We start from the raw sequence: 54,418 nt of genomic DNA, 5'->3' as shown, positions 1-54,418 counted from the left end.
TTTAAAGGTGCAAGCACCAATAAAATTTCCGCTCGACTTGCATGTATTAGGCACGCCGCCAGCGTTCGTCCTGAGCCAGGATCAAACTCTCCATAAAAGTAGTTTGAAAGCTCATTTGCTTTGCTAGCGATCCAACTTCGTTAGAAGTTAAAATCTATTGTTTGCTTCATTTAAGAAGCTTGTTTCATTAACGTTGCTTGTTCAGTTTTCAAGGTTCATTTGTTGTCGTTGTGACAACTTTTATATCTTACCATTTTCACAGATCATTTGTCAACAACTTTTTTAAAAAGTTTTAAACTCATAATCATTGTAAATTTGGTAACTCTTACACTTTAGCACTCTAAAGTCGAAAAGTAAAGAACTTTGTAATTTAGTGCGCCGCGTTTTAGCGACAAGAAATAATATACCACCCATACAATTATATTGCAATAGTTATTTTGAAAAATATTATACTTTTTTATAATGTTTATTATTTCTTCTTTATCCACTCCTATATATATAGAAAGGAATAACCATTCTTCCCACAACACATCTGTATAACCCCTAGTAATAATTTATCCGCCGAGACTCCCATCGTTCCTCTCTGCCAAGCAGCCACTCTCTTCTTCCTATAATAAAGAAAAGAGCCTTGCGAATAACGCAAGGCTCTAATTAAATTAAACTTATTTTGTTGTATGGCGCATTGTCGGGAATAACAATACATCACGAATTGATGGTGAGTTCGTTAATAACATTACTAAACGGTCGATACCGATACCTAAACCACCTGTTGGGGGCATACCGTATTCTAATGCTTCGATGAAGTCATTATCCATTTCATGTGCTTCGTCATTTCCTGCCTCTTTTTCGGCCATTTGGGCTTCAAAGCGCTCGCGTTGATCGATTGGATCATTTAATTCTGTGAATGCATTTGCGTGCTCACGGCGAACAATGAATAGTTCAAAACGATCTGTGAAGCGTGGGTCTTCAGGATTTTTCTTCGCTAACGGAGAAATTTCCACAGGGTGACCTGTTACGAAAGTAGGTTGTACTAATGTTTCTTCTACTTTTTGCTCAAAGAATTCATTGATGATGTGACCTACTTCATGTGCATCTTTAATTTCCACGCCGTGTTCAGCAGCATGTTTACGCGCTTCTTCTACAGTCATCGGAGCCCAGAAATCTACACCCGTTGCTTCTTTAACTGCATCTACCATATGCACACGTTTCCAGCCAACACCTAATTCAATTGTATCTTCACCATATTGTACAGATGTCGTACCAAGAACATCTTGTGCTACATGTGCAATAAGGTTTTCTGTTAAGTCCATAATATCGTTGTAGTCTGCATACGCTTCATATAATTCAATCATTGTGAATTCCGGGTTGTGACGTGTTGAAATTCCTTCATTACGGAATACACGGCCGATTTCATATACTTTTTCCAAACCACCAACGATTAAACGTTTTAAATGCAGCTCTATTGCGATACGCATATATAATTCCATATCCAATGCATTGTGGTGTGTAATGAACGGGCGAGCCGCAGCACCACCTGCAATTGTATGCAGCATCGGTGTTTCCACTTCCAAATAACCATTGTTATCTAAATAGTTGCGGATTGCTCGGATGATTTTTGAACGTTGGATGAAAGTTGTTTTTGATTCGTCATTTGTCATTAAGTCTACATAGCGTTGACGGTAGCGTTGTTCTACGTCTGTCAGGCCGTGGAATTTATCAGGCAACGGGCGTAACGCTTTTGTTAGGAAAGTGAACTCTGTCGCTTTAACAGACAACTCTCCAACTTGCGTACGGAATACATTTCCTTTTACCCCTACGATATCGCCAAGATCGGCTTTGTTGAACAATTCATATGCTTCTTCACCAATTGCATCTTTACGTACATAAATTTGGATTTGGCCTGCTAAGTCCTGGATATGCGCAAAACCTGCTTTACCTTTACCGCGCTTCGTCATAATACGTCCGGCGATTACTACTTCACGTGGATTTTCTTCTAACTGTTCTTTATTAAATTGCTCATTTTCTGCAATAACTTCGTTCGATAAATGTGTGCGTTCAAAACGGCTGCCGAATGGGTCCATACCGTTTTCACGAATATCTGTCATCTTCTGGCGTCTCACCAAAAGTTGGTCGTTTAATTCTTCGATATTTGACACGTATTTCACTCCTTAATATTTTTGCGCTCCAAAACGGCACAATAGTCCATAATGTTTCTATTGTACAGTATTTCTTTTGTTGATTCACCTGTTTCGAATTAATTTTAAATATCAGATAATTACGACAAGTGATTTCTCTTTACATAAGAAAAAGGCACCATCATCTGATGCCTTCAATGATTTTTATACAATTACCGCTTCTTCTTCGTATTCATCTGCAACACTGTTTAGAAGAGTACGTAATTCTTGCTCGGTCTCCGTTAAATTGATGGCATTACGGATTTTCCCGTTTCCACGAATACCTTTTAAGTACCATGATGCATGTTTACGCATTTCTCTAACCGCCACTTTTTCACCTTTAAGTGCTTTTAGACGTTCAAAATGCAATAAACAAACATCCATTTTTTCACGAACTGAAGGCTCTGGAATTTGAACACCTGATTCCAAGTATTTTACCGTTTGATAGATCATCCACGGATTTCCTAAAGCAGCACGACCAATCATGACCCCATCTGCCTTCGTATGTTCCAGAATGCGCTTTGCATCTTCCGGTGTTTCCACATCCCCATTTGCGATAAACGGGATGCTAATATTTTTCTTCACTTCGGCTAAAACGTCCCAGTTTGCTTTACCTTCATACATTTGCACACGAGTTCGGCCATGCATCGCGATAGCGGCTGCACCTGCACGTTCTGCTGCCTGGGCATTTTCCACAGCGAATACACGCTCTTCATCCCAACCGATACGCATTTTTACCGAAACGGGTTTATCAACTGCATCGACAACTGCTGAAACCATTTCGTAAATTTTATTCGGATCAAGAAGCCATTTTGCGCCAGCTTCACATTTAATAATTTTATTTACAGGACAACCCATATTGATATCGATAATGTCGGCAGTTGTATGTTTGTCTACAAATTTCGCCGCCTCTACTAAATTTTCTTTGTCTCCTCCAAAAATTTGCAGCGTCATCGGGTTTTCCCGCTCATCAATATAAAGCATGTCCAATGTTTTTTTGTTGCGGGTGTTCAACGCTTTATCGCTGATCATTTCCGCATAGACTAACCCCGCTCCAAACTCTTTTACCGTTAACCGGAAAGCAGAGTTGCAAATTCCTGCCATCGGAGCAAGAACGACCCGGTTATCCATAATAATATCGCCTATTTGGAATGGCTTTTGGTCGATGTTTGACACCTTTTCTGTTCCCTCCACTCGGTTACTCACCTTTTAATTCTTTTATATCTATTTGTAATACATCTGCAATTGTTTGAAGTTGTTCTTCAGAGGGTTTCTTCTCGCCTCGTTCAATTCGCCCTAAAATTGTTACAGATATACCAATATGTTTTGCAAATTCGGTTTGCTGAATTCGTTTTAGTTTTCGAAAGGCACGAATTCTGCGACCGTATTGATTTTCTTCCACAGATTGACGCCTTCTTTCTCTATATCAAGTGCATGTAACGCTTTTTGCACGCCTACAAGCATATCATAATTTTGCGTCATAATCTCCTCTAACGGTACAAGCACAAATGCACGTTCGTACATACGAGGATGTGGAATTATCAATTTTTCGGTTTCATACTGTTGTTGACCATACAACAAAATATCCAAATCGATTATTCGTGGTCCCCACCGAAATTCACGGACACGGCCAAGATCATTTTCGATTTTTTGGCACTCCGCAAGAAGCTCATAGGCATCGAGTTCCATTTCAAGAGCAACGGCGATATTCAAAAAATCTGCCTGATCTGTATAGCCTACTGCTGCTGTTTCATAAATTGAAGAAATTGCTGTTACAGATATTGTCTTATGTGCGATGAGCAACTTTACCGCATCTTGCAAGTTTTGCTCACGCTCACCAATATTTGTACCGATCGATAAATACGCTGTCGTCATCATACGAATTGTCCTCTTGTAATTTCAACCGCGACTTCTTTGTAATGTCCCGGAATTGGAGGGTCGGGCTTAATAATTTCGACGCGGCACCCAAAAATCTGACCTTCATATTGCGTTAAAATCCTTGAAGCAACTTTTTCCGCTACTGCCTCAATCAATTTAAACGGCTTACCTTCAATTACTTCTTTACAAATATCATAAACGCCTACATAGCTAACCGTATGATCCAGCTCATCCGTCTCACCTGCACGTTTTATATCAACAGCAAGCGAAACATTAGCCCGAAAGCGTTGTCCTAATACGTTTTCTTCCGGTAATACACCATGATAACCAAAAAACTGCATCTCTTTTAAATGAATATAATCCATTGCAAACTCCTTAATGTCTCGGTGCCAATTCACCTTGTACTTCAAATTTCCCTACAAGCGCATCCATCATCTTCACTGTACGCGCCACTTCCTTTACATCATGAACACGCATCATATGGCAGCCCTTTTGGACACCAAATGCACAAGTAGCGGCTGTCCCTTCCACTCGGTCATCAACAGGTAGTTCCAAAATCGATCCGATCATACGCTTGCGTGATGTCGCAAGCAATACTGGATAGCCTAATGCAACAAGCTCATCGAGGCGCTGCATCGTTTCAATACTTTCACTTAAACTTTTCACAAAACCGATACCAGGATCAAGGAAAATATGCTCGTCACGTACACCTGCTGCTTTTGCAATCGCAATACTTTCCTGCATATCGGCCATATAATCGGTGAAGTAGTTATCGTACTGATCTGACAGGCGGTTATGCATTAAAATAATCGGCACATCGAGTTCTGCCGCGACACTTGCCATTTCCGGATCCGCCTTTGCGCCCCATATATCATTAATAATATGTGCCCCTGCTTCAATTGCAGCACGCGCAACATTCGATTTATACGTATCAATTGAAATAATCGCAGGTACTTCTTTTAAAAGCGCCCGAATTACCGGTACAACACGTGCAATTTCTTCCTCATCTGAAATCCGTGTATAGCCAGGGCGTGTTGATTCCCCGCCAATATCGATAATTTTTGCGCCATCTGCCACCATTTTTTTCGCCTGTGCGACTGCTTTTTCAACTGAATTGAACTTGCCGCCATCCGAAAATGAGTCGGGTGTTACATTTAAAATGCCCATCACGAATGTTTCTTTACGAAAATCCAGTTCGATCCCATTTAATGTGAGTACTTTATAGTTTTCTAACATGACGGTCTCCTAAACACATAACAATTTTTTGTAAATATTTTTGATGCAACTTTTTATAAAGTCTGCCTTCACTGCCCGCAAAGCGTACCTCCCCAATACGGGAAATCGGTACAAGCTCCTGTACAGCTGTTGTAATAAAGCATTCATCCGCCTGTTCCAATTCCCATGCCATAAAGCGGCCTTCTCGTACCGGAATTTGGAGTTCTTCAGCTAGTTGAATGACTTTTTTACGTGTAATACCCGGTAAAATACCTAAATTAGTAGAAGGCGTATACAGTATACCATCTTTTATCCAAAAGACATTTGACGTAATGCCTTCTGCGATAACACCGTTCTGATCGGTAAAGAAACCTTCTTGTGTCGCTAAACTCGGTAACTCTAACCGCGCTCGTACATTATTGCCGTAGTGATGGCTTTTATAGCGGGTTTGCTGCTCCGGAGAGTTACGCGCTGTTTTCAGCCACACCGCTTCTTTTTCTGTCCCGCGTACCATTTCTGGCAGTTCTTTACGAAACAGAATAACGGTCGGTTCGGTATACTCGGAGGGTGCAAGTCCAATTGGATGCACACCGGCTGATACATTTAAACGAAAATACCCTTCTTTGCCGTCCTGTGCATTGAGCTTTTCAATGACCTCTTCTATGTTCTGTAACCTATACGGAAAATGAATACGGTATTCTTTTAATGCTTCAAGCAGACGGCTGAAATGTTCATGCAGATAGACAGCCTTTCCCTCATATGTACGAAATGTTTCAAAAAAACCGAGTCCATATAAAAAACCATGATCAAACGGAGAAATTTTCAAATCTTGTTCATCGATATAATGTCCATTCATCCAACAAAGCATTGCCTTTCCCCCTAACAATACGACTCAATAAATGTGCGTAACAGCTGCTTGCCGTCTTCGGTCATAATTGATTCCGGGTGATATTGAACCCCTTCAATCGGATATTCTTTATGACGCAGCCCCATAATTTCGCCTTCCGCTGTCCAAGCCGTCACTTCCAGACAGTCCGGTAAAGTTGTCGGTTCTACAATCAGTGAATGGTAGCGTGTTGCCAAAAATGGGTTTGCATTTTTTCTATGCAGACCAATCCCCTTATGAAGAACAGGGGAAGTTTTCCCGTGCATCAATCGCTCAGCACGCACAACATCGCCGCCAAACACTTGTGCAATCGCCTGATGACCTAAGCACACACCTAAAATCGGAAGCTTGCCTGTGAAATGTTCGATGATACGGAGACTTTCTCCGGCATCGTTTGGTGTACACGGCCCTGGTGAGATGACAAGCATCATTGGCCGAAGTTTTTCAATTTCCTCGACCGTAATCTCATCATTGCGCTTTACGACCAATTCATGACCGAATTCACCGAAGTATTGCACTAAGTTATATGTAAACGAATCATAGTTATCAATCATTAAAATCATTTGCTCACCTCTTCTGCCATCGCTTTTGCCTGCCACATTGCCTTCGCTTTATTCATCGATTCAATATACTCGTTTTCCGGAATGGAATCGATGACAATACCGGCACCCGCCTGAATGTACGCAATACCATCTTGAATATACGCTGTACGGATAACGATATTTAGCTCTAAGTCACCTGTGTAGCCAATCCAGCCGATTGATCCTGTGTAAAGACCACGGCGTACCGGCTCGAGCTCTTCAATAATTTCCATCGTACGGATTTTCGGTGCCCCTGTAATCGTACCACCGGGGAACATTGCCCGAATAACATCCGCATTTGTTTTTCCTTGTGCAATTTCCCCACGCACATTCGAAACAATATGCATCACATGCGAATAATGCTCGATGACCATAAACTCATTTACTTCTACCGTTCCGTATTTGCTTACTCGTCCTAAATCATTGCGCTCTAGATCAACTAACATGACATGTTCTGCACGCTCTTTTTCATGCTCAATCAGTTCATAGGCTAAAGCCACATCCTGTTCTTCCGATGCTCCGCGCGGACGTGTTCCTGCAATTGGTCTTGTTGACAGCTCATTGTTTTTACGTTTTACAAGCAATTCCGGCGAGCCGCTAACAACCGCGAAATCCTCACTTTCAATATAAGCCATATACGGTGAAGGATTAAACGAACGAACTGCCTCATACATCGCAATCGGTGCTGCAGAAAGTCTTTTTGCCTGGCGCACCGACAAGTTCACCTGGAACACATCACCTTGTCCAATATAGTGTTGAATTTTATGTATAGCAGCTTCAAATGCATCCCCACTGAAGGAAACTTGTAATTCCGCTTCATCCTGCTGCATGTTTTTAGCTGTTTCCTGATTAAAATGACGCTTTTCCAACCCGACTTCCGCATGCTGTTGCCAATCCGTTTGCCATGAAAGTAAATCGACGTCACAAGTAGAAAACTTCATCAATGTTACTTCACCTGTTTGGACATTACGGATTGCCCAATGATCAAACAAATAAAAATAAAGATCCGGTACGTGTAAGTCATCTTCCGCATTATTTGGAAGAACTTCAATCGTGCGAGCATAGTCATACGAAATAAATCCAATTGCTCCACCTTGGAAATCAGGCAGATTCGGATTCGCTTCAAGCTTATACTCTGCGACTACTTTTTCTAATTCCGCCAGTGCCTCACCTGTTTTCAGTTCTGCCTCTCCATTTTTCCACTTCAGTTCCAGACCGTGTGCCACTGACTTTGCAGTTGCAATTGGCTGCCATGCAGCAATTGAAAAATGCCCGCCCCTGCCGCTTTCCAGAAATGCACGCTGTTTTTCCATTGCCGTCTGTTCCTGGAAACTATAATAAAACTCATCTTTTGTCATGTAAAATGTATGTGTTTCTAGTTGTTGCATCAATTTACACCTGCTTTACCTTTTTCTTAATTAAACTCGATAACGCTTTAAAAATCCATTTTTAACTTAGCAGTTTCTAAGAAAAAAAGCTATTTTACGAGGTTATACTCGCAAAATAGCTTTTAAAATCACTTAGGTAAAATTTAATTAGTCTTCAAATTGGTATAAAGGCGTTGATAAGTAGCGCTCACCGTTTGATGGGATAATTGCTAATACGTTTTTGCCTTTGCCTAAACGTTTTGCTGTTTCGATTGCTGCATAAATTGCTGCACCTGAAGAAATACCAGCTAAAATACCTTCTTCACGCGCTACTTTACGAGCATACTCGAATGCTGTTTCGTTTTCAACCGGTAATACAGAATCATATACTTCTGTGTTTAATACGTCCGGAATGAAACCTGCACCAATACCTTGAATTTTATGTGGGCCAGGGTTACCACCTGAAAGAATTGGAGAATCTTTAGGTTCAACCGCAATAATTTCAATTTCAGGGAATTTGCTTTTTAGTACTTCACCTGCACCAGTAATTGTACCCCCAGTACCTACACCAGCAACAAATGCATCTAATTTTAAGCCTTCTTGTTCGAATGCTTCCGCAATTTCAGGACCTGTTGTTAAACGGTGAATTTCTGCGTTTGCTTCGTTTTTGAATTGTTGAGGCAAGAAGTAGCCTTCTGAATTTGATAATTCTTCTGCTTTTGCAATTGCACCTTTCATACCTTCTGGGCCTGGTGTTAATACTAAATCAGCACCATAAGCACGTAAAAGGTTGCGACGCTCTAGTGACATAGTTTCAGGCATTACTAAAATCGCTTTATAGCCTTTTGCTGCAGCAATCATCGCTAAACCGATCCCTGTGTTACCAGAAGTTGGCTCGATGATTGTACCGCCTGGCTTTAATGTGCCGTCTTTTTCTGCTGCTTCAACCATAGCTAAAGCTAAACGGTCTTTTACTGAAGAACCTGGGTTAAAGTATTCAAGCTTTACGTAAACTGTACCTTCATTTTCACTTGTTGCATTGTTTAATTTTACGATTGGTGTGCGACCTACTAAATCCGCCACTGAATTTGCTAATTTACTCATTTTATCCATTCCTCTCCAAATCCCTACCAAGTCAATAGGTTTTACTTAATTTGTATCTTATCAATTTTTCATAGTACTTGTCAATTAATTGAAACGAAATTTTTGTAAAATTTCTGACTATTTAGTTTTACTTATTAAATAGGGAAAAAGGGCAAAGACAGTTAAAAGTTCCTCTTTCACTAAAACTTTAACTTCTGTCCTGGCCCATATAAATCTGGTGTTAATTTTTAGATTCTCCGTAGATCCATGTTGCATTAAATTCTGCCCAGAAAGCTTCCGGTGTAATGGAAGGCGACAGCTGTTCCAAAGCGAGCTGACGTTTCACATGCCCTTCTACTTCATCAAAGCTGAATGACTGCCCTTTCATGTTCTCTGTAACCTTGACGATTGCATAACGCCCATCGCTTAATACAAAAGGTTTGGAAGTTTCCTTTTCCTTCAGCTTTTCCACTGCTGGTAAAATGGCAGGATCCACTGCTGACTGACTTGATGAAATAAAGCCAATGTCGCCACCTAAACTTGCAGATGCTGTATCCAATGAATGCTCGCGTGCCAGAACCGCAAAATCAGAGCCGTCCTTCAGCTCTTTTTCCACCCGTTCCGCATCCTCTTTTGAATTCACGATAATGATACTTGTTCGGTGTGTAGTAGGAATATTATAGATCGACTTATTATCTTCGTAATATTTTTTAGCTTCATCCTCTTTTACTACAATATCATTTGTCAGTACTTTATCTAAGATGAGCTGAGCACGCATTTTTTGACGCAGTTGCTCTGGGGATAAACTATGTAGAGTTGAATCATTTGAATCTTGTGCCGAACGTAATAAGGCTATTTCTAAATCAATCTCTTCCTCTTTTACATCGAGTTTATATTTTTCCGCGGCTTTTTCCATAACAGCTTCATTTACTAAACTCTGCAATGTTTCTTTTCCGTAACGGTTTTCCATTTCAGCAAGCCATTGTTGGCGTGTAATTGGATCTCCCTCGACGGCAGCAATTTTTTCGCCGCCGTCTTCTTTCTCTGATGTTGTTTCATCAGATGGGAGTAACCATAACACAAACCAAAATAGATTTCCGATTAACAATAGCAGTAATAACAGCAACGTAGGTTTTGTTTTTAAGCGTCGTTGTGTGTACGGTAAATTATTTTGCGGTGGTTGTGGTGTTTTGTGTAAATTACGATTGGATTTCATTCACAAAGCCTTCAAGTTCACTTTTATCGAAGTGATAAGTTTCTAAACAGAAGTGGCATTGCGCTTCTGCTTGGCCATCTTCGTCAATCATTTCCTGAATTTCACCGACACCTAAACCGATAATTGCCGCACCGAAACGCTCTTTTGAACATTGACATTGGAACTGTACAGGCATTGTTGAAAGAATTTGAACATTTCCTTCGCCTAATACTGCTTCTAAAATTTGCTCAGGTGTATATCCTTTTTCAATCATTTTAGAAACAGGCTCAATTGATGATAAATGCTTTTCAATTGCTTCGATTGTTTCTTCTTCACAGCCTGGCATTAATTGAATAATAAAGCCGCCCGCTGCTAAAATTGTATTATCCGGATTTACTAACACACCTAAACCTACTGATGAAGGTACTTGTTCAGATGTAGCGAAGTAATATGTGAAGTCCTCAGCAATTTCTCCTGAGACAATCGGTGTTTGACCTGAAAACATATCACGTAAACCTAAGTCTTTAACAACTGTCAAAGCACCTTCAGAACCGACACCCGCACGTACATCCAGTTTTCCTTGTTCATTTAATTCAAAGTGAACATGTGGATTTGTAACGAAGCCGCGCACATCTCCTTTGGCATCTGCATCGATAACCATTGGACCGATTGGACCGTTCCCTTCGATTTTTACGGTAATTTTGTCGTCACCTTTTAACATCGCACCCATCATTACAGATGCTGTCATTGAACGGCCTAACGCAGCAGATACAACAGGCCATGTATTATGGCGGCGTTGTGCTTCTCCTACAGTTGCAGTTGTATTTGTTGCAAACGCACGTACCTGTCCGTCATATGCAATGCCTCTTACTAAATAGTCTTTCATGTTGAAATTCCTCTTTTCTATTGATTTCTTTTATAAATCGTTGCTAGTCCCTTGAGCGTCAAAAACGGATCGACGACATCAATCATCTGGGTTTCATTCGCAATCAATTTTGCTAGTCCCCCAGTTGCAATTACGAGTGGCTCTTCTTTACTTTGCGCTTTCATACGACTGACGATGCCTTCTACTTGTCCTAAAAACCCGTAAAAAACCCCTGCCTGCATAGCAGCTACCGTATTCTTTGCCACAACTTGCGATGTATGGGCAATTTCAATTCGAGGTAGCTTTGCTGCACGTGTATAGAGCGCCTCTGTTGATATGGCAATACCGGGTGCAATGGCGCCCCCTAAATAATCGCCTCGTTCATTAATAAAGCAATACGTAATCGCTGTACCAAAATCGATAATAATCAGTGGTCTCCCACTATATTGCTGTAAAGCGGCAACCGCATTTACAATACGGTCTGCGCCTACTTCACGCGGATTTTCATACTTTATATTCAAGCCTGTTTTTACACCGGGTCCCACAATCAAAGGCTGGATATTGAAATACTTTTTACACATTAATTCAAGTGCAAACATAATAGGTGGCACAACTGAGGATATAATAATCCCTTTTACTTGTTCAAATGAAATGCCTTCATGAGAAAAAAACGCCTTAAATTGCATCGCATATTCATCTTCAGTTTTTCGTATATTTGTCTCTGTCCGCCAATGATGGATAAGTTTATCTTGATTATAAATACCTAAAATGATATTGGAGTTACCCGCATTCATTACTAAAATCACAAGTGGCACCTACTTTTCTTATACTGAAAAAAATCATACCATATTTGGCCATCTACTATACAGTATTCAGTATTTTTAGTCGGCAATCATTCCCTTTCAACTAAAACCTGTTGATCTCCATAGGGGTGAAGGCTTTCCGCTAGAGTCTACCACCCTCCTTTTCAACCAACTCACCAAATCGCGTTATATTTAAAGGCAAGATTTTAAGAAGAAAAAACTGACTATCTCCTTTTCCCAGGAAATAGTCAGTTGTGTTGTATTATTTTGGACGGTCTTCATCGATGCCTTGCGGGCGATCATCTGACACGTCTTTCGGTAAATCTTCAACTGTTGGTGATTTCTTTTCACCTTGAACATCTTCATTAATCGATGCATTACCAGCCGTTTCAATTGTTGGTGTTGCTTCTTTTTGATCTTTTTGTTGAAGCTCCGATTCTACTACCGCCTCTTCAGGAGGTAATATACCGTGGTCGCGTAAATGTTCGATTTGCTGTGCATTTAACGTTTCTTTATCAATTAACGTATTTGCGATTAAATCTAGTAAGTCACGACGCTCTGTTAAAATACGTTTCGTACGAGCATATTGCTCATCAACGATACGCTGAACTTCTTTATCGATTTCATATGCTACTGTATCAGAGTAGTTTTGATCTGAACCGAAGTCACGACCTAGGAATGGATTACCGCCTTGGTTTGAACCGTATTGAACAGCACCAAGACTATTGCTCATTCCGTATTCTGTAACCATTGCACGCGCAATGCTCGTTACTTTCTGGAAGTCATTATGTGCACCTGTAGATACTTCACCAAGTACAATTTCTTCCGCAACACGTCCGCCTAGTAATCCGGCGATACGGTCTAGTAACTCTTGCTTCGTTGTGAAGAAACGCTCTTCTTTCGGTAACATGATGGCATAACCACCTGCTTGACCACGAGGGACAATCGTTACTTTATGAACAGTATCAGCTTCATCCAATTCAAGACCGACAACTACGTGACCGGCTTCATGGAATGCAACAAGCTTTTTCTCTTTTGGAGAATACACACGGCTTGCTTTTGCAGGACCGGCAATTACGCGGTCAGATGCTTCATCAATATCAGCCATGTTTATTGATTTTTTGTTTTTACGAGCTGCAACTAAAGCTGCTTCGTTTAACAAGTTTTCTAAATCTGCACCTGAGAATCCTGGTGTACGTTGTGCAACAGCAGCTAAATCAACTGTATCTGATAATGGCTTATTGCGTGCATGTACTTTAAGGATTGCTTCACGGCCTTTTACGTCTGGGTGACCAACCGTAATTTGACGGTCAAAACGACCAGGACGTAATAATGCTTTATCTAGAATATCAGGGCGGTTTGTTGCAGCGATGATAATAATACCTTCGTTTGCACCGAAACCATCCATTTCAACTAGTAATTGGTTTAATGTTTGTTCACGCTCATCGTGACCACCACCAAGACCCGCACCACGTTGACGACCTACCGCATCAATCTCATCGATGAAAATGATACATGGGGCATTTTTCTTAGCGTTTTCAAATAAGTCACGAACACGAGATGCACCGACACCGACGAACATCTCTACGAAATCAGAACCAGAAATCGAGAAGAATGGTACGCCCGCTTCACCGGCAACAGCACGTGCAAGTAATGTTTTACCTGTACCTGGAGGACCTACTAATAGGATCCCTTTCGGAATACGTGCACCGATATCAGTGAATTTACGGTGATCTTTTAAGAAATCTACTACTTCAACAAGTTCTTGTTTCTCTTCGTCGGCACCTGCCACGTCATTGAAACGAACTTTTTTCTTCGTGTCATCAAATAGCTTTGCTTTTGACTTCCCGAAGTTCATCACCTTATTACCGCCACCTTGCGATTGGCTTAGTAAGAAGAAGAATAAAATAATAATGATGACAAATGGAATGATGCTCGTAAGGAATGTTACGAACCCACTTGTTTGTGGTTGTTCTAAAATTTTCAGTCCTGGATATTCACCGTTTGCAACTTGTTCTTCAATTTGCAGAATACGGTCTACAGAAGTTTGGTCATTTTGTAAAACGTTTACTGTGAAAGTTTCGCCTTCTTCAGCGCCTTTCATCTGACCTACAATTTTATACACGCCTCTTTCAGGCTGTATTTCCATAGAAGCAATCTCATTGCTCTCTAAAGCCTCAAAAAACGCATAGTAATCAAGGTTTTCAGTTGTCTTTTTTCCACCATTAAATGTTCCAAAAATCCCGATAATCACGAGAAATATTAGTAAATAAAATATGGTGTATCGAAATATTCGATTCATCCCCAGCCTCCTCACAACGTTACAGAAAAACTATAAGTAAAATCTTAACATACGTTGAAATTTTCATACAATAAAAAGCACCACACATTTTAAACGTTGAAACGAATTATGACAAAATCCGCTCAATTACTGCTTATGCCTAGATGCTCACCTCAAAATTGAAGGTTTGTACAGTCTAGGAAATATTAAAATGAGTATACTTCGCGTTTTAAAATTCCGATGTAAGGTAAGTTACGATATTTCTCTGCATAATCTAATCCGTAGCCTACAACAAAACCGTCCGGTACTTCGAAGCCAACAACATCTGCATTCAATTCCACTTTACGGCCAGATGGCTTATCCAGTAATGTTACGATTTTAATCGATTTAGCTTTACGGTATTTAAATAAATCCACCAAATAGCTTAATGTTAAACCACTGTCGATAATGTCTTCAATAATAATGACATCGCGACCTTCCACACTTGTATTTAAGTCTTTAAGTATTTTTACTTCCCCAGATGAAACAGTTGCATTCCCATATGAAGTAACATCCATAAAGTCCAGCTCTACATAAGAATCGAAACGTTTCATCAGATCCGTCATAAATGGCATTGCACCTTTTAACACTCCGACAGCTAATGGGAACATTTCTTTATATTCCTCTGTCAGTTGAGCGCCAAGCTCTTTAATACGTTCCTGGATTTGTTCTTCTGTAATCATTATTTTTTCGATGTCATTTTGAATCATGAGTAGATTCCTCCTTTTATTGTTCAAACTTTCTAAAGACGTTCATTGCTATCGACAAGAAGCACCATTTCATGCTCCGCCGACTTTACATTAGAAAATTTATTGTTAACGCGTACAGCTACTATCGCTAAAAGGTCATCATTAGCCTCGACTAACAACGGCCAGCTAGCTCTTTTGGTGAAAGGAATCTTGTCATCAATAAAAATGCGAGATACTTTTTTCTGATGCTGCATACCTTGTAGCAAAATACGATCCCCTTGTTTGGGAGCCCTTACGAATAAAGGAAACGAAACAGATGATGCGGCGAAAAAGTGATGCGGATACTTTTGAAGTAAGTCCTCATCACATTGTGCAAGTTCCCCAATATATATGCGCATCGTTCCAAGCACACACCACTCATTCAAAGCGATTTGTTGATTTGATGTTCGCAAGTTTTGCTGCTTATATTCAAATACAACTTCATCGTATTGTTGACGCGCAATAAAATTCTCCGGTAAATCAAGTGCACGACTTCCATCCGAAATTGAGAATAACGTCAAAATCGTCGTGCAAAGTGCGTAGCTTTGAATCGTATTTGAATCGTTATAAAGATAACTTAATAGTATTAAAATGAGCCTTCTTTGTAAAGCAAGTGGCTCTTTTTGTAATTCCGAAACCTTGACTTTATAACAATTTTTATCGACTTTCAGAAAAAGCTTCGAAAAACGCTCTTCTGCAAGCTCCATTAAATACGTATCATCCTCTAAAAGCTGCTGGGCAATGTGGACTGCGTGTCGGGAAACAAGGGGGTTTTCTTCCTTCAAAACTGGTACGACATTGTGACGGAAACGATTGCGGGTATAATCATTCTTTGCATTGCTCGGATCTTCACGGTACAAATGACCTTTACTATGTAAATATTCCCCAATTTCGTCTTTCGTAACCATCAAAAAAGGCCGAATTACAGTAAATTGTTGAAATTTACGTGAAGGTAATATGCCTTTTAATCCGTTTAGTGAACTCGCTTTCGTTATGGCCATTAACATTGATTCGAGCTGATCGTCCGCATGATGGGCAGTTACTAATTTTGTAAACTTATGTGTATGCATGACGGTTTCAAAGAAATGATAGCGTTCCTTCCGGCAAATCGCCTGCATGTTTCCGCCTTCTTTTTGTTGGATTTCCGCAATCGGAATCGCACAACTATAAAAAGGAATAGCCCAATCTTTACATGCCTGCTCAACAAATTGGCGGTCTTGAGCAGATTGTTCGCCGCGAAGCATATGGTCAACATGCGCCACGGCGAGCTCAATATTAAAATAGTGCTGAAAATGATAAAAAAAAGAAAGAAGCGCCATTGAATCAACGCCTCCTGAACAAGCAATTAATAGTTTATCTCCGCTTTTAATAAGCTGCTGCTCTTTTATATACGCTAAAACTTGATGCTCTAAAGTGTGCATTTACTCACCTCATATTACATTTCAATGTGTGATCGCTGGTCTGAATACTTGCCACGGTTTTATTACATGCTGCAAACGGAATAGCATCACAGTGCAGTCGTCTGCAATCGGGTATCTTTGTTTGAATTGCGTCATGACATCAAATAGTACGACCTGGATGGAAGCACCATTTTCCAGCCCTTGACGAATCAGCCGGATAAATAATTGTTCCTGTGCATCCCATTGTGCAGATGATGAAAATAACCCGTCGGAAATCATTAAAATAACGTCCTCTGACAATAATTGTGTCATTTCTGTATCGATTGCGAAGTTAGGCAAAAAGCCAATTGGAGCACTTGTACTTTCTATTTTGAATAAATCATTCCCTCTTAATACATATGTCGTCATGCCTCCCGCTTTCCAACACCATAAATGGCCGAACTGTAAATCGACAAGTGCAAAATCCATTGTCGCATACATGTCCGAATCATTTTTCAGCGACATGACATAATGCATTGTGTGCATCGCTGTTTCAGGATCCATATTGTACGTAAGGCAATCCTGCATCATTTGAATTAAGCGTTCACTTTCACGATTTGCTCTCACATTCGTCCCCATCCCATCCGATAGCATGATCGCCATAAGTCCTGGATGAATCGGAAATACCCGATAAGAATCACCGGAAATTGCATGGTTTGCATGGGAATACGTATATATATCATACTCCAACTGATAACGAATTGCTGAAGTAAACTTAATTTGGCGATAAAAAATTGGCGAGTGCTGCTCGTAAATCTGTTCACCTTTCAATGGTTCATGCAAAAATTCAAACAGTTGCTGTTCTAATTGCTGGATAACGACATGTGCATCACGATGATCTGCGACATAACATACGAACTCTCGATTCCCTATTTCATTTTTTATCCACTGAATGTGCAAACAATGAATATCATGTTCCTTTAAAAACTGCTGCATCTCCCCATCCATTTCCGATGTGCCGATTTCTAATCGCTGGCTGTTTAATAATTTTTCAAAGTGGCTGCTCAAATCACGTAGCTGTAAGGCTATCATCTTTTTGCCATGATAGAACTGTCGCTCCATATGTTCTTTGTGTAAAGCAGACTCTAGTTCTTCCAGCAATTTAGAAGATTTGATGCATTTCCCTTTTAGCTGCTCCTCTACCCGAATCCAGCTGACTGGTTTTGTACTTCTTTTCGCTAACCGCCACGAATCAATAATTCCTTCCATCTCTCCATTTTTCCCCCAGCATTCCTCATAGCGGAAACAGCTGGAGCAAATTAGAAACGGTTCTGCTGTTGTCTTACTTTTAGTTTTATTTTGTGTAAAATGATCAAACACAAGCTCCTTCATAAAAGATACAAATTGCTGAAATTGCTTGAGCTGCACTTCCACTACTTCATTGCGGTTCACCTGGATTATACTAACCGTATTTTGTTTGTAATACATTTTGCAATACTCAAGTATATTTTTCGGCATAAGCAGGAAAATAATTGCGCCTGTAAGCATCGACATAAAATAAACGCTATCGATCGGTAATGTTGCATCATAAAAGAAGAAAAAAATACTCGGCAGAAAACTAAAAAGCGCCACGGCATAACGTCCCTGGTTTTGTACAAAAGCGGCGACCAGCCCTGTACATGCATATAAGATCATCATACCTGTGAATGATAAATTAGCTAAGCCTATAAAAAAGCCAAGAGATAATGAAAAAATGACCGTAGCTCCAACCGTCGAGGCATAGGCTACAAGGCAGATGAGGAAATGAAGAACGATCAGTGCCATTGAAAAGTAAAATAGAGTCAAGCTTTCCATGCCGATTAGCATACCGGCCAAAACGACAATAATTGCCGTTATTTTTTCTCTTGTCCATTCAATGGTTCCGTTTTCTTTACTTGGCAATGTCAAAATACGCATAAAAAATAAAATCGAAACTGCAAAAAGACATTCATATACGATATAAAATAACGTCATGACAGATGGCATACCACTATGAAGCATCATTTGCCATGCTAGCTGAATAGCGATAATTGTACTTCCTAGTAAAAAGTACGGGGATAGTTTTATAAACTTAAAACGGACGAGACATTCCATGAAGAGTAACTGCACTAACACAACGGCTGCCTGTCCAAACCCAATAAAGAGCGTTCCGAGGATTCCCCCTAGTAAAGCACTCTTTTGAAATGAGGCAAATCTCGTTCGAATAACAAGCCAAAAAGGTAAAAACAACGGAGTAACAGCTTCAAAGAATACCGCCTGAGCAAAACAGAAAGCTGCAAACGCTATAACACTTGCTATTATTATTCTCGATTTTTCTTTATATAAGAATAAGTCTAAGTTTAGTGTTTGAAACTCATTTTGATTATTTAATGTCACCATTTTTACTATCACCTTTTCTTTTTAACGCTATTATATAAAGCTGAAAAAGTGAATTTTGTCTGTTTGTAGGATTGATACCAAAAAATTGTTCGACGGTTTTTTTACGGTAATATGCGCGTTTTTACGCTTTTTTTATTAGTAATTACAAAAAATAATACGCAGTAATTTCCTGTATATTATGATAGAGGAAATAATTAAAAAATAGTATTGACACTATATAGACTGCAATGTATTATTAATTCTGTTGTTAATTTTGGCGGTGTAGCTCAGTTGGCTAGAGCACTCGGTTCATACCCGAAAGGTCGTGGGTTCGACTCCCTCTGCCGCCACCATTTATAGGCCCGTTGGTCAAGTGGTTAAGACACCGCCCTTTCACGGCGGTAACACGGGTTCGAATCCCGTACGGGTCATCTCAAAAGCTGTTTAGGAACTTAGTGTTCCTAGGCGGCTTTTATTTTGTTCTTTTTTCTATTCTGTAAATTCCTGATACACTTTCTCCCTTATCCATTATACTTGTAACTATAAGAGGAGGCGTTTTCTTTGGTCCAAAACTTTACATATTTAGCTTTTCTTTGCGGTATTAGCATGCTTCTAGTCGTTGGAGGCGTCATCTTGACAAACTTGCCGCTCGCATTGCAGATTCTTATGATTACAATCGGATTAATCGGAGGTGTTTTTTGCTTTATTACCCTCATCCGTGTACTCATAAGGCATAATGCCGAAAAAGAATAATCTGATTTTCCACTCCAACACAACATTTTATTAATGAAAAAAGCGATGGATTGTAAGATATACACTTACAATCCATCGCTTTATCATCTATTTGACACTTTTTCTACGTTCAAACAGCCAGCAAAATTATCCTCTGCGAGCTCCACGGCCACCGCGCTTAGACTCAGTTGCACGCTTTAATGTAGTTAAACGCTCATCGCTATCTTTTAAGAAACGCGCCATCTTCTGTTCAAAGTTCTCTTTTGGTTGACGATCATTACGATCGTTAGAACGGTTGTTTTCGCGACGAGGACGCTGTGGACGCTCTGGTCGCTCAGCTTGAGGCTTTGCTTTACGAATTGAAAGACCAATCTTTCCATCCGCTTCAACATTCATCACTTTAACTTCGACTTCATCGCCTACTTTAAGATGCTCGTTAATATCTTTTACGTAGTTATCTGCCACTTCACTAATGTGAACTAAACCTGTTTTCCCATCTGGAAGCTCAACGAATGCACCGAAATTTGTGATTCCTGTTACCTTACCTTGTACTTTGCTGCCTACTTCAATTGACATAAAAAAAATGCTCCTCCTTAAATTTTAAGAGACTCTTCGATTGAAAAGCCATTTATCAATTATAATGAAACTTTTGTTCAATAGCTTCTTCTCTAATTATAGCTAACATAAAAAGAGTGTCAACAAGACACTCTACCTAAAGGCAATTAATACCAAAATTTTTATCACGAAATTACCATGCTTACTGGTTTTTTATTATTTTTCAAAGTCACATTTTTTTCTTTTATTATCGCGTTTAAATTATTCTTTGTCATCTTCAGGCTTGTCTTTATTTTCTTTGTCCGATTTATTCGGTATTGTGAAAATAATTTCGCCCTCTTCAGAAAGGAAAAATTCTTTTCTTGCCAGCTTCGCAATATACTCATCATCTTCCAGCTTCGCAATCTGCAAATTTAGTAGCTCTTGTCTGTGAAGCGCTTCTTCCAATCGTTCTTCCACCGCTGCTTTCGTTTCTTCCTTTGCGGCGAGGCGTTCACTTTGGACCATGTTTGCTTTTACTAATCCAGCTATTACTACAGTTGCTAAAATGAAAAATACTGCTAATCTTCTGCGACGACGTACTGCAATTTTTGCTTTAATTTGAGCTTTTGCTTGCGGATTTGAGCGGACATAATCGTTATTCAACGACTGGACATTATGGTTATGTAGCTCTTCTTGCACATTTCTTCTTCCCATTTTCCGTCTCCTCCCTCACAATCAATAGTTGTAATCATTATACGAGTTCACTGCTGTGTTTTAAAGTTTTTTAACAAATATTTCTTGAAAAACTTAATAAAGGGACGACAAATAAATAATACAATCCCCATCAATAATTTTATAATACTTTTCACTATTTTAACTACTACATGTCCAATAAAAAAAACCGGCTTCACAAATAAATTTATACATACTCTTCCAATAAAGCGGATAATTTTTTGGAACAGCAATTCATAAGTTGCAATTCCGGCGATTTGGGCAAGTGGATCAACTACCCGCCATTGCCCTCCTTTTACTAAAAATAATAAATAAAACGTAGTAACCCCTAATATTAACCAGACAATCCATTCTAAAATCCATGTAATACGTCGAATATTTTTTAAAGGGATACGATTTACATTAATTCGGATACAATCGATTATTGCACCTACAGCAACTCCGCTTATAAACATGACAAGAATGCTTATAAGCTGCGCACTCATCATCATCCAAACAATTTATGAAGGAAACCTTTCGATAAGCCACTCTCGCTTTCATCGTATTGGAATTGCTTCACTTCCCCTTCTAACGTCAGTAATCCCTTGTCCACATCTAAATGAACAATACGCAGTTCCTCTCCACGAATCAATAAATGACCCTGTGATGTATTCACATAAAATTCTTCCTGATCGAACCGTTCGATACTTTTAACAGATGTCATGTCCATCCGTTTACGATTACGTACCGTTACTAAGTGATCCCCAGACGAAATGGTATAGCGTGCGCTTTCTTGATGAATAGTCAATGCAAGTCCCCCTTTGAGCTTATAGTTGTACACTATATGCATCAACGGAAGGAAGCATGACTCAAAAGTTGGTCATGCCCTAATCTTCATCATCAATAAATTCTGGTTCAACTTTCTCTAAACGCTCTTCTTTTATAATTGTAAACATTTTTAAAGCATCTTCTTTTTTCACATTTTCACGAATTTCTTCGACACGTGCCGTTACAATTTTTTGGCCGAAACGAATTGCCAATTCATCGCCAACTTTTACAGTACTGCTGGCTTTTGCCACTTTTTCATTAATCGTAATACGGCCCTGCACCGCAACTTCCTTTGCTAATGTACGACGTTTAATTAAACGTGAAACTTTTAAAAACTTATCTAAGCGCATCCCATTTACTCCCCTTTTTCTATTTGTTTTGCTTCATTCCAAAATGCATCTAACTGTTCTAATGTAAAATCACTGAATGTCTTGCCGCTCTTTGCTACACTTTGCTCAACGTAATGAAAGCGACGTGCAAATTTTTCATTGGCATGTAGCATCGCTTCTTCCGGTGAAATTTTATAAAATCGTGCGATGTTCACAAGGGTGAATAATACATCCCCGAATTCATCGGTACGGCTTATTTCGTTACCTTGCTTTATTTCGTCGTGGAACTCTTGCCATTCTTCCGTAAACTTCTTCCACGCTTCGTCAGCATTCGGCCAATCAAAACCTACTGTCGCTGCTTTTTTCTGGTAGTTGTACGATGTTTGAAGCGATGAGTAAGGACTATATTCGTTCTTTAATAGTGGTTCACCATCTACATTGCCTTTTTCCTGCTTTTTAATTGCTTCCCAGTTTGCTACAACCGTTTCTGCATCTTCTGCAGTCACATCCCCAAAAACATGCGGGTGGCGGCGAATCATTTTTTCGCTAATCGATGCAAGCACTTCTTCCAATGTGAAATAACCATTATCTTCCCCGATTTGCGCATGTAAAAACACCTGTAAAAGGACATCGCCGAGCTCTTCAACCATAGCAAAATCATCTTCGGCATCAACCGCTGCTAAAAACTCATGTGCTTCTTCCAATAAGTACTTTTTCAATGATTCATGTGTTTGCTTCTGATCCCAAGGACAGCCATCTGGACCTCGCAATGTCGCTATGATTTGACGGAATGTTGTCCAATCACGCAATGCTTCCTCATCAGATTCAACAGGCGGTACATAGACAGTCGTTAAATTGTTGATTTCTGCTGCTTGATCAAGCTCATAAAGCGGAACAGTACGCAATGATTCCTGTGAGGAACCTGCTGCTGTCACAATTGTTACCGGGTAATCATCACGGTATTTTTCCATTAGCGTGAGCTTTACTTCTGACGCACTGAACGAATCATAGACTTGGGCTATTAAAATGTGCTGACGCATATTCATATCATGGATGGACATGCTCGTACCGTCCAACAGCTGAAACCCTTCAATCGGGTCAATTTTTAAGGCGCCGAAAATCGGATCCAAAAAGCTTTGCCCGCCTTCAATTACAAGCTTAATCTGCCCGTTCTGGTCCGCTTCAATTAAGTGCTGGACGGTCTGCTCTGCTACGAGCGGATGTCCCGGCACAGCATACATAACATCTTCCTGTGAAACGGCTTCAATAAGACGTTGTGCAATTTCTTCATAAACAGGACCGAACGAACCATGCTTAATATACACATCATCAAAGCTCGTAAACTCGATACCTTCCAGTTTTAAGTCTTGAATGACAGGATGGTCCTCTGTTCGGACATATATTTTTTTGGCTGCTTTAATTTTTTTATAAACACCCATTTGCATTTGTTCAAAATCGGCTGCTCCTAAGCCAATAACGGTTAATTGATTCAAGTTATACACCTACTTCTTTCGATTTAACATTAGTTGATATGCAGCCATTCTCCTGCCGAGTGGGATTAAAAACCAATCCTTTTCTGTCAATACTCGCATTTTTGCGACTGCGGTTATAAAAGCCCCTGCGCCAAGCATGACGAGCACCCCACTGTAAATGAGTGCATCAAAACGACTAAACAGGCCGGTAAACAGACTGTTTAAACTGTAAACAGCGCCTTGTACAACGACTATCATAATGAGACAGGCGATGGCCAGTTTTTTATAAAACGTACGATTCGCCAGACTGATAGACGTCAGTTTTTTTAAATATACGATAAGGGCAGCTGCTGTAAAAATCAGCCCGATATTACTCGCAATTGCCGCGCCCATCACATCATAACGCGGAATAAAAATAATGTTCCCTATATATTTTAATACGATTCCGAGCCCTAAAAATACGGCAGGTCCTTTTAATTTACTATAGCCTTGTAAAATAGCTGTAAACGTTAAAATTATCGATAATGGAACAATCTGAAACGAATAAAGCTTCAGCACATTCGAATAGGCATCTGTCTTAAACAGCATTTGATTTACATATGGCATAACAAGTATTAATCCAAGTGCCGCAGCTACTCCGAATATGAGGGAGCTCCGGTATGTCAATTGAATAAACGGCTTTGCACCACGACCGTTTGGCTGATTTGCCTTTAATGCAACGAGCGGTACAATAGCAAGCGATAAAGAAGTTGCAATTACAATTCCGAGCTGCACAAGCGGTTGGCCACGGTCATAAATCCCCTTCACTTCCATCGCTTCAAGCGTATTCATCCCTGAATGGACAAGCATTTTGTAAATCGTAAAGGAATCCACAAGCTGGAAGCATAATAATAGCAGTGCACTCATACTGATCGCGATACTGTATAATGTGACCTCTTTTAAGATTGGCCAGACTTTTACACGGGCAATTTCTCCAGTTGGCTGATACTGCCGTTTCAAAAAGTAAAGCAGTAGTACAATCCCTGCTATTTCCCCTACAACCGTACCGAGCATCGCCATTTTCCCGGCTGAGTAAACAGATTGAGTGTATTGCAGCAAAACAATTGTTCCGACTAATATAATCGCTACCCGAACCATTTGTTCGAACACTTGCGCATAAGCAACCGGCTGCATCTTACTTTCCGATTGAAAGTTACCCTTTAAAACAGCAAGCAGCGGCATACATAACGTAATGAATGAGCCTACTTTTAATAGACCCGCCAGCTGGGGATCTTCCATCAAATTAGCTAATGGCTGTGCACCAAAGAATAAAAGACAGAAAAAGATAAGGGCTAATGCTGTTAAGTAATAAAAGATGATGCGGGATACAGATCGTTTTTCTCCATATGTACCTCCACGTCCTTCTATATCCGCGAGCATTTTGGAAATGGCAACAGCAAATCCGCTTGATGTCCATACGACAAAAAACGAGATGAACGGATACACCTGCTGATATACATAAAATCCTTGGTCACCTACTAAGTTTTGATAAGGGACACGGTAGATTGCACTTAATATTTTTACTAATAGCGCCGCAACTGTCAGGAGAAGTGCGCCCTTCATATAATTTTTCATACCAAAACTTTGCGAAGTCATTCTATTTCCTTCCTCTATTTCATACAATGAACTAATTATATCATGAAAACCATTTGCTAATTTTACTCGAGGAATTAAAAAAACGCCCATTAATATGGACGTTTTAAAGTGATTTTAGTTTTCCATTTGCTTTGCTAAAAAATTGGCTGCTGTTTCAGCAGTTTTTTGTTCAACTTCACCGATAAAATGGGCCCGTGATATTAAATAAATAGCACCAATCGGATCTCCATTCGAAACGATCGGTACGATGCAATATGATTTCACTTGTTCATACTGTCCTGCTACAAGTTCAATCGACATCTCCAGCTTCTCACTTACAAGTGACCTGTTTTTAATAATATCTTCTGCAAAAACTGTTAAACGTCTCGCCACATAATCTTTTTTCGAAACGCCTGCAACGGCTATTACTTCATCTCGGTCACTTATTAATGTTGGAGTACCTAATGTTTCAAATAATGATTCCGCATATTGTTGTGCAAATTCGCCTAAATCATTAATTGGCGAATACTTTTTTAAAATCACTTCTCCTTCGCGGTCCGTATAAATTTCAAGGGGATCCCCTTCACGGATACGAAGTGTTCTTCTGATTTCTTTTGGGATAACAACACGACCTAAATCATCGATGCGGCGAACTATTCCTGTTGCTTTCATCGTTCATGTTCCCTCACTTTCCATCAATTCACAGCATGATGCTCCTAGTATGGAAAGAAATACATGAAACTATGCATTGTTCGAAAAGGATAAAATAATATTTCGTATATGTATGATGAAGTACCTATTTTCCCTCAACATGATATAGGAAATTACAACGTTTTCGGTCATTTTATGTTTTGTTTTTATGAAAGAGGCAATAGACAAAATAAAACAATCTTTTTGGAGGTGCAGTAATGGTAAGAGTCGATCGTATTACGTCAACACCAGATGCATATCGCCAGCATCAATATTATGCAGGTACTCATTTAGCCTATTACCCGGATTTATCGAAAGAGCGTTCTACTGTTATTTCAAAATTTGAAAACGGCATTTTCAAACGTTATTTAGAAAAGCCAAATGGTCAGCGCGATTTAGTTTCTGCTTCCACTACAAGAGAGAAACAGCTATTGGCAAGGCGTGAAGAACACCGTAACCGCGAAGAATTGCTCCAACGTTTAAATTATTCGAACGGAGTACATTATAGTGTGCAACAATCTTTCTTATAATTCGTATGTTGTATCCAATCGAAAAGAGAGGAAATATTAAAAGCCCAAAACTTTTAATATTTCCTCTCTTTTTTATGAGTCTTTTTTTGAAGATGCGATAATTTGCAGCATTTTTTCTACTACATCAAATGGCAGGTGATTTCCGCATTTGTTGTAATCTATTGTTATTACAAGCTGTGTCCCTTCCATTCCAAATCCGACCGCCCGACCAAACTCCATCGACTGCTCGACAATCTGTGCACCATTTGTATTGGCCGTTCCTTCTTCTGAAAGAATAATAGTTACTACTTGCTGCTTTTCTTTTATTGAAAGCACATTCGCTTCCTTCGCCCAAACTTTCATACGGGCCACACGCATCAGACGCTCTGTTTCAACTGGTAAATCTCCAAAGCGGTCTTGCAGTTCATCGATAATTTCCGAATAATCTTCGATGCGTTCCATTGCCTTAATCCGTTTATACATCTGGATTTTTTGGTAGCCATCGGGAATATACGCATCCGGAATATACGCATCAACATGCAGCATAATCTCGACATCCTGCTTCTCTTCTCTCTTCACACCTGTTCGACGTTCTTCCACTGCTTCTTCCAGCATTTGCGAATACAAATCAAAACCGATTGAATCGATAAAGCCATGCTGCTGAGCACCAAGTAAATTCCCGGCACCACGGATCGATAAATCCCGCATCGCAATTTTAAAACCTGAACCTAATTCCGTAAATTCTTTTACGGCCTGCAAACGCTGCTCTGCGACTTCAGTAAGAACTTTATCACGTTCATACATGAAATATGCATAGGCAATTCGATTTGAGCGTCCTACACGTCCCCGCAGCTGATACAGTTGAGAAAGTCCCATACGATCTGCATCATGAACAATTAATGTATTTACATTTGGAATATCTACACCGGTTTCAATAATCGTTGTTGTGACAAGCACATCGTACTCACCTTCGATAAATGATAAAATAACCGATTCCAGCTTCGCCTCCGTCATTTTCCCATGTGCAAAAGCGACTCGTGCATCCGGAACAAGCATCTGAATTTCTTCTACTCTTCTTGTAATATCCTCTACACGATTATATAAATAAAATACTTGTCCACCACGTGCCATTTCACGCTCGATTGCTTCACGTACAAGTGCTCCGTTATGCTCCATTACATACGTTTGGACAGGGAAACGGTTTTGTGGCGGTGTTTCGATGACCGATAAATCACGCACTCCAACCATCGACATATGAAGGGTACGCGGAATTGGTGTTGCCGTTAATGTCAGCACATCGACATTCGTTCGAAGCTGCTTAATTTTTTCTTTATGCGTAACACCGAAACGTTGCTCCTCATCGACGATAAGTAATCCTAAGTCTTGATACACTACATCTTTCGATAAAATACGGTGTGTACCGATCACCATATCTACTGTACCTTCTTTTAGACCTTTTAACGTCTCTGTTTGCTGCTTTTTGGAGCGGAACCTACTGAGCAGACCTACATTGATTGCATAGTCTTCAAAGCGCTTCGAGATCGTTTCATAGTGCTGCTGCGCCAAAATAGTAGTCGGCACTAAAAAGGCAACCTGTTTGCCGTCTAAAATGGCCTTAAATGCAGCACGAATTGCAACTTCTGTTTTTCCGTACCCTACATCCCCGCAAACGAGGCGATCCATTGGACGTTCTCGTTCCATATCTTTTTTCACTTCGGCGATTGTGCGCAACTGATCTTCTGTTTCTTCGTACGGGAAAGCCGCCTCAAAGCCCCGTTGCTCATCGGAATCGGGAGAAAAGGCATAACCTTTTTCTGCTTCGCGCTTTGCATAAAGTTTGATTAAATCGTCCGCAATATCCTGTACCGCATTCGAAACTTTCTTATGTGTTTTCTTCCATTCCGTACCACCGAGTTTATGAAGTTTCGGTTCCTTTTCGCCTGAAGGCACGTAACGTTGAATCAGTTCGATTTGATCGACAGGTACATATAACTTATCGTCCTCACGGTAACGTACATGCAAATAATCTTGATGTGTACCATTCACAACAAGTGTTTCGATGCCAATATATTTCCCGATCCCATGATGCACGTGTACAACATAGTCGCCTGATTTAATTTCGGTATAAGACTTAATACGCTCAGCATTTGTCATCTGCTGTGGTCGTGATTTTTTCTTGGCCTGTTGTTTAAAGAGTTCATCATCTGTAACAACCGCTATTTTTTGTAATGGTAGCTCAAAGCCAGAAGACAATGCCGTATTGACCAGATAAATACCCGGTCCATCGGCATAGCCGATTGTTGACGCAATATGGTAGTCATCCAGTAAATTTTGCATCGCCTTTATCCGGCTATCTGAATTGGCCGTAAATAACACGACAAATTTTTCATGCGTCCAACGCTCAATTTCATTTTGCAGTAAAGCAATTTGTCCGTGGAATTGCTGCATCGGCTTACAGGAAATGTTGATTGTCTTTTTAAGAGTGACACCTGCGAATGTTCTTGTAAATAATGCGAAATACATTTTCTGCTGTTTCAGCATTGAAAGCACTTCTTTTAATGAATGGGAGGGCTTTACATCATGAAGCATTTTGCCCCCCTCAATCAATGAAATAAACCATTCATTTTCTTCGCGTTCCCAAGCTTCCATCACTTCCTGAATGCGACCTAGCTCATCAAATAGGACAAGGCCGTCCTCCTTGAAGTAATCACCTAAAAAATACGGCTGATCAAATAATAACGAGCCATATTTTGCAATATGATCCGGCAGATGACCAAGACGCAGCAGCTCAATATCGTGCTGAATGTTTTGCATGAGCAATTCCTGTGTTTCCTGTTTACGGACCTTTTTTAAACTCACTGCCAATGATGCTTCAAGGCGCTCCGCAAGTTTTATGCGCTCTTCTTTTGTTAAAAGAAGCTCTGTCGCAGGGAAAATTTTGATTTCCTTTAACTTTTCAATCGAGCGCTGATTATCGGCAGAAAACGTACGAATCGAATCCACTTCCGTATCAAATAATTCAATACGGATCGGATCTTGTGCATATGGCGGATAAATATCCAAAATTCCGCCGCGCATTGCAAACTCACCTGGTGTTGTAACCATTTCACTTCTCGTATAGCCCATTTCAACAAGCTTATCTAACCAAGTATTGATGTCGACATCTTGACCTAAAGAAGTAGAAAGTTCATATCCAAGCCACTTTTGAGGCGCATTTAGCATACTGCGCATTCCTGCAACCGGAATAATATAGATTCCGCGTTCCTGATTAACTAAGCGCCCTAAAGTTGCAATACGCTGTGCACGCAGCTCATGGGAAGAAGTCGTCATATTTGCAGCGATAAATTCCTCGGCCGGGTAATAATGGACATGCCCTTCACCAACTAACGCAGTCAGATCATCTACTAATTTTTGTGCCTGCAATAGGTTTGAGGACATAATATAAATCGATTTATTTGTCTCTTGATAGATTGTATGGATCAGCGCAGGTCTTGCACTTCCCGTTAACCCTGTAATAAGGTGATCATTTGCTTGATCTTTTCGAATTTGCTCTATCATATTATCAATCTGTTTATCTTTTATAAATATTTGATGTATCGTATCCACGTCAAGTCCCCCTTCTCTTTTTCGATAAATGAAAACGGAAATGGAAAAAGCCTTGGCGCATTTTATGCGACCAAAGCAACTCCTCTACTGTAACCATCTTTTTAACGCATAGTAATCGGGAAACTGACGCAATGATTCTTCACAATGCTCACAAATGCTGTAAACGGTCGTTTCTCCCCGTTCATTTTTTTTAATGAATTCATCGATTTCACCTATTTCAAACAAGTGAAGCTTTTGAACCGTTTCTTCTGCATCGAAAGGCAAAGTACCAATCTCTACCTCACAATGTCTACAGCGGTAGCGTACAGGCATCTCCCATGGCCTCCTTTAAACACTTATGTATATTAAAGTCTAACCATTTTTTGATTAATTTATGCGCCGTTAAATTTGTTCATCACTTCTAAAAACGGCTTTGTCAAAGCTGTTTCTACAGCATCACAGCTCTTTTCAAGAGCTTCTTTTACGATGGGCTGATCCTCTTTTGAAAACTTTGCCAATACATAATCCGCAACTTTCATACCTGCTGGCGGGCGGCTTACTCCGACACGGATTCGGTTAAATTCCTGTGTCCCTAAGTGCTGAATTAATGATTTAATCCCGTTATGTCCACCAGCACTTCCTTTGCCGCGTAATCTTAACTTACCCGTTTCCAGATCTAAATCATCATAAATAACAATAATATCTTCAATTTCTATATCAAAATAATCCATTAGAGGTCTAACACATTCTCCTGATAAATTCATATATGTTAGTGGCTTCAATAAAATGACTTTTCCCTCAGGACGATGAACCGTTGCATACATACCATTAAATTTAGTTTGGTTTAATGGCGCATTCCATCGATTGGCTAATTCATCAATTACATCAAAACCTATATTGTGGCGTGTATGTTCATATGGTTTTCCCGGATTTCCTAAACCAATAATTAATTTCACTAGTAATCGCATCCTTTTTCTCTGATCGCCTTTATTTTATCATATATCCTCATGAAAAGTATGTATCGTCCACTAGTATGACGCCAATGATTTCTAACGCATTTTCCTTACAATATAAAGTACAAAAAAGCCTACTGCAGCAGAAAATCGAACCGCTGTCGATAAATACATCGCTGTTTCCATCGAGTAAGTTTCGAGCAGCCATATTCCTATTTGCGGAGAAGAAAAAGCAATGACTGCAAGCAGCACATTATAAGTCGTAATACAATAAGTGCGCACTTCCTGCGGTGAATTTTCAAGCAATAAATTAAATAATATTAAAACCGTTCCTGAAACAAACAACCCTGAAATAAAGGACATCGCGACTAAATAATAAAGATTCGTCGATAAAACCATCAGTAATGGTGCTGTTGACATCCCAAAGGCAACCCAGACAAATACACTCATATTGCCATATTTTTGCGACCATTTACGCCAAAATGAAAATGATAAAATTTGAGCAATCATATTTGCCACATTGAACATACTAATCCAAAAGATCGTCGCTTCCGCATACCGGACATTATAAATATTAAAAATCCCCCATGCCATTTGCCAGCCAAAGTTAAAAACAAGTGCAACAATTAAAAACAGGACATATTTATTGTTTTTAAAAATTGACCAATCCATTGCACGTTTATTTTCTATATTCCGTTCACGTACCGGTTCATCATGCTTTAATAGAAAATACAGCTCAACAACCCCGACGACAAAAGTAAACATGAATAGTATTTGATAAGCTATCCGATTGGCGGTTATATCTTTCATGACAATACCAATCGTTAATGTAACGAATAAGCCTACCACTGTCAGCAAGCGATTACGGTCACTAAAAAATTGGGCTCGACGTGTTTCCTCAATAATATTACCGATAAAAGATTGCCAGCCCATGTTCGCCATCGTATTCGGCACACTCATTGCAGCGATTAGAGCCAGCAGCAACCAAGAACCAAAACTTCCTGGTACATAACTAATAAAGGCAATTAGTAAGAATACAAAGCGTGCTGCCAAGACGGAAAAAGCAACGAGCCTTTTTTGTTCGAATGCACGATTTAGTAAAATAGCAGCCGGTAATGTCATTAGCAATGTAATTAACGGTGGCAAAGAACTGATCAACCCTACCTGATAATTTGTTGCACCAAGAATCGTCATCGCAAAAATCGGAATGTAGCTGTTTGATGTATTTTGTGCAACAGCAGATGCCATCCCATGGTAAATACTCATTTTTTCATTATGTGTTCTCATAAAGACCTCTAATTTTTCTTAATATTTACTCATCTCCATATTATTATACTGATTTCCTTTCGGATGTCGAAGTATTTTTTTACACTAAAAAACCGCCCTAATAAATAGGGCGGCCCGTCCAATTTCTTAATCTTCTCTACCTGGTTTTTCAGGCGATAATTTTTCTCCCGTTGCATCAAGATCATCGGCTGTTACATTTTCTGCATTTGCATCGACATCTTCAACTGGTGCTGCTGGCGGTGTTACCGTTGCTAATGTATAGTCGTCATTATCTACAATCGTAAACGCTGTAAATTGATCGCGAACATTACCCACAGATAACGATTCACCAACTGCTAAATCGGATACATCGATTTCAATTGTGTCTGGAATTTTGCTTGGATTCACTTTAATCTTCAATGTATGGTTAGGTTGAGTAATTACTCCACCTTCTTTTACACCAACTGAAGTTCCGATAAATGCAATTGGAACATCCACTTCAAGTTCTTCTTTCATATTGATAGCAAGGAAGTCAACGTGCTTCACATGTCCTTTTAGTGCATCACGTTGGATATCAGTAAGTACTGCATTTACTCTTTTCCCGCCTACTTCAATTTTAAACACGCTAGTTGTACCATATGTTTGAACTGCTTTAGCGGTATCTCTATAATCCAACGATATTGGTGTTGTTTCTGTTTCATAGCCATACAGCACACCTGCCAGTTGGCCTTCGTTTCTAAGTTGGGATAGTATCGAACGTTTCCCAGTTTCTCGCTTTGTTGCTTGTAATACTGTAGTCATATTCCATCGTCCCCCTTAAATAGTTATACAAAGATACATTTACCCTACCTTTGTCCACACTAAACATAAAATTGTCAGATTTTTTGCAAATATTCGCATATAGAAATACGAGGAATAAAAATTTAGTTGAGACAGCCGTAGAGATTTCATGAGAGAGGGTATAAAAAAAACAGCATTTTCCTCTATTGAGGAAAATGCTGTTTACTTCTTGTTTTGCAATGGATTAGTCGAATAATGTACTAACAGATTTATTTTCGTAAATACGAGAGATTGCATCTGCCATTAATTTCGCAACTGATAATTGCTGAATTTTTGGAGAAAGTTTTTCTTCAGATAATTGAATAGTGTTTGTTACAACTAATTCCTTAATTGGAGAATTTTCAATACGCTCAATTGCTGGACCTGATAATACAGGGTGTGAACAACATGCGTAAACTTCTTTAGCACCGCTCTTAATTAATGCCTCTGCACCAATCGTAATCGTACCTGCCGTATCGATGATATCATCAATTAGGATACAGATTTTGCCATCTACATTACCAACAATGTTCATTACTTCTGCCACGTTTGGTTTTGGACGACGCTTATCAATAATAGCAATCGGAGCTTTTAAGCGCTCTGCTAATTTACGCGCACGAGTTACACCACCATGGTCTGGAGAAACAATAACTAGTTCCTCTTCATTGAATCCTTTTGTCCCGAAATGTTCAGCAAGTAGTGGTACAGCCACTAAATGGTCGATTAAAATATCAAAGAAACCTTGGATTTGAGGTGCATGTAGATCTAATACGATTACACGAGTTGCACCGGCAGTTTCAAGTAAGTTTGCTACTAATTTAGCAGTGATTGGTTCACGCGCTTTTGCTTTACGGTCTTGACGTGCATAGCCATAGTAAGGCATAACAACGTTTACTGTACGAGCAGATGCACGTTTAACAGCATCAATCATAATTAAAAGTTCCATTAAATGCTCATTAACAGGCGCAGAAGTAGATTGAACGATAAATACATCCATTCCTCGAATACTTTCTTCAATGCTAATTTGGACTTCTCCATCACTGAAGTGTTTAACGGATGATTTCCCTAGTTCTAAACCCATTTCATCAGCAATCTCTTTGGCAAGTGGATTGTTAGAATTTAATGAGAAGATTTTTAATTTTGAGTCAGCGTATTGATACGGCATGATGGCCTCCTGTATTTTAGTTAATTTTATTTTGAATTTAATTTACTCACATAGCCTAATTTGTTTTCCTGACGAGCACGCGCAATCGCCAATGCCTCTTCAGGTACTTCTTTAGTAATTGTCGATCCTGCTGCAATAAAGGAACCTTTTTTCAATGTTACCGGTGCAACTAAATTTGAATTACATCCAATGAATACATCGTCTTCAATAGTTGTTTTATATTTGTTTTTACCGTCATAGTTAACAGTGATTGAACCGCAGCCAATATTTACGTTCTTGCCGACTTCTGCATCGCCAATATAGCTTAAATGAGACACTTTCGTATCATCACCTAATGTACTCTTCTTCACTTCAACGAAATTACCGATTTTCACATGGTTTCCTAATGAAGATTCCGGACGTAAATGTGCAAACGGACCTACTGCTGTTTCATTGCCTACTTGGCTGTTTAGCACGACTGAACTATGAATCGTAGTTGAATTGCCAATTTGACTGTCCACAATATGACTATTCGGACCAATTTTACAATCTTCGCCAATAACCGTATTACCTTCAATAATCACTCCAGGTAAAATAACCGTATCACTGCCGATTACTGCGTCTGCACTAATATGTGTAGAAATTGGATTAATAATCGTTACACCATTACGCATGTGACGTTCGTTAATACGTGCACGCATTAGTTCCTCTGCTTGAGATAGAGCAAAGCGATCATTTACGCCAAGCGTTTCATCAAAGTTTTCTGTTACATAGGCTGCAACTGTTTCACCTTGCTTCTGTAAAATTTCAATAACATCCGGCAAATAGAATTCACCTTGTGCATTTTCATTTTTAACGAGCTTAAGCGCCTCAAACAGTGCTTCATTATCGAAGCAGTATGTTCCTGTATTAATCTCTTTCACAAGCTGTTGCTCAGATGTTGCATCTTTTTGTTCAACAATTTGCGAAACTTGACCATGTTCGTCACGTAAAATACGACCATAGCCTGTCGGATCATCTGTAACCGCTGTCAAAATAGTTGCTTTTGCATTTTGAGAAGCATGCTGATCCAGCAGTGCCTGCATTGTTTCAGGGCGAATTAAAGGGGTATCTCCACATACGACAAGCGTAGTTCCGCTAAGTCCGCTTAAAATCGGCTCTGCCTGTTGAACCGCATGCGCTGTGCCTAATTGCTCTTCTTGTAAAACATATTCACTCTTATTTCCAAGTGTTTCTTTTACCAGCTCTGCACCATGTCCTACAACAGTTACGACACGTTCAACATTTAGTGAACTGATATGATCAATTACATGTTCCACCATTGGCTTTCCGCATACTGGGTGGAGCACTTTATATAATTTGGACTTCATTCGTGTACCTTGACCAGCCGCTAACACGACCGCAAAAATATTCGTCATATTACAAGTCCTCCAATTTAGCTCATTTTCTCTTATGACTATAAAGCAATTTCATAATCTTTTCAAGGTATTCAGACTTGACAAATCTTTGAATTTAAAATATCTATAATAGTTTGACACATTTTCTTTTGTGTACTAATTCAGCAAATTTTAACGATAAAAAGTAAATAATCAGTATTTTTTCGACCATATTCTAATTTTTCCTTTTCTGTTATAGAACATTTCTGCCTATAAAAAAATTCATAAAAAAAAAGAGCCTCCTCATATGAGTGACCCTAATTTATATTAAACATTCACTTCTTCTAATTCAAAAGTTTCCTCTGTATTTTCCTCAGCAGATGCATGGAAAGCTTCCAAAACGATTTCCTGAATTTTGTTGCGCGTATTTGAATTAATCGGATGCGCAATATCACGGAATTCGCCATCTGGTGTTCTTTTGCTAGGCATTGCTACAAATAAACCAGTATTTCCATCAATTACACGAATATCATGGATAACAAATTCATCATCTAGCGTAATTGAGGCAATCGCACGCATACGCCCTTCTGTTTGAACACGTCGTAATCTTACGTCAGTTACTTCCATTATTTATACCCCCTGTAGTTTGATGTGTTATTTTTAGTATTCGGGATGAAAGTATAGATTCCTTCTATCATCCAATAAATTTCTAAAAATTCATCATTTATCAATAGAATACAATATAATGTAATTTTTTTCTATCTACAATTTTTATAATTATTAAAATAAACTAAATATTCTACTTATTTATGAGGATTTTCTTAATAATTGCTGTAAATAGAGTCAAAATATTTTTTTAATAAAAAAAATCCACGCCTTTTCTAAAGTCCGAAAGCCGTGGATTTAAGCTATAACTAATATGAATCAAAATTATTCCTAATAAAATATTATTTCACTAATGCAATGACTTCAATTTCAACTTTTACATCTTTTGGTAAACGAGCAACTTCTACTGCTGAACGAGCTGGCTTGTGCTCACCAAAATGACTTGCATACACTTCATTCATTATAGCGAAATCATTCATATCTTTCATAAATACTGTTGTTTTAACAACTTGGCCTAAAGAAGAACCGGCTGCTGCTAAAACTGCTTTTAAGTTTTCGAAAACTTGGTGAGTCTGTACTTCAATATCGCCTTCTACAAGTTCCCCTGAAGCTGTCAGTGGAATTTGGCCTGAAGAATAAAACATATTATTTACTACAATACCTTGTGCATATGGACCGATTGCTGCTGGTGCATTTGTTGTTGAAACAGTTTTCATTTTAATTTCTCTCCTTTTGAAAAAAAGTTACCTTCACTTAATGCAATTGTGCGATCTTTCTCATTTACTTCTTGTAGTTTTACTAAAGAATAGTAATCATCTACTAACGTTACATCAGCATGCTGTGCTTCTACTAATACAGCGATACCTGCCAACTCACATTCGAATTCTTCCAATAAGTTCTTCATACCATTCATTGTGCCTCCGACTTTCATGAAATCGTCGGTAATTAATACACGCTGGCCACTTTTCATACTACGTTTTGATAAAACCATCGTTTGAATACGACGAGAAGATCCTGATACATAATTAATACTCACCGTTGAACCTTCAGTCACTTTACTGTCACGACGCACAACTACAACCGGGACATTCAAATGTCTTGCAATCGCATGTGCAATTGAAATCCCTTTTGTTGCAACAGTCATAATGACATCAATTTGCCGATCCGCGAACACGCTTGCAAATACTTTACCTACACGATTCATTAATTCCGGATTTCCTAAAAGATCCGTCATAAACAAATAGCCCCCAGGTAACAGTCGATCGGATTGACTAAGTTCTCCCATAAATTCCCCAATTATATCACGAACTTCTTGTTCCGCCATTTTAGGGATATATTTAACACCGCCTGCTGCCCCAGGTACGGTAATTAAAAGCCCAATTCCTTTTTCTTCGAATGTTTCCTTTACAATTGTTAAATCTTCACTAATTGAAGATTTTGCAGAACTGTAAAGCTCAGAAAAATAAGTTAGCGGGATCAACTGATGTGGATGCTCAAGTAGATAATAAGTCATATCCACAAGGCGTTCACTGCGCTTCCATTTCATGCGACCCTCTCCTAAACATTAATTATTAAAATACGAATATTTAATAGTCAAATTACCATAATTATACGTATTTATGCAAGTGGATTTCGTTCCCCCAACATACGTACTACATAAACTTCCTCACAAAAACCACGTAATCCATTGTAGATTCTGCTGACACGTGCTTCATTTTCCACCAGCCCAAATACTGTCGGACCACTGCCGCTCATAAGTACTGCATCAGCACCAAAACGTTGCATTTGCTCTTTAATTGTAATAACTTCCGGATGAAGATTAAATGTTACAGTTTCCAAAACATTTCCAAGTGAATTGCACATTAGCTCATAATCTTCTGTTTCAATCGCCTTTATCATTTCACTCGTGTTTGGATGTTGTAGCCCTTCAATATTCAGCCCACCATATACATCAGCTGTCGATACGCCAATTTTTGGCTTGGCCAAAACAACCCAACAAGTTGGAGGTGCGGATAGTTCTTTAATCTTTTCTCCGCGCCCCGTAGCCAAAGCTGTACCGCCATAAACGCAGAAAGATACATCAGAACCAATTTTCGCTCCATGTTCCGCCAGCTCGTCCAACGTTAAATTTAGATTCCAAAGCTCATTTAAACCGCGCAATGTAGCCGCTGCATCGCTGCTTCCACCCGCTAGACCCGCCGCTATAGGAATTTGCTTCTCAATTGAAATAGTTACGCCTTCTTTAATACCGTATGTATTTTTTAAAAGCTCTGCTGCCTGGTAAGCAAAATTCCGCTGATCATCCGGAACAAAATTATCTGTCGAAACAATTTTAATTTGGCCATCTGCTCGTGATTCTAGTCCAATTCGATCGGCCAAGTCGACCGTTGTCATAATCATTTCCACTTCATGATATTGATCTGGACGTTTATAAAGCACATCGAGTGTTAAGTTAATTTTTGCGGGTGCTTTTACGTATAACATTGAAAATTCCTCCTACTGTATAAGGCACGCATAATATGTAATACGCGATTAAAATTCTATTGCCCCTATTTTACCATATGAAAGCGTTGTATTATGCACGAAAACATTCACTTTTCTTTGCAATTTATTGTTAAAATATGCATGCTGCACAATCCAGTAGTTAGACATTTTAAGTAAGCTTAGTAAATCGCTTTACCTGCAAGCAAAATAACACCACCGTAAGTGAGAACCTACGATGGTGCCATCTTTGTGTCAACTTATTTTTGGTTGTTCTGCGATTGTTTAGCTAAGTTTTCCTGAGCCATTTCAACCGCACGTCTTACCATGTTTCCTGCATCACGGGCTTTAATACCGCCCCAACCCTCACGTTGAACAACGTCGTAAAATCCAAGTTCTTTTGCAATCTCTTCCTTTAGACGACTCGACATGATTTTTTGTCTTGCCATGCAAAAAACCTCCTTTTTGTTGACGCTTTTAGCATGTGCAAAAAAGAAAAAAACACTCACTTTAAATGAGCGCTTTTTTAAAAAATATTAAAATAAGTACTAGAAAAACTATTTGATGGTAGCTACAGCATCATCTAAAAAAGTAATCTCTACTGCTTCAGTAAGTATATCTGTGTAACTGTAAGATACGCGTTTACACGCATTATCTTCCTGCTTTAGTTCAATGACGAACACTGCATGGTAAGTGTCACTTAAGACGCCTTCGCATTCAATTGTTTTCTTGCGACCACCATTTGCTTTTAATTGCAAACGTTTACCCAAATGACTATCCAATGATTTTTTAATGTCTGCTAACGTTTTTGGCATTTTTGCATACACCTCACTATAAAACAGTATACCATGATGTAGTTAAAATGTCAATAAAATATAATATTTTATCACCGCAATACAAAGTCGTCAACTTTTTTCTTGAGATTTTTTAAAACTTTTTAATGGAAATTCACTTTATTGTCGTACACAAAAGTGTGGATATAAGCAGTCCGCTAATTTCCCAAATTCTTGAATTGACAATGTTTCGCCACGGCGTGATGGCTCAATTCCGGCTTCTTCTAATGCTTTAAGGATCAACTCTTTGTTTTGCTTTCCGTTTACAAGTCCGTTTTGTAAATTGTTTAAAATTGTTTTACGTCGTTGCGCAAAAGAAGCACGGGATACTTCAAATAAAAAGTCCTCGTCAATTACTTTCACCGGCGGGTTTTCATGTTTGATCAAACGGATTACTGCTGAATCTACATTTGGCTGTGGCATAAATACCGTTTTCGGTACAACCATCGCGATTTCCGCTGTTACGTAATACTGAATAGCAATTGATAAGGAGCCATATGCCTTCGTACCCGGTTTTGCCGTAATACGATCCGCTACTTCCTTCTGCATCATAACGACAAAACCGCGAATTGGTAAACGATCATTTAAAAGCTTCATTAAGATCGGCGTTGTTACGTAATAAGGTAAGTTAGCTACAACCATAATATCTTCAATACCCGGCATTTCTTCTTCAATTACTTGCGCAACATCCGCTTTTAAAATATCCGAATGGACTATCTTTACATTATCATAAGGGCTTAATGTATCCTCGAGTACAGGTAAAAGTCTTTGATCGATTTCAAACGATACGACTTTATTTGCCTCGCGGGCTAAATGCTCTGTCAATGCACCAATCCCAGGTCCAACTTCAATCGCTCCGCTGTTTTCCGTCAAATTGGCGTGGCTGACGATATTACGTAAAATATTCGGGTCGATTAAAAAGTTTTGCCCTAAGCTCTTTTTAAATGAAAATCCGTATTTTTCTAAAATTTCTTTTGTACGTACCGGTGTAGCAATGTCTTTATGCATGCGTATCCTCCTGATCTAATTGCGAAATTGCCTCTGCAAACTGCTCGATTGTAATTTGAAACATCATCAACCGTTTATGAAGCTGTTTACCATTTGTCATTCCAATATTTAAAATTTCACCTAACTGGTCACGACGTTTTTTGGATTGCGGGTGTCCTATCAGTTTAGCTGTCATTAAATCTTCCAGTGTAATTTTTTCTTCAATTTGTGAATCCGCCAATGTATAAACATTGCTTAATGCTTCACGGATATCCTCATCGTTTGCGTGTTCAATCCCTAAACCTTTACCGTTTTTGGCGATTGTTTTCGCCTTTGCTAAAAACGCATGCTTCACACCTGGTATCCGTTCTTCTATAATCGCACGAATACGGCGGCCTGGGTAATCAGGATCAGTGAATACAATGACGCCTCTTTTTTTCTGGGCATGTGCGATACGGCGCAGTACTTCATCTGAAATGGCAGAGCCGTTTGTTTCAATAGTATCTGCTCCTGTTGCACGCTTAATCGCTGTTGTATCGTCTTTTCCTTCAACAACAATAATCTCTTGTATATCCAAGAAACGTTCCTCATTTCCAACATAGTCTTTCGCTATTTTACCATAGATTGCACTTTGTTTCCGCTGTGCTAACTTCAATGAAAAAAGCTCCCTCGCCATCAGTCAAAAAGCGAGAAAGCCATTATACATTTTGGATTGTTGATCTTATATAAAACAACTAAATAATCAATTACGCTGAAGTTGAAACGAACAAAGGCACTCTTCACCCACCTACAGAGGTGATTGTTTTTTTGTACCTGCCGCTACTCTTTCGGCACAAAAACAATTTGCTGAATAAAGGTAAATTTTATTTCAGTACTTTAATACGCACTTTTTTACGTCCCCAGCTCTTTGCCTTGGACGTTGTTGGTACTAAAACATCGATTTTATTACCTTTTATAGCACCGCCTGTGTCAGCAGCTACAGCATTCCCGTAGCCTTCAACCCATACTTTTGTTCCTAATGGAATAACTTTAGGGTCAACTGCAATGACTTTCATATCCGGATTTGCGCGCAGGTTAAGACCTGCTGCTGAAATACCCGAGCAGCCTGCACAATTTGGTGTATATGCTGTTGCAGTTACATAAAACTCTTTCCCAGAACTCGGTTCACTAGAACGGGAAACATTGGCAGTAACAACTTTTGTCCCTACAGATACAACTTTTGTTTTCGGTTTTTTAATGACTTTTTCAGAAGCAAGTTTTTTCGAGACAACTTTTCCGTTCTCTTTTACGATAGAGTATGTACGCTCTACCTTACCTTTTTTACCTTCTGAAACAACCTTTTCTTTGCCCTTTAATAAAGAAGAATCATTTTTCTTTTCAATTGCGAAATCTACAGATTCTTCCACTACATCGGTAACCTTTTCTACTCGAACAACTGCGATTTTATCATTTGGAGTGATAACTTCCTCCAAACCTCTGTCGACACGATCCGATTCACCTAATTGAACCTCTTGTTGTTTTAAAAAGTTAGCGACCGTAGTCGAAGTGGACCATACTTGTCTCTCTTTTTTGCCATCGACAAGCGTTAACTGAAACGCTTTTTGAATATCGATTTTGTTATCGGCTCCTACTTCTGTATCTAAGCTTTGTGATACAAGATCATGCTCTGTTACTTCAATATTTGCTTCTTCCAAAATGTTCTTCACTACATTTTCAGTTGTCCAAACTTTAGACTGATTTCCATCAACTGAAATTACTACTTCTTTTGCCTGTTCCCATTCTATTGACATTCCACTATCAATACTGGTACTCAGTGAGGGTGATACTTTATCGTATTTTGTATAATCTATATTTTGAGCTGTCAGAAGCTCATCAACCGTAGTTGCGTGTGTATAAATTTTTGTGGTCTCCCCGTCTGCTGTCAACATAACGGGAGTCTTAGTTCCGTGGTATAGAACAAATGCAATTACAGATACAAACAGGATTACAGAAACAATTCGGACCCCTGTTTGCTTACTCCTCAATGAATCTAAGAACTGGCTTTTCATGGATTGATTTGACATGAAAATAACGCCTCCTTAATACAAAGTTGGATTATACGTACTAGTTTTCTTACTGTCAATAAAAAAGAATTTATCAAAAATTGGGCATTTTGCTTGAACTCGTACTGCAACTAGTATTGGAGGCGACTTATCATGGAAAAGTTTTTGCACTTTAAAAAACTATCCTAACGAAAAAATCCCGAATCTATTTCTACGGTTATTTTAATAGTTTCATCATTGAATTTTAAAAAAGCGTTTTGCATTTTCCGTCGTTTTATAGGCAACTTCTTCCACAGGTAATTCCTTTAGGCGAGCAATCTCCTCTGCCACCAAAGTAACGAATGCCGGTTCATTCCGTTTCCCTCGAAATGGATGCGGTGCTAAATACGGCGCATCTGTTTCAATCAGCAAATGCTCAAGCGGAATTTCTGCCGCAACCTCTTTTGGCTGACGTGCATTTTTAAATGTCACCGGTCCTCCAAGACTAATCATGAAGTTCATGTTTATGCATTCATGAGCTGTTTCAACACTACCGCCGAAACAATGCATAATTCCGCCAACAGCAGCTGCGTTTTCTTCTTTTAAAATCCGTACGACATCCCCTGTCGCATCACGATTATGAATTATAATTGGTAATTCGAGTTTTTTTGCTAAATGAATCTGCTTACGGAACCAATACTGCTGAACATCTTTCGGAGACTTATCCCAGTAATAATCCAGTCCTGTCTCACCTATTCCGACAACTTTCGGGTGCTGTGCCAATTGTTCAATCCAGTTTAAATAGTCATCTGTGCAATCAACTGCATCTACCGGGTGCCAACCAATTACTGCATAAATAAAATCGTAATCCTCTATTAGCTGCATCGCACGCTCTATCGTTTTTTTATCAAAGCCGATTACAACCATCTTTTCTACATTGGCAGCAATAGCACGGTCAATTACTTCCTGTAAATCTTCATCATATTGATCTGCGTTTAAATGGACATGTGTATCTATAAATGTGCTCATCTTCATTTCTCCTATCGTGTATTGTACTCATAGATCATATTTCTTAGTTTTCAGTATTATTACATATAGGTTACAAAATATTCATTTATTATTGTGTACTTGTTATAAAATTAGTAACCAGGTACCATAAAACCACTTATAATCCTTTTTCAACCATTTATAAGTTATACTAGAATAGTTTTATTTTACTTTTATTTGCAAAATAATGAAAAAGTCTGCTGAACTTTTCTGGTCCAACAGACTCTTTTCAAATTACTTCACTTGTGCACCGTTTGCTAATTTTGGATCAACAGTGGCCAACGTTAAAACTCCATCATGTGAACCTGCTAAAATCATCCCTTGAGATAATTCGCCGCGTAATGTAACAGGTTTTAAATTGGCAACCACTATTACTTTTTTACCGATAAGTTCTTCCGGTTTATAATGCTCGGCAATACCTGATACTACTTGACGTTGTTCATAACCTAAATCAACCTGCAGCTTTAATAATTTCTTTGCTTTTGCTACTGGTTCACATGCCATTACTGTTGCAACACGTAAATCTACATTCATGAAATCATCAATTGTAATTTCTTCTGTTTCAGGTGCTTCAACAGTTGTAGTTTCCTCTTCCTGCGGTGTTTTTACAGAACTTTGCATTTGTTCACGAATGTAAGCTACTTCCACTTCCGCATCAAGACGCGGGAAGATCGGAGTACCTTTTTCTGCAACTTTTATGTTTTTCGGAATAACATTCCCGAATGTTTCAATTGTGTCCCATTGTAATGATTTCTCATCAAGACCTAATTGTTCAATAATTTGTTTTGGCGCATTAGTCATGAATGGCTGAATCATCACTGCGATATGGCGTAAGCTCTCTGCCAAATTATTCATAACAGCAGCAAGCTTGTTATGATCGGCTTCGTCTTTTGCCAATACCCATGGAGATGTTTCATCAATATACTTATTAGTGCGTGAAACTAAAGACCATAATTCAGAAAGTACGACACTAAACTGCATTTTATCCATACTTTCTTCATATCTAATACGTACACTTTCAGCATGTTCTTTTAATGCTGCATCAAATTGTGTAGCTTCCAAATTTTCAGTAGGAATTAATCCATCAAAATACTTGTTCATCATGGAAACTGTTCTGTTTAAAAGGTTTCCTAAATCGTTCGCTAAATCGAAATTTGTACGCTCAACGAATGATTCAGGTGAAAATACGCCATCTTGACCAAACGGCAGCTCACGTAACAAGAAATAACGTGTCGCATCTAAACCGTATCGCTCAATTAACATTTCCGGATACACAACATTTCCTTTAGATTTCGACATTTTTCCATCTTTCATCATGATGAAACCGTGTGCAAAAATTTTCTTTGGTAATGGTAAATCCAATGCCATTAAGAAAATCGGCCAATAAATTGTATGGAAACGGACAATATCCTTCCCTACTACATGGACATCTGCCGGCCAATATTTATTGAACAGCTCTTCATTGTCAGAACCATATCCTAAAGAAGTAATATAGTTCGATAATGCATCTACCCATACGTAAATTACATGCTTCGGATTTCCAGGTACTTTAATTCCCCAGTCAAATGATGTACGGGATACAGACAAATCTTCCAGCCCCGGTTTAATGAAGTTATTGATCATTTCATTTTTGCGAGATTCCGGCTCGATAAACTCTGGATTATTTTCATAATAAGCAAGCAGGCGATCTGCGTATTTCTTCATATTAAAGAAGTATGACTCTTCTTTAACCTTTTGCACATCACGACCACAATCCGGGCACTTTCCATCGACTAATTGCGTCTCAGTATAATAAGACTCACAAGGTACACAATATAGTCCTTCATATTCTCCTTTGTAAATGTCACCATTATCTAAAAATTTCTGGAAAATTTTCTCTACAGAATCTGTATGACGCGTTTCAGTGGTTTGAATAAAGTCATTATAGGAAATATCCATAGTATTCCATAATTTTTTAGCACCTTCTGCAATTTCATTTACATAATCTTGTGGATGCATATTGGCTTCTTGTGCTTTTTCCTGAATTTTTTGTCCGTGTTCATCCATGCCTGTTAAAAAGCGGACATCAAAGCCTTTTAAACGCTTATACCGCGCTATTGCATCAGATGCAACCGTCGTATATGCAGTACCGATATGGAATTTTCCACTCGGGTAATAAATAGGGGTTGTTATATAGAATGTTTGTTGTTCACTCACGAAAGTGCCTCCATTTGTTTGTTAAAGTATAATCCTTATTCTAACGAAGTACGAAAATTGTTTCAATGAAAGTTTATTGGAATTCAGTTTTGTCGAAAAATCGACAACTAAATGTTGGTAATTGGTTAAATCTTTCCGACTATTCTAAATATTAAATGATAAGTTTTTTTTATAATTTCCTTAAAAAGTACAAATATGACAAAAAAGTTTCTTAAATGAAGAAAATATGAATACTAATTTATTGACGTTTATGGTATTAATTGTTATGATTTTAACTAGATCAAGATGAATGTCGAATTTTGACGAATTTAAATAACTTTTTATTATATAGGAGGAAGTATTAATATGAAATCAACAGGTATCGTACGTAAAGTAGACGAATTAGGACGCGTAGTAATTCCAATCGAATTACGCCGTACATTAGGTATTGCTGAAAAAGATGCTTTAGAAATTTATGTGGATGACGACAAAATCATCTTAAAAAAATACATGCCTAACATGACATGTGCAGTAACTGGTGAAGTTTCTGATGAAAACATGCGTTTAGTAGGCGGTAAATTAATCTTGTCTTCTGAAGGTGCAGAAGCATTAATGAAAGAAATTCAAGAAAACTTAAAAAAATAATATACTTATTTACACAAATAAAGTGGCTAAGGTTTACTATATCCCGTATTAACGGGCAGTAGTTTATCTGCCTCGAATGCATAGCGGCAGAGGCAAGAATCCCGCCTCTGGACTTAAGCATGGCGAAAACCCTACTGTTTGAAGTTCCACTTTATGTAATGTAAAGTATTATTTTACCAAATATAAAAAGCGTTGAAAAGTATGTCGACTTTTCAACGCTTTTTTATTGGTGATATGCCTGGTAAACGTCACGTTTTGGTAAGTTTCGTAATTTGGCTACTTCTTTTATAGCTTCTTTTGAAGATAACTGAGTTTCTTCTATTATATAAGTAACATGCTCATCCAATGACATTGTCGTCCAATAAGCCTCTTCTTCTTCTTCGACTTCACCGGAAGTATTGCCTTCCAGTACGATGCAAAATTCACCGCGAATTTCATTTTCACTTGCCCAAATGATCGCTTCTTCTATTGTGCCTCGCAAAAACTCTTCAAACTTCTTCGTTAATTCGCGCGCCAATGTAATTTTACGGTCACCTAATACGAGCTGTAAGTCTTTTAATGTTTCCTTTAAACGATGTGGTGCTTCATAAAAAATCAGCGTCTCTTCTCTCTTTGACAATTTTTCCAGCTGTTCTCTGCGTTCTTTTTTGTTTCGTTTTAAAAAGCCGAAGAAATAAAATGGCTGCGGAGAAAGACCGGATGCAATTAAAGCAGTTAACGCTGCATTTGCTCCAGGAATTGGTACGACAGCAAATCCTTCAGCAATTGCTTTTACGACAATATCTGCACCAGGATCCGATATACAAGGCAAACCTGCATCACTTACTAATGCGATGGATTTTCCCTCTTGTAAATAGCCAAGCAGTTTCTCGCCGCCTACTTCAATATTATGTTCATGATAACTAATGAGCGGTGTTTGAATATCGAAATAATTACATAGCTTTTTCGTATTGCGTGTATCTTCTGCAGCAATAATATCGACCTCTTTTAAAATACGCAGTGCACGCATTGTCATGTCTTCTAAATTGCCAATTGGCGTCGCTACTAAGTAAAGGCAGCTCCCTTGTTCATGCTGGCTACTTTTTTGTGAGTTCATCTGTAGCACTCCTTATATACTTTATTTTTTGGGGACGCTTTAATTGTTTAAATACATATTCAGCAGACATTGCCTGCTGTTTTGTTTCAAATGTTTCAAAATAAATACACGTTACCGGACCGCGTGCCCGTGTATACTTTGCCCCTTTACCTGCATTATGTGCCGCAATTCGCTTTTCTAAATTATTCGTATAGCCTGCATACAGTGTTGCATCACTACACTCTACCACATAAAAGTAATGTTTAGTTTCCTTCTCCATATAAAAGCGCCCTCACTTCTGGCGTATACTCATTATTATCCTCATATACGTATAATGGTGGCAATACTTTTAAATCCGGTTTGCCGTCTTTAATTGCTTCAATCAGTAATGTATTCGCTTCTTTCCCCCGTTTTGGATAAACAAACTGAATGCGCTTTGGCTCCAGCCGATTTGCGCGCATCGCACTTACAATGTCCAAAAGCCTGCCCGGTCTGTGTACAAAAGCCGCCTTTCCGCCTTGTTTTAATAGACGACTTGTTGCTTCGACTGCTTCATCCAGCGTTAAATACAGCTCATGTCTTGCGATTGCATAATGCTCACTCGTATTTTTTTCGCTCAACTCATGTGCCAAAAAATAAGGAGGATTACATGTCACAACATCATATTTTTCAATACCAAGTTTTCCAGGTGCATCTTTCACATCACCAAGCTGCACGTCGATCTGTTGTGCCAAGTCATTGTATGCGATACTGCGTATTGCCATATCATGCAACCGCGGTTGTAACTCAACACCTGTAATTTTTGCATTTGTCCGCGCACTCAAAAATAAAGGGATTACCCCATTGCCTGAACATAAATCAATAATATGTCCTTTATTTTTCGGAACTTGTACAAATCGCGCCAATAATACTGCATCCAATGAAAACGAAAAGACGGACGGGCTTTGAATGATTCGTAAATCTTCCGCCAGTAAATAATCTAATCGCTCATCATCCTTCAACCATTGCTCCACTATTAAATCCTCCACTTAACTGCTATTATAATCAGTCTTTTCTAAACAAAAGACTGATATCTACTTTAGCAGATTCAGCCTTTTGTTTTTAACCATTTTGTTTATTTAAAAATGATAGACAGAACAAACAATCTTCACCTTTACGTGAGCTTCCAAAATGCACATGGCATACATGGAAGCCTTCATTATAAAGCCTTGCTAAATTATCGTACCCTTCACCAATATCTACTGGTTCTTTTTTCAGCTCTTCTACTCGTTTAATTGCAGTTGCTTCATTCGCTAATAGTTCTTCTAAGCGCGTACGTAGGTGAAGGTTTTCTGTTTGAAGCGTCTGGTGCTCCTCCATCATATGCGCAACAAATTGCTTAAGTGCGCTAAATTGCTGTTGCATTGATTCAAGCTGTTGTTCGAACTCCATAACAGTATCCAAAAAATTACGGTCCTTCACTCAAGCCACCCCATTAATTTCTATCTATATCAGATTTTTCTCATATTGCATAAGCTCTTCAAGCGTATATTCAACCATACGCTCCTGCTTCGTCAAATATACTTGAATGAGTCGCTCTAATACATTTAATCCGACGACTTTGCCTTCGCCTTCTGGTGTCATTGATAAATCACCGATGTCTGGCATACCTTCTTTTGCAATCTCATAATCATCATTTTCGTATTTTAGACAACACATTAAACGCCCGCATAACCCGGATATTTTTGTCGGATTCAGCGATAAATTCTGATCCTTTGCCATTTTAATCGACACAGGCTCAAAATCACCTAAAAATGTCGAACAGCAAAGCATTCTTCCACATGGACCAATTCCTCCAAGCAGTTTCGCTTCATCACGAACACCAATTTGACGTAGCTCTATTCGTGTACGGAAAACGCTAGCTAAATCTTTTACTAATTCCCGGAAATCTACACGCCCTTCTGCTGTAAAATAAAAAATAATTTTATTGCGATCAAATGTATATTCAACGTCAACGAGCTTCATATCCAACGAATGCTCAACAATTTTCGTATTCGCTAATTCAAAGGCACGTTTTGACTCAATAGTATTTTCTTCTACCTGGAAACGATCACGTTCATCGGCTGGTCGAACTACTTGTTTTAATGGTAAAACAACGTCATTCTCCCCGACTTGCCGCATCGGCACAACTACTTTGCCATATTCAATTCCCCGGGCTGTTTCTACGATTACATATTCGCCAACTTCCAAAATATAAGCGGCTGGATCAAAATAATATATTTTACCCGCTTTTTTAAAGCGAACTCCGACTACATTATACAAATGTATACCCCTCCTGAAGATTCAGCATAAGCTGTTCCATCAATAACGTACGATTCATATTACGATTTAAATTCGTGCGGGCCTGCAAAATAGATTGCATTTGGCGTGACAGTTTCTCATATGTCAATACGAGTGCCAGTTCATTAAATCGTTGATACATATCGGGATACGTGCACTTTGCTTGCTGGTTTGCTTTAATCGCTACTATATCACGGTATGCAAACAGCAACAAATCCAGTGCTAGCTCCATATCTTCTTTTTCTTTGAAGAGCGGGAGCCATTCTTCATGAATATATAATAGTGCTTCATGAACATTTTGATGAACAATCTCTACTAATTTTAACACTGTTTTTCGTGCAAGTACAAATTGCTCATCATTTGCAAGTGCAATAGCTGTTTCGAGATCATTTGTCACCATGCTTGTTGTCGATGCCATTGAATTTGTAATTCCCTGTTCTACCAGTTGCTCCATCATAGTAATACGGGGTGCTTTAGCAAATTTAATATGCTGACAACGAGAACGGATCGTCGGAATAATAGATTGAATTTGCTCGGTTAATAAAATCGCCACAACTTGTCCGTCAGGTTCTTCTAAAAACTTTAAGAGCATATTAGCAGAAGCAATATTTAATTTATCTGCATGATGAAGCACATAAATTTTCTTGCCCTCCTCAACACCTGTCATCTTCATTTCCGCAACTAAATCTCTTATTTGATCAATTTTAATAAATTGTCCATCAGGCTCTACTTGCCAAATATTCGGGTGATTTCCCGAATCAACTCGTCTGCAATTTCGACATGTTTCACATGGAACATTTTCTGACAAATTTCCGCAAAGAAGAAGTTTCATAAAAAAAGAGACGACATCTCGTTTACCCGTACCTTTTTCACCTTCGAATATATAGGCATGTGCTAAACGATTTTTATCTACAATTGTTTGTAGTTGCTTCATCACTACAGGTTGCAGCTTCGTAAGCTCTTCAATAGTTCGTGTCAATTCCCTCACCTTTTTCATTTCCTGCTTCTATTTATTTGAATGCCCTATGTACAATTCAAACAATATATATTCTGCTTGGAAAAATGCCCGTGTCTAGTGCACAACAAAGACACGGGCATTTTTCACATATACAGATTTATTAAAAGTCCCTTAATCTCGCCAATTTTCGCCAATAACTCAATAGACTCTTTTTCTTCATTTAAAATATCTTCTGCCAATTCGACAAGACGCTCATCAATTGTTTCGACAATTTTTAAGCGGCGCCCTTCTCCAAAACGGTTCCATGTATGTGATTGCTTCATCTCAAGCCCATAATCTACTGCTTCCTGTAAAAAACGTTTCACAAGCATTTTAAAGCGAGCTAATTCACGTAAATTTCGTGAACGTGCTACTCGGTCACCCGCTGTAGAAATATCACCCATTAATCTCGTGAGCTGCTCTGACTGCATTTTCGACTCTTGTTTTACAATCATGTCACCAAAGCGATTCCCGTTTTGATTTGCAGGACGCAAATCATTGCGATTCGCATTCAAATTTGTTCGGAGATCTTGATTAATCTTCATTTACCATTCGCCTCCAAAAAAATAACGCCCCACTATACTTACTACCGAACTCGGTTTTATACGCGCAATAATGATGGCTGCGTGAATTTAACATTACCGATTGGGGCTTTAATTTCCTTCAGTCTGTTGAAAGAAATTAAAAATGGTGGAATTGTTCGATTGGTAATACAAATACAATCGCTCCTCCAACTTCAACTTCTACAGGGTACGGGATGTAAGAATCTGCGTTCCCCCCCATTGGCGATACAGGAGCAACCATTTGCTCGCGTGATCGACAGTTTTCACGAATAATCTCTAATAACCTTGGGATTAAAGAATCATCCGTACCTATTAAAAATGTCGTGTTTCCCGATCTTAAAAATCCACCTGTACTCGCTAATTTTGTCGCACGATAGTTGTTTTTCGTTAATGCATTCGATAAGCGGTTGCTATCTTGATCTTGCACTACTGCTACTACTAACTTCATCCGTACTCACCCCTTCATTGAATTGGTTCCTCTATTATATCATAAATAAAAGGTACACTTCATTTACTTTTACCCTAATAACGGATTTAAAATCCCCCACACTTCTTCAATCACCTGTTCAAGAGCCTGGTCTGCATTCACCATTTTAAAGCGTTCCGGGTAACGTCTTATTGCTTCCTCGTACCCTTCATATACTTTTTGATGGAATGCCAAACCTTCAGCGTCTAATCGGTTAATTTCATCACTGCGTGTCGCATGAATGCGCGCTAACCCTCTTTCCGGTGCAATATTAAAGAAAATAGTTACATCCGGCAGACGCTTTCCTATCGCAAATTCATTAATAGAAAGTACATCATCGACTCCGATTTCCCGTGCATAGCCCTGATATGCCAATGAGGAATCAATAAACCGATCGCATAATACATGCTTTCCTTCTTCCAATGCAGGCACAATTTTTTCATAGAAATGCTGTGCACGTGCTGCAGCATATAATAATGCCTCTGTCCGTTCATGCATTTCTGTATGTGCGGGGTCTAAAATAATCGTCCGAATTTTCTCGGCGATTTCAATCCCCCCTGGTTCACGTGTTAGTAAAGCCTCAATACGATTTTCTTTTAAACGCTCGCCAATTGCCTTTAGTACACTCGTTTTACCGGCACCTTCCCCGCCTTCAAACGTAATAAATAAATTCCTTTGCATTTTTATATTCTCCCTGCATCTAGATTATGACTTGTATTAATTTTTCCTGTAATCGGTGATCTCCCTGGAACAGTGCACCGATAGCGAGCAGCTCTTCTAACTGACGAATTTGTGCTTCCGTAATCTTCTCACCTTGGACCAGTAACGGAATTCCCGGTGGATACGGAATAATTGTATTAGCTGCAATTCGCCCGATAGTCAGCTTGTATGGAGTCCACTCTTTTTCTGCCTGCTCTATTTCCTCAAAGCTATATTCCGGTTGCGTAATTGCTATCGTCTCAAAGCTTTCTGTATCATTTTTATATTCATTGCTTTCGCAGAGTTTTAAATGGGTATTTGCCTCTTTTATACGGTTACATAAATCCGTAATCGAGTAACAATCTCCTTGCTTCAATAACGGTAAAATTAAAAGCACTTGTTTTGCATCTGCCAACTCAACATACACATGCATTTTTTCCAATGCCTCTTTTAATAGAAATCCTGTGTAACCCGGGGCACGTACTAATAGTTTTAATGAATCATTCACTTCAATAACCTGTAAATCCGTTGACGATGTCAAAGATTCAATAAATTGCTGACGCTTCTCCATAAGATACGTATAGTCAGGTGGCGTATAGTTCGCTACATAACTTCTTGCATCATCAAGGGAAGCTAAAAGTAAATACGATGGACTACTCGATTGTAACATACGTAAATAACGGTTTACTTTCTGTTCGCTTACTAACGATGATTTCATATGTAAAAAGGAAGCCATTGTCATAGCGGGTAATGTTTTATGGGCTGACTGGACGACAATGTCTGCACCTAGCTCAAGGGCCGAAGCGGGAAGATCCTCCGATACGGCTAAATGGGCCCCATGCGCCTCATCAACTAGAACAGGAATATGATATTCATGGCATAACTCAATTTGCTCTGCAAAATCCTCTGCTGTCACCCCATAATAAGTCGGGTACGTAAAAATAGCGGCCTTCAAATGCGGATAGGTTTCTATCGCTTGCTCCAATGTCTCCAGATCGATACAACCCGCTGTCTGACTTTTTATATCCCACTTTGGTGAAACATATACAGGCTTCACCCCAACCAGTTCCAACGCATGAAAAATAGATTTGTGTGCATTTCTTTGAACAAGTACAGTATCTCCCTTTTCACATGTTGCATAGATCATTGCTAAGTTCCCAACTGTTGAGCCATTTACTAAAAAGAAACTCCGATTTGCCCCGTATGTAGAAGCAAGAAGTTGTTCTGCCTGCTGAATCGCTTCTTCTGGATGATGGAAATCATCTAACCCTGTCAGTTCAGTTACATCATATTTTAATGCCTGTTTTATTTCATCAGGCAAATTCGACAGCAACCCATTTTTATGTCCAGGCACATGAAAAGATTGCGGCTCATCCGCAACAAACTTTTTTAATGCTTGAACAATTGGTCGATCACTATTCACCATATTCACCTCATTTTCCATTGTTCCTCTATTATAAGACGTCTCGACCTCTCAAACCACTATTGGCGTTAGAAATGAAAAACTAGCTAACATTGATCATTAGCTAGTCATAAAACGTATATTGGTTACTTAATAAATTTTTAAACAAACTACTATTTTTTCTATAACAATATCTACATTCGTCACTGCATTTAGACTTTGGCATTCCATATGTCTATGTTCAATTATCAAAAGTTTCTTTGCTCTCAGTCTTTGTGCTTGCTTGAATTTGCATACTCATGGTTACAGCGCATACAGATTTTAAGCAAACAAAAAACCCACTGATACTCAGTGGGTTTGCGTTGTGCGAAGCGACGTCCTACTCTCACAGGGGGAAGCCCCCAACTACCATCGGCGCTAAAGAGCTTAACTTCCGTGTTCGGTATGGGAACGGGTGTGACCTCTTTGCCATCATCACTTCACTATARTGGCTTTWAATAAGCCTATGTAAAAGAATTTTCATTCTTTCAAAACTGGATAAACGTTTCATTGAATTGAGCAATAAAATGTGGTTAAGTCCTCGACCGATTAGTATTCGTCAGCTGCATGCGTCACCGCACTTCCACCTCGAACCTATCTACCTGATCGTCTTTCAGGGGTCTTACT

Annotated in this window: 56 protein-coding genes, 2 tRNA genes and 3 rRNA genes; 5 read left to right on the top strand and 56 right to left on the bottom strand. The window is 39.0% G+C overall.

The genetic code is table 11. The features are described 5' to 3' along the window. From CBM15_RS18280 to CBM15_RS18195, 18 genes are all read right to left on the bottom strand, one after another. Window positions 1–97, bottom strand: a 16S ribosomal RNA gene (locus CBM15_RS18280); the annotation flags it as partial. 565 nt (window positions 98–662) lie between these two features. Further along, window positions 663–2,165: a lysine--tRNA ligase gene (lysS, locus tag CBM15_RS18275; RefSeq protein ID WP_193433813.1), complete on the bottom strand. Its 1,503-nt coding sequence runs from the start codon at window positions 2,163–2,165 to the stop codon at window positions 663–665. 174 nt (window positions 2,166–2,339) lie between these two features. Continuing rightward, window positions 2,340–3,350 carry a tRNA dihydrouridine synthase DusB gene (gene dusB / locus CBM15_RS18270; RefSeq protein WP_087618574.1) on the bottom strand — a complete coding sequence of 337 codons (1,011 nt, stop codon included), beginning with the start codon at window positions 3,348–3,350 and terminating at the stop codon, window positions 2,340–2,342. A gap of 22 nt (window positions 3,351–3,372) precedes the next feature. Next, entirely contained in the window at window positions 3,373–3,576 is a 204-nt protein-coding gene (locus tag CBM15_RS18265) for a helix-turn-helix domain-containing protein (RefSeq protein WP_008408244.1), read from the bottom strand. After that, window positions 3,528–4,052, bottom strand: a complete 525-nt coding sequence (gene folK / locus CBM15_RS18260; protein WP_087618571.1) for a 2-amino-4-hydroxy-6-hydroxymethyldihydropteridine diphosphokinase — start codon at window positions 4,050–4,052, stop codon at window positions 3,528–3,530. The genes CBM15_RS18265 and folK overlap by 49 nt, the downstream gene beginning before the upstream one ends. Then, entirely contained in the window at window positions 4,049–4,417 is a 369-nt protein-coding gene (gene folB, locus CBM15_RS18255) for a dihydroneopterin aldolase (RefSeq protein WP_087618570.1), read from the bottom strand. The genes folK and folB overlap by 4 nt, the downstream gene beginning before the upstream one ends. A gap of 10 nt (window positions 4,418–4,427) precedes the next feature. Next, window positions 4,428–5,288 carry a dihydropteroate synthase gene (gene folP, locus CBM15_RS18250; RefSeq protein WP_087618569.1) on the bottom strand — a complete coding sequence of 287 codons (861 nt, stop codon included), beginning with the start codon at window positions 5,286–5,288 and terminating at the stop codon, window positions 4,428–4,430. Further along, window positions 5,272–6,135, bottom strand: a complete 864-nt coding sequence (gene pabC / locus CBM15_RS18245; RefSeq protein ID WP_087618568.1) for an aminodeoxychorismate lyase — start codon at window positions 6,133–6,135, stop codon at window positions 5,272–5,274. Before pabC ends, folP begins: the two co-directional genes overlap by 17 nt. A gap of 11 nt (window positions 6,136–6,146) precedes the next feature. Next, window positions 6,147–6,716: an aminodeoxychorismate/anthranilate synthase component II gene (gene pabA / locus CBM15_RS18240; protein ID WP_065216280.1), complete on the bottom strand. Its 570-nt coding sequence runs from the start codon at window positions 6,714–6,716 to the stop codon at window positions 6,147–6,149. Further along, window positions 6,713–8,122, bottom strand: coding sequence for an anthranilate synthase component I family protein (locus CBM15_RS18235; protein WP_087618567.1), 1,410 nt, complete (start codon window positions 8,120–8,122; stop codon window positions 6,713–6,715). The genes pabA and CBM15_RS18235 overlap by 4 nt, the downstream gene beginning before the upstream one ends. A gap of 147 nt (window positions 8,123–8,269) precedes the next feature. After that, a complete protein-coding gene (gene cysK, locus CBM15_RS18230) occupies window positions 8,270–9,205 on the bottom strand; it encodes a cysteine synthase A (RefSeq protein WP_087618566.1) in 936 nt (311 codons plus the stop codon). A gap of 220 nt (window positions 9,206–9,425) precedes the next feature. Then, complete coding sequence (locus tag CBM15_RS18225) at window positions 9,426–10,400, bottom strand: peptidyl-prolyl cis-trans isomerase (RefSeq protein ID WP_087618565.1); 975 nt, start codon at window positions 10,398–10,400, stop codon at window positions 9,426–9,428. Beyond that, window positions 10,384–11,265 (bottom strand): Hsp33 family molecular chaperone HslO, encoded by an 882-nt coding sequence (gene hslO / locus CBM15_RS18220; RefSeq protein WP_008408253.1) that lies wholly within the window; start codon window positions 11,263–11,265, stop codon window positions 10,384–10,386. The genes CBM15_RS18225 and hslO overlap by 17 nt, the downstream gene beginning before the upstream one ends. Before the next feature lie 17 nt (window positions 11,266–11,282). Beyond that, window positions 11,283–12,050, bottom strand: coding sequence for a type III pantothenate kinase (locus tag CBM15_RS18215; protein WP_087618564.1), 768 nt, complete (start codon window positions 12,048–12,050; stop codon window positions 11,283–11,285). A gap of 259 nt (window positions 12,051–12,309) precedes the next feature. After that, a complete protein-coding gene (gene ftsH / locus CBM15_RS18210; RefSeq protein ID WP_087618563.1) occupies window positions 12,310–14,349 on the bottom strand; it encodes an ATP-dependent zinc metalloprotease FtsH in 2,040 nt (679 codons plus the stop codon). Window positions 14,350–14,534: 185 nt separating this feature from the next. After that, window positions 14,535–15,077 carry a hypoxanthine phosphoribosyltransferase gene (hpt, locus tag CBM15_RS18205; RefSeq protein ID WP_008408259.1) on the bottom strand — a complete coding sequence of 181 codons (543 nt, stop codon included), beginning with the start codon at window positions 15,075–15,077 and terminating at the stop codon, window positions 14,535–14,537. A gap of 32 nt (window positions 15,078–15,109) precedes the next feature. Next, window positions 15,110–16,516, bottom strand: a complete 1,407-nt coding sequence (tilS, locus tag CBM15_RS18200; protein ID WP_087618562.1) for a tRNA lysidine(34) synthetase TilS — start codon at window positions 16,514–16,516, stop codon at window positions 15,110–15,112. Window positions 16,517–16,537: 21 nt separating this feature from the next. Beyond that, a complete protein-coding gene (locus tag CBM15_RS18195; RefSeq protein WP_087618561.1) occupies window positions 16,538–18,892 on the bottom strand; it encodes a SpoIIE family protein phosphatase in 2,355 nt (784 codons plus the stop codon). Window positions 18,893–19,147: 255 nt separating this feature from the next. Between CBM15_RS18195 and CBM15_RS18190 the strand changes: the two genes are divergently transcribed. The 3 genes from CBM15_RS18190 to CBM15_RS18180 all read left to right on the top strand — a co-directional run bounded on the left by CBM15_RS18190 (window position 19,148) and on the right by CBM15_RS18180 (window position 19,624). Then, window positions 19,148–19,224: transfer RNA gene (locus CBM15_RS18190), tRNA-Met, on the top strand. A gap of 6 nt (window positions 19,225–19,230) precedes the next feature. Then, window positions 19,231–19,302 (top strand) — tRNA-Glu (locus CBM15_RS18185). A 130-nt stretch (window positions 19,303–19,432) separates the two neighbouring features. After that, window positions 19,433–19,624, top strand: a complete 192-nt coding sequence (locus CBM15_RS18180; protein ID WP_087618560.1) for a sodium:potassium antiporter — start codon at window positions 19,433–19,435, stop codon at window positions 19,622–19,624. A gap of 126 nt (window positions 19,625–19,750) precedes the next feature. On the opposite strand, the gene CBM15_RS18175 is transcribed toward CBM15_RS18180, so the two are convergent. From CBM15_RS18175 to spoVT, 8 genes are all read right to left on the bottom strand, one after another. Further along, window positions 19,751–20,179, bottom strand: coding sequence for a S1 domain-containing RNA-binding protein (locus CBM15_RS18175; protein ID WP_008408265.1), 429 nt, complete (start codon window positions 20,177–20,179; stop codon window positions 19,751–19,753). Between the two features lie 240 nt (window positions 20,180–20,419). Further along, window positions 20,420–20,854, bottom strand: coding sequence for an FtsB family cell division protein (locus tag CBM15_RS18170; RefSeq protein ID WP_087618559.1), 435 nt, complete (start codon window positions 20,852–20,854; stop codon window positions 20,420–20,422). A 47-nt stretch (window positions 20,855–20,901) separates the two neighbouring features. Continuing rightward, window positions 20,902–21,360, bottom strand: coding sequence for a spore cortex biosynthesis protein YabQ (gene yabQ / locus CBM15_RS18165; protein WP_158100213.1), 459 nt, complete (start codon window positions 21,358–21,360; stop codon window positions 20,902–20,904). Next, entirely contained in the window at window positions 21,360–21,701 is a 342-nt protein-coding gene (gene yabP, locus CBM15_RS18160) for a sporulation protein YabP (protein WP_476712822.1), read from the bottom strand. The genes yabQ and yabP overlap by 1 nt, the downstream gene beginning before the upstream one ends. 37 nt (window positions 21,702–21,738) lie before the next feature. Beyond that, a complete protein-coding gene (locus tag CBM15_RS18155; protein ID WP_087618556.1) occupies window positions 21,739–22,029 on the bottom strand; it encodes an RNA-binding S4 domain-containing protein in 291 nt (96 codons plus the stop codon). A gap of 5 nt (window positions 22,030–22,034) precedes the next feature. Then, the gene (yabN, locus tag CBM15_RS18150) at window positions 22,035–23,501 is read right to left on the bottom strand and encodes a bifunctional methyltransferase/pyrophosphohydrolase YabN (protein WP_087618555.1); all 1,467 of its coding nucleotides are present in this window, start codon (window positions 23,499–23,501) and stop codon (window positions 22,035–22,037) included. 9 nt (window positions 23,502–23,510) lie between these two features. Continuing rightward, window positions 23,511–25,115: a putative polysaccharide biosynthesis protein gene (locus CBM15_RS18145; RefSeq protein WP_087618554.1), complete on the bottom strand. Its 1,605-nt coding sequence runs from the start codon at window positions 25,113–25,115 to the stop codon at window positions 23,511–23,513. 114 nt (window positions 25,116–25,229) lie between these two features. After that, the gene (gene spoVT / locus CBM15_RS18140) at window positions 25,230–25,766 is read right to left on the bottom strand and encodes a stage V sporulation protein T (RefSeq protein ID WP_008408278.1); all 537 of its coding nucleotides are present in this window, start codon (window positions 25,764–25,766) and stop codon (window positions 25,230–25,232) included. 236 nt (window positions 25,767–26,002) lie between these two features. Here spoVT and CBM15_RS18135 point away from each other — a divergent pair, with 236 nt between their 5' ends. After that, entirely contained in the window at window positions 26,003–26,314 is a 312-nt protein-coding gene (locus CBM15_RS18135; RefSeq protein WP_087618553.1) for a hypothetical protein, read from the top strand. A gap of 72 nt (window positions 26,315–26,386) precedes the next feature. Here CBM15_RS18135 and mfd read toward each other — a convergent pair whose 3' ends face one another. The 18 genes from mfd to metG all read right to left on the bottom strand — a co-directional run bounded on the left by mfd (window position 26,387) and on the right by metG (window position 45,607). Beyond that, on the bottom strand, window positions 26,387–29,899 hold the full coding sequence (gene mfd / locus CBM15_RS18130; protein ID WP_087618552.1) for a transcription-repair coupling factor: 3,513 nt from the start codon (window positions 29,897–29,899) through the stop codon (window positions 26,387–26,389). A gap of 84 nt (window positions 29,900–29,983) precedes the next feature. Beyond that, entirely contained in the window at window positions 29,984–30,211 is a 228-nt protein-coding gene (locus CBM15_RS18125; protein ID WP_008408283.1) for an anti-sigma-F factor Fin family protein, read from the bottom strand. Window positions 30,212–30,270: 59 nt separating this feature from the next. Beyond that, the gene (pth, locus tag CBM15_RS18120; protein WP_087618551.1) at window positions 30,271–30,834 is read right to left on the bottom strand and encodes an aminoacyl-tRNA hydrolase; all 564 of its coding nucleotides are present in this window, start codon (window positions 30,832–30,834) and stop codon (window positions 30,271–30,273) included. Window positions 30,835–30,927: 93 nt separating this feature from the next. Beyond that, the gene (locus CBM15_RS18115) at window positions 30,928–32,118 is read right to left on the bottom strand and encodes an MFS transporter (RefSeq protein ID WP_087618550.1); all 1,191 of its coding nucleotides are present in this window, start codon (window positions 32,116–32,118) and stop codon (window positions 30,928–30,930) included. Window positions 32,119–32,244: 126 nt separating this feature from the next. Continuing rightward, window positions 32,245–32,898, bottom strand: coding sequence for a 50S ribosomal protein L25/general stress protein Ctc (locus CBM15_RS18110; RefSeq protein WP_008408286.1), 654 nt, complete (start codon window positions 32,896–32,898; stop codon window positions 32,245–32,247). A 223-nt stretch (window positions 32,899–33,121) separates the two neighbouring features. Next, on the bottom strand, window positions 33,122–34,081 hold the full coding sequence (locus tag CBM15_RS18105) for a ribose-phosphate diphosphokinase (RefSeq protein ID WP_008408287.1): 960 nt from the start codon (window positions 34,079–34,081) through the stop codon (window positions 33,122–33,124). A 26-nt stretch (window positions 34,082–34,107) separates the two neighbouring features. Next, the gene (glmU, locus tag CBM15_RS18100; RefSeq protein WP_087618549.1) at window positions 34,108–35,478 is read right to left on the bottom strand and encodes a bifunctional UDP-N-acetylglucosamine diphosphorylase/glucosamine-1-phosphate N-acetyltransferase GlmU; all 1,371 of its coding nucleotides are present in this window, start codon (window positions 35,476–35,478) and stop codon (window positions 34,108–34,110) included. A gap of 285 nt (window positions 35,479–35,763) precedes the next feature. Continuing rightward, entirely contained in the window at window positions 35,764–36,063 is a 300-nt protein-coding gene (gene spoVG / locus CBM15_RS18095) for a septation regulator SpoVG (protein WP_087618548.1), read from the bottom strand. Between the two features lie 320 nt (window positions 36,064–36,383). Further along, window positions 36,384–36,758 (bottom strand): RidA family protein, encoded by a 375-nt coding sequence (locus CBM15_RS18090; RefSeq protein ID WP_087618547.1) that lies wholly within the window; start codon window positions 36,756–36,758, stop codon window positions 36,384–36,386. Continuing rightward, window positions 36,755–37,588, bottom strand: coding sequence for a pur operon repressor (gene purR / locus CBM15_RS18085; protein WP_014822300.1), 834 nt, complete (start codon window positions 37,586–37,588; stop codon window positions 36,755–36,757). Before purR ends, CBM15_RS18090 begins: the two co-directional genes overlap by 4 nt. Before the next feature lie 71 nt (window positions 37,589–37,659). Continuing rightward, a complete protein-coding gene (gene ispE, locus CBM15_RS18080) occupies window positions 37,660–38,526 on the bottom strand; it encodes a 4-(cytidine 5'-diphospho)-2-C-methyl-D-erythritol kinase (protein WP_008408294.1) in 867 nt (288 codons plus the stop codon). 257 nt (window positions 38,527–38,783) lie between these two features. Beyond that, the gene (locus CBM15_RS18075) at window positions 38,784–38,972 is read right to left on the bottom strand and encodes a small, acid-soluble spore protein, alpha/beta type (protein ID WP_008408295.1); all 189 of its coding nucleotides are present in this window, start codon (window positions 38,970–38,972) and stop codon (window positions 38,784–38,786) included. 108 nt (window positions 38,973–39,080) lie between these two features. After that, entirely contained in the window at window positions 39,081–39,338 is a 258-nt protein-coding gene (gene veg / locus CBM15_RS18070; RefSeq protein WP_008408296.1) for a biofilm formation stimulator Veg, read from the bottom strand. A 138-nt stretch (window positions 39,339–39,476) separates the two neighbouring features. Further along, window positions 39,477–40,364 (bottom strand): 16S rRNA (adenine(1518)-N(6)/adenine(1519)-N(6))-dimethyltransferase RsmA, encoded by an 888-nt coding sequence (gene rsmA, locus CBM15_RS18065; protein ID WP_087618546.1) that lies wholly within the window; start codon window positions 40,362–40,364, stop codon window positions 39,477–39,479. Continuing rightward, window positions 40,357–40,920, bottom strand: coding sequence for a ribonuclease M5 (rnmV, locus tag CBM15_RS18060; RefSeq protein WP_039967429.1), 564 nt, complete (start codon window positions 40,918–40,920; stop codon window positions 40,357–40,359). The genes rsmA and rnmV overlap by 8 nt, the downstream gene beginning before the upstream one ends. 286 nt (window positions 40,921–41,206) lie before the next feature. Beyond that, on the bottom strand, window positions 41,207–42,406 hold the full coding sequence (locus tag CBM15_RS18055) for a G5 and 3D domain-containing protein (protein ID WP_087618545.1): 1,200 nt from the start codon (window positions 42,404–42,406) through the stop codon (window positions 41,207–41,209). 213 nt (window positions 42,407–42,619) lie between these two features. Continuing rightward, window positions 42,620–43,393, bottom strand: a complete 774-nt coding sequence (locus tag CBM15_RS18050) for a TatD family hydrolase (protein WP_087618544.1) — start codon at window positions 43,391–43,393, stop codon at window positions 42,620–42,622. A 252-nt stretch (window positions 43,394–43,645) separates the two neighbouring features. Then, window positions 43,646–45,607, bottom strand: coding sequence for a methionine--tRNA ligase (gene metG / locus CBM15_RS18045; protein ID WP_087618543.1), 1,962 nt, complete (start codon window positions 45,605–45,607; stop codon window positions 43,646–43,648). 345 nt (window positions 45,608–45,952) lie between these two features. Here metG and CBM15_RS18040 point away from each other — a divergent pair, with 345 nt between their 5' ends. Continuing rightward, complete coding sequence (locus tag CBM15_RS18040; RefSeq protein ID WP_008408305.1) at window positions 45,953–46,231, top strand: AbrB/MazE/SpoVT family DNA-binding domain-containing protein; 279 nt, start codon at window positions 45,953–45,955, stop codon at window positions 46,229–46,231. Window positions 46,232–46,454: 223 nt separating this feature from the next. Here CBM15_RS18040 and rsmI read toward each other — a convergent pair whose 3' ends face one another. The 12 genes from rsmI to CBM15_RS17980 all read right to left on the bottom strand — a co-directional run. Next, window positions 46,455–47,327 (bottom strand): 16S rRNA (cytidine(1402)-2'-O)-methyltransferase, encoded by an 873-nt coding sequence (gene rsmI / locus CBM15_RS18035; RefSeq protein ID WP_008408306.1) that lies wholly within the window; start codon window positions 47,325–47,327, stop codon window positions 46,455–46,457. After that, window positions 47,308–47,586, bottom strand: a complete 279-nt coding sequence (locus CBM15_RS18030; protein WP_087618542.1) for a GIY-YIG nuclease family protein — start codon at window positions 47,584–47,586, stop codon at window positions 47,308–47,310. Before CBM15_RS18030 ends, rsmI begins: the two co-directional genes overlap by 20 nt. Continuing rightward, window positions 47,570–48,319: a tRNA1(Val) (adenine(37)-N6)-methyltransferase gene (locus CBM15_RS18025; RefSeq protein ID WP_087618541.1), complete on the bottom strand. Its 750-nt coding sequence runs from the start codon at window positions 48,317–48,319 to the stop codon at window positions 47,570–47,572. Before CBM15_RS18025 ends, CBM15_RS18030 begins: the two co-directional genes overlap by 17 nt. A gap of 88 nt (window positions 48,320–48,407) precedes the next feature. Continuing rightward, entirely contained in the window at window positions 48,408–48,767 is a 360-nt protein-coding gene (gene yabA, locus CBM15_RS18020) for a DNA replication initiation control protein YabA (RefSeq protein ID WP_008408310.1), read from the bottom strand. A gap of 24 nt (window positions 48,768–48,791) precedes the next feature. Then, window positions 48,792–49,607: a PSP1 domain-containing protein gene (locus CBM15_RS18015; RefSeq protein WP_008408311.1), complete on the bottom strand. Its 816-nt coding sequence runs from the start codon at window positions 49,605–49,607 to the stop codon at window positions 48,792–48,794. Continuing rightward, window positions 49,600–50,622 carry a DNA polymerase III subunit delta' gene (gene holB / locus CBM15_RS18010; protein ID WP_420820156.1) on the bottom strand — a complete coding sequence of 341 codons (1,023 nt, stop codon included), beginning with the start codon at window positions 50,620–50,622 and terminating at the stop codon, window positions 49,600–49,602. The genes CBM15_RS18015 and holB overlap by 8 nt, the downstream gene beginning before the upstream one ends. A gap of 104 nt (window positions 50,623–50,726) precedes the next feature. After that, on the bottom strand, window positions 50,727–51,167 hold the full coding sequence (locus CBM15_RS18005; RefSeq protein ID WP_008408313.1) for a YaaR family protein: 441 nt from the start codon (window positions 51,165–51,167) through the stop codon (window positions 50,727–50,729). A gap of 136 nt (window positions 51,168–51,303) precedes the next feature. After that, on the bottom strand, window positions 51,304–51,633 hold the full coding sequence (locus CBM15_RS18000) for a cyclic-di-AMP receptor (protein ID WP_008408314.1): 330 nt from the start codon (window positions 51,631–51,633) through the stop codon (window positions 51,304–51,306). 69 nt (window positions 51,634–51,702) lie between these two features. Further along, window positions 51,703–52,332 (bottom strand): dTMP kinase, encoded by a 630-nt coding sequence (tmk, locus tag CBM15_RS17995; RefSeq protein WP_087618539.1) that lies wholly within the window; start codon window positions 52,330–52,332, stop codon window positions 51,703–51,705. 19 nt (window positions 52,333–52,351) lie between these two features. Beyond that, window positions 52,352–53,776: an aminotransferase class I/II-fold pyridoxal phosphate-dependent enzyme gene (locus CBM15_RS17990; RefSeq protein WP_087618573.1), complete on the bottom strand. Its 1,425-nt coding sequence runs from the start codon at window positions 53,774–53,776 to the stop codon at window positions 52,352–52,354. Window positions 53,777–54,118: 342 nt separating this feature from the next. Further along, a 5S ribosomal RNA gene (rrf, locus tag CBM15_RS17985) occupies window positions 54,119–54,234 on the bottom strand. Window positions 54,235–54,320: 86 nt separating this feature from the next. Then, window positions 54,321–54,418: ribosomal RNA gene (locus tag CBM15_RS17980) — 23S ribosomal RNA — on the bottom strand; the annotation flags it as partial.

The sequence above is a fragment of the Solibacillus kalamii genome (genome assembly GCF_002174535.1).
GTDB lineage: Bacteria > Bacillota > Bacilli > Bacillales_A > Planococcaceae > Solibacillus > Solibacillus silvestris.
The sequence above is the reverse complement of the archived record's forward strand: the minus strand, read 5'-3'. Positions and strand labels throughout refer to the sequence as shown.

What these genes read in the sequence shown, in the direction of transcription:
- folK (WP_087618571.1), bottom strand. Translation starts at nt 4,052, where the DNA reads ATGATGACGACAGCGTATTTATCGATCGGTACAAATATTGGTGAGCGT.
- folB (WP_087618570.1), bottom strand. Translation starts at nt 4,417, where the DNA reads ATGGATTATATTCATTTAAAAGAGATGCAGTTTTTTGGTTATCATGGT.
- folP (WP_087618569.1), bottom strand. Translation starts at nt 5,288, where the DNA reads ATGTTAGAAAACTATAAAGTACTCACATTAAATGGGATCGAACTGGAT.
- pabC (WP_087618568.1), bottom strand. Translation starts at nt 6,135, where the DNA reads ATGCTTTGTTGGATGAATGGACATTATATCGATGAACAAGATTTGAAA.
- pabA (WP_065216280.1), bottom strand. Translation starts at nt 6,716, where the DNA reads ATGATTTTAATGATTGATAACTATGATTCGTTTACATATAACTTAGTG.
- CBM15_RS18235 (WP_087618567.1), bottom strand. Translation starts at nt 8,122, where the DNA reads ATGCAACAACTAGAAACACATACATTTTACATGACAAAAGATGAGTTT.
- cysK (WP_087618566.1), bottom strand. Translation starts at nt 9,205, where the DNA reads ATGAGTAAATTAGCAAATTCAGTGGCGGATTTAGTAGGTCGCACACCA.
- CBM15_RS18225 (WP_087618565.1), bottom strand. Translation starts at nt 10,400, where the DNA reads ATGAAATCCAATCGTAATTTACACAAAACACCACAACCACCGCAAAAT.
- hslO (WP_008408253.1), bottom strand. Translation starts at nt 11,265, where the DNA reads ATGAAAGACTATTTAGTAAGAGGCATTGCATATGACGGACAGGTACGT.
- ftsH (WP_087618563.1), bottom strand. Translation starts at nt 14,349, where the DNA reads ATGAATCGAATATTTCGATACACCATATTTTATTTACTAATATTTCTC.
- hpt (WP_008408259.1), bottom strand. Translation starts at nt 15,077, where the DNA reads ATGATTCAAAATGACATCGAAAAAATAATGATTACAGAAGAACAAATC.
- tilS (WP_087618562.1), bottom strand. Translation starts at nt 16,516, where the DNA reads ATGCACACTTTAGAGCATCAAGTTTTAGCGTATATAAAAGAGCAGCAG.
- CBM15_RS18195 (WP_087618561.1), bottom strand. Translation starts at nt 18,892, where the DNA reads ATGGTGACATTAAATAATCAAAATGAGTTTCAAACACTAAACTTAGAC.
- CBM15_RS18175 (WP_008408265.1), bottom strand. Translation starts at nt 20,179, where the DNA reads ATGTCAATTGAAGTAGGCAGCAAAGTACAAGGTAAGGTAACAGGAATC.
- CBM15_RS18170 (WP_087618559.1), bottom strand. Translation starts at nt 20,854, where the DNA reads ATGGGAAGAAGAAATGTGCAAGAAGAGCTACATAACCATAATGTCCAG.
- yabQ (WP_158100213.1), bottom strand. Translation starts at nt 21,360, where the DNA reads ATGATGAGTGCGCAGCTTATAAGCATTCTTGTCATGTTTATAAGCGGA.
- yabP (WP_476712822.1), bottom strand. Translation starts at nt 21,701, where the DNA reads ATGCATATAGTGTACAACTATAAGCTCAAAGGGGGACTTGCATTGACT.
- CBM15_RS18155 (WP_087618556.1), bottom strand. Translation starts at nt 22,029, where the DNA reads ATGCGCTTAGATAAGTTTTTAAAAGTTTCACGTTTAATTAAACGTCGT.
- CBM15_RS18145 (WP_087618554.1), bottom strand. Translation starts at nt 25,115, where the DNA reads ATGACTTCGCAAAGTTTTGGTATGAAAAATTATATGAAGGGCGCACTT.
- spoVT (WP_008408278.1), bottom strand. Translation starts at nt 25,766, where the DNA reads ATGAAAGCAACAGGAATAGTTCGCCGCATCGATGATTTAGGTCGTGTT.
- CBM15_RS18135 (WP_087618553.1), top strand. Translation starts at nt 26,003, where the DNA reads ATGGTAAGAGTCGATCGTATTACGTCAACACCAGATGCATATCGCCAG.
- CBM15_RS18125 (WP_008408283.1), bottom strand. Translation starts at nt 30,211, where the DNA reads ATGCCTGTACGCTACCGCTGTAGACATTGTGAGGTAGAGATTGGTACT.
- CBM15_RS18115 (WP_087618550.1), bottom strand. Translation starts at nt 32,118, where the DNA reads ATGAGAACACATAATGAAAAAATGAGTATTTACCATGGGATGGCATCT.
- CBM15_RS18110 (WP_008408286.1), bottom strand. Translation starts at nt 32,898, where the DNA reads ATGACTACAGTATTACAAGCAACAAAGCGAGAAACTGGGAAACGTTCG.
- CBM15_RS18105 (WP_008408287.1), bottom strand. Translation starts at nt 34,081, where the DNA reads ATGCCGTATCAATACGCTGACTCAAAATTAAAAATCTTCTCATTAAAT.
- glmU (WP_087618549.1), bottom strand. Translation starts at nt 35,478, where the DNA reads ATGACGAATATTTTTGCGGTCGTGTTAGCGGCTGGTCAAGGTACACGA.
- spoVG (WP_087618548.1), bottom strand. Translation starts at nt 36,063, where the DNA reads ATGGAAGTAACTGACGTAAGATTACGACGTGTTCAAACAGAAGGGCGT.
- CBM15_RS18090 (WP_087618547.1), bottom strand. Translation starts at nt 36,758, where the DNA reads ATGAAAACTGTTTCAACAACAAATGCACCAGCAGCAATCGGTCCATAT.
- purR (WP_014822300.1), bottom strand. Translation starts at nt 37,588, where the DNA reads ATGAAATGGAAGCGCAGTGAACGCCTTGTGGATATGACTTATTATCTA.
- ispE (WP_008408294.1), bottom strand. Translation starts at nt 38,526, where the DNA reads ATGTTATACGTAAAAGCACCCGCAAAAATTAACTTAACACTCGATGTG.
- CBM15_RS18075 (WP_008408295.1), bottom strand. Translation starts at nt 38,972, where the DNA reads ATGGCAAGACAAAAAATCATGTCGAGTCGTCTAAAGGAAGAGATTGCA.
- veg (WP_008408296.1), bottom strand. Translation starts at nt 39,338, where the DNA reads ATGCCAAAAACGTTAGCAGACATTAAAAAATCATTGGATAGTCATTTG.
- rsmA (WP_087618546.1), bottom strand. Translation starts at nt 40,364, where the DNA reads ATGCATAAAGACATTGCTACACCGGTACGTACAAAAGAAATTTTAGAA.
- CBM15_RS18055 (WP_087618545.1), bottom strand. Translation starts at nt 42,406, where the DNA reads ATGTCAAATCAATCCATGAAAAGCCAGTTCTTAGATTCATTGAGGAGT.
- CBM15_RS18050 (WP_087618544.1), bottom strand. Translation starts at nt 43,393, where the DNA reads ATGAGCACATTTATAGATACACATGTCCATTTAAACGCAGATCAATAT.
- CBM15_RS18040 (WP_008408305.1), top strand. Translation starts at nt 45,953, where the DNA reads ATGAAATCAACAGGTATCGTACGTAAAGTAGACGAATTAGGACGCGTA.
- rsmI (WP_008408306.1), bottom strand. Translation starts at nt 47,327, where the DNA reads ATGAACTCACAAAAAAGTAGCCAGCATGAACAAGGGAGCTGCCTTTAC.
- CBM15_RS18030 (WP_087618542.1), bottom strand. Translation starts at nt 47,586, where the DNA reads ATGGAGAAGGAAACTAAACATTACTTTTATGTGGTAGAGTGTAGTGAT.
- holB (WP_420820156.1), bottom strand. Translation starts at nt 50,622, where the DNA reads ATGAAAAAGGTGAGGGAATTGACACGAACTATTGAAGAGCTTACGAAG.
- CBM15_RS18005 (WP_008408313.1), bottom strand. Translation starts at nt 51,167, where the DNA reads ATGAAGATTAATCAAGATCTCCGAACAAATTTGAATGCGAATCGCAAT.
- CBM15_RS18000 (WP_008408314.1), bottom strand. Translation starts at nt 51,633, where the DNA reads ATGAAGTTAGTAGTAGCAGTAGTGCAAGATCAAGATAGCAACCGCTTA.
- tmk (WP_087618539.1), bottom strand. Translation starts at nt 52,332, where the DNA reads ATGCAAAGGAATTTATTTATTACGTTTGAAGGCGGGGAAGGTGCCGGT.
- CBM15_RS17990 (WP_087618573.1), bottom strand. Translation starts at nt 53,776, where the DNA reads ATGGTGAATAGTGATCGACCAATTGTTCAAGCATTAAAAAAGTTTGTT.